Source organism: Pseudomonas sp. Pse79 (assembly GCF_024519615.1).
In the GTDB taxonomy this organism is placed as follows: domain Bacteria; phylum Pseudomonadota; class Gammaproteobacteria; order Pseudomonadales; family Pseudomonadaceae; genus Aquipseudomonas; species Aquipseudomonas veronii.
On record NZ_JALJRR010000014.1, the window covers coordinates 113,436 to 168,711 of the forward strand.

54 protein-coding genes and 4 tRNA genes (2 of these 58 only partly in view) are annotated in these 55,276 nt (G+C 59.7%); 31 read left to right on the forward strand and 27 right to left on the reverse strand.

All coding sequences use genetic code 11. The annotated features are described in order from the left end of the window. The 10 genes from NR164_RS18730 to NR164_RS18775 form a co-directional block, all read right to left on the reverse strand. Positions 1 to 459 carry the 5' portion of a cyclopropane-fatty-acyl-phospholipid synthase family protein gene (locus NR164_RS18730; RefSeq protein WP_256823092.1) on the reverse strand. It extends 813 nt beyond the left edge of the window, so only the first 459 of its 1,272 coding nucleotides appear in the window; it begins with the start codon at positions 457 to 459; the stop codon falls past the left edge of the window. Further along, entirely contained in the window at positions 446 to 1,255 is an 810-nt protein-coding gene (locus NR164_RS18735) for a DUF1365 domain-containing protein (protein WP_046488052.1), read from the reverse strand. The genes NR164_RS18730 and NR164_RS18735 overlap by 14 nt, the downstream gene beginning before the upstream one ends. Further along, on the reverse strand, positions 1,252 to 2,499 hold the full coding sequence (locus tag NR164_RS18740) for an NAD(P)/FAD-dependent oxidoreductase (protein WP_017845510.1): 1,248 nt from the start codon (positions 2,497 to 2,499) through the stop codon (positions 1,252 to 1,254). The genes NR164_RS18735 and NR164_RS18740 overlap by 4 nt, the downstream gene beginning before the upstream one ends. Beyond that, positions 2,496 to 3,278: an SDR family oxidoreductase gene (locus NR164_RS18745; RefSeq protein WP_046384752.1), complete on the reverse strand. Its 783-nt coding sequence runs from the start codon at positions 3,276 to 3,278 to the stop codon at positions 2,496 to 2,498. Before NR164_RS18745 ends, NR164_RS18740 begins: the two co-directional genes overlap by 4 nt. Then, a complete protein-coding gene (locus tag NR164_RS18750) occupies positions 3,275 to 3,697 on the reverse strand; it encodes a nuclear transport factor 2 family protein (RefSeq protein WP_017845508.1) in 423 nt (140 codons plus the stop codon). Before NR164_RS18750 ends, NR164_RS18745 begins: the two co-directional genes overlap by 4 nt. After that, positions 3,690 to 5,135, reverse strand: coding sequence for a deoxyribodipyrimidine photo-lyase (phrB, locus tag NR164_RS18755; protein ID WP_177029666.1), 1,446 nt, complete (start codon positions 5,133 to 5,135; stop codon positions 3,690 to 3,692). Before phrB ends, NR164_RS18750 begins: the two co-directional genes overlap by 8 nt. Then, positions 5,136 to 6,065 carry a MerR family transcriptional regulator gene (locus tag NR164_RS18760; RefSeq protein ID WP_256823093.1) on the reverse strand — a complete coding sequence of 310 codons (930 nt, stop codon included), beginning with the start codon at positions 6,063 to 6,065 and terminating at the stop codon, positions 5,136 to 5,138. A 15-nt stretch (positions 6,066 to 6,080) separates the two neighbouring features. Continuing rightward, complete coding sequence (locus NR164_RS18765) at positions 6,081 to 7,046, reverse strand: DUF523 and DUF1722 domain-containing protein (RefSeq protein ID WP_256823094.1); 966 nt, start codon at positions 7,044 to 7,046, stop codon at positions 6,081 to 6,083. A gap of 112 nt (positions 7,047 to 7,158) precedes the next feature. After that, entirely contained in the window at positions 7,159 to 7,374 is a 216-nt protein-coding gene (locus NR164_RS18770; protein WP_017845504.1) for a TIGR02450 family Trp-rich protein, read from the reverse strand. Further along, on the reverse strand, positions 7,374 to 8,357 hold the full coding sequence (locus NR164_RS18775; RefSeq protein WP_017845503.1) for an NAD(P)/FAD-dependent oxidoreductase: 984 nt from the start codon (positions 8,355 to 8,357) through the stop codon (positions 7,374 to 7,376). The genes NR164_RS18770 and NR164_RS18775 overlap by 1 nt, the downstream gene beginning before the upstream one ends. Positions 8,358 to 8,568: 211 nt before the next feature. Here NR164_RS18775 and NR164_RS18780 point away from each other — a divergent pair, with 211 nt between their 5' ends. Both NR164_RS18780 and hemH read left to right on the forward strand, forming a co-directional pair. Next, positions 8,569 to 9,468 carry a TIGR01777 family oxidoreductase gene (locus NR164_RS18780; protein ID WP_046384748.1) on the forward strand — a complete coding sequence of 300 codons (900 nt, stop codon included), beginning with the start codon at positions 8,569 to 8,571 and terminating at the stop codon, positions 9,466 to 9,468. 14 nt (positions 9,469 to 9,482) lie between these two features. After that, positions 9,483 to 10,508, forward strand: coding sequence for a ferrochelatase (gene hemH, locus NR164_RS18785; protein ID WP_017845501.1), 1,026 nt, complete (start codon positions 9,483 to 9,485; stop codon positions 10,506 to 10,508). 101 nt (positions 10,509 to 10,609) lie between these two features. Here hemH and NR164_RS18790 read toward each other — a convergent pair whose 3' ends face one another. Together NR164_RS18790 and algW are read right to left on the reverse strand one after the other, a co-directional pair. Next, positions 10,610 to 12,706 carry a TonB-dependent siderophore receptor gene (locus tag NR164_RS18790; protein WP_256823095.1) on the reverse strand — a complete coding sequence of 699 codons (2,097 nt, stop codon included), beginning with the start codon at positions 12,704 to 12,706 and terminating at the stop codon, positions 10,610 to 10,612. Between the two features lie 114 nt (positions 12,707 to 12,820). Next, positions 12,821 to 13,975, reverse strand: coding sequence for a Do family serine endopeptidase AlgW (algW, locus tag NR164_RS18795; protein WP_017845499.1), 1,155 nt, complete (start codon positions 13,973 to 13,975; stop codon positions 12,821 to 12,823). 102 nt (positions 13,976 to 14,077) lie between these two features. Between algW and NR164_RS18800 the strand changes: the two genes are divergently transcribed. The 3 genes from NR164_RS18800 to cysN all read left to right on the forward strand — a co-directional run bounded on the left by NR164_RS18800 (position 14,078) and on the right by cysN (position 17,842). Then, positions 14,078 to 14,836, forward strand: a complete 759-nt coding sequence (locus NR164_RS18800; protein ID WP_017845498.1) for a Nif3-like dinuclear metal center hexameric protein — start codon at positions 14,078 to 14,080, stop codon at positions 14,834 to 14,836. 180 nt (positions 14,837 to 15,016) lie between these two features. Beyond that, positions 15,017 to 15,934: a sulfate adenylyltransferase subunit CysD gene (cysD, locus tag NR164_RS18805; RefSeq protein ID WP_256823096.1), complete on the forward strand. Its 918-nt coding sequence runs from the start codon at positions 15,017 to 15,019 to the stop codon at positions 15,932 to 15,934. Between the two features lie 9 nt (positions 15,935 to 15,943). Then, a complete protein-coding gene (gene cysN, locus NR164_RS18810) occupies positions 15,944 to 17,842 on the forward strand; it encodes a sulfate adenylyltransferase subunit CysN (protein ID WP_046488067.1) in 1,899 nt (632 codons plus the stop codon). A gap of 98 nt (positions 17,843 to 17,940) precedes the next feature. Here the strand turns inward: cysN and NR164_RS18815 are convergent, their stop codons facing one another. The 4 genes from NR164_RS18815 to NR164_RS18830 form a co-directional block, all read right to left on the reverse strand. Then, entirely contained in the window at positions 17,941 to 18,783 is an 843-nt protein-coding gene (locus NR164_RS18815) for a hypothetical protein (protein ID WP_079442828.1), read from the reverse strand. A 343-nt stretch (positions 18,784 to 19,126) separates the two neighbouring features. Continuing rightward, entirely contained in the window at positions 19,127 to 20,026 is a 900-nt protein-coding gene (locus NR164_RS18820; protein ID WP_046384745.1) for an acyltransferase, read from the reverse strand. Continuing rightward, positions 20,027 to 22,126, reverse strand: a complete 2,100-nt coding sequence (pta, locus tag NR164_RS18825; protein WP_017845495.1) for a phosphate acetyltransferase — start codon at positions 22,124 to 22,126, stop codon at positions 20,027 to 20,029. 79 nt (positions 22,127 to 22,205) lie between these two features. Further along, positions 22,206 to 22,496, reverse strand: a complete 291-nt coding sequence (locus tag NR164_RS18830; protein ID WP_046384743.1) for a DUF3565 domain-containing protein — start codon at positions 22,494 to 22,496, stop codon at positions 22,206 to 22,208. On the opposite strand from NR164_RS18830, the gene NR164_RS18835 reads away from it, so the two are divergent. Continuing rightward, positions 22,495 to 22,980, forward strand: a complete 486-nt coding sequence (locus tag NR164_RS18835) for a peptidylprolyl isomerase (protein WP_046384742.1) — start codon at positions 22,495 to 22,497, stop codon at positions 22,978 to 22,980. The genes NR164_RS18830 and NR164_RS18835 overlap by 2 nt on opposite strands. 164 nt (positions 22,981 to 23,144) lie before the next feature. Here the strand turns inward: NR164_RS18835 and rpsT are convergent, their stop codons facing one another. Next, complete coding sequence (rpsT, locus tag NR164_RS18840) at positions 23,145 to 23,423, reverse strand: 30S ribosomal protein S20 (protein WP_003215870.1); 279 nt, start codon at positions 23,421 to 23,423, stop codon at positions 23,145 to 23,147. A gap of 253 nt (positions 23,424 to 23,676) precedes the next feature. Here rpsT and murJ point away from each other — a divergent pair, with 253 nt between their 5' ends. From murJ to ispH, 6 genes are all read left to right on the forward strand, one after another. Beyond that, the gene (murJ, locus tag NR164_RS18845; RefSeq protein WP_057005756.1) at positions 23,677 to 25,215 is read left to right on the forward strand and encodes a murein biosynthesis integral membrane protein MurJ; all 1,539 of its coding nucleotides are present in this window, start codon (positions 23,677 to 23,679) and stop codon (positions 25,213 to 25,215) included. A gap of 120 nt (positions 25,216 to 25,335) precedes the next feature. Then, complete coding sequence (gene ribF / locus NR164_RS18850; protein WP_017845491.1) at positions 25,336 to 26,274, forward strand: bifunctional riboflavin kinase/FAD synthetase; 939 nt, start codon at positions 25,336 to 25,338, stop codon at positions 26,272 to 26,274. Positions 26,275 to 26,288: 14 nt separating this feature from the next. After that, entirely contained in the window at positions 26,289 to 29,120 is a 2,832-nt protein-coding gene (ileS, locus tag NR164_RS18855) for an isoleucine--tRNA ligase (RefSeq protein ID WP_256823097.1), read from the forward strand. After that, positions 29,113 to 29,622 carry a signal peptidase II gene (gene lspA, locus NR164_RS18860; protein ID WP_017845489.1) on the forward strand — a complete coding sequence of 170 codons (510 nt, stop codon included), beginning with the start codon at positions 29,113 to 29,115 and terminating at the stop codon, positions 29,620 to 29,622. Before ileS ends, lspA begins: the two co-directional genes overlap by 8 nt. A gap of 7 nt (positions 29,623 to 29,629) precedes the next feature. After that, positions 29,630 to 30,067 carry an FKBP-type peptidyl-prolyl cis-trans isomerase gene (gene fkpB, locus NR164_RS18865; protein ID WP_169850802.1) on the forward strand — a complete coding sequence of 146 codons (438 nt, stop codon included), beginning with the start codon at positions 29,630 to 29,632 and terminating at the stop codon, positions 30,065 to 30,067. A gap of 137 nt (positions 30,068 to 30,204) precedes the next feature. After that, a complete protein-coding gene (gene ispH, locus NR164_RS18870) occupies positions 30,205 to 31,152 on the forward strand; it encodes a 4-hydroxy-3-methylbut-2-enyl diphosphate reductase (RefSeq protein ID WP_017845487.1) in 948 nt (315 codons plus the stop codon). Here ispH and NR164_RS18875 read toward each other — a convergent pair. Then, complete coding sequence (locus NR164_RS18875; RefSeq protein WP_046384738.1) at positions 31,106 to 31,687, reverse strand: GspH/FimT family protein; 582 nt, start codon at positions 31,685 to 31,687, stop codon at positions 31,106 to 31,108. The two genes, ispH and NR164_RS18875, sit on opposite strands and share 47 nt — an antisense overlap. Before the next feature lie 204 nt (positions 31,688 to 31,891). Here NR164_RS18875 and pilV point away from each other — a divergent pair, with 204 nt between their 5' ends. From pilV to thiO, 5 genes are all read left to right on the forward strand, one after another. Beyond that, positions 31,892 to 32,377, forward strand: a complete 486-nt coding sequence (pilV, locus tag NR164_RS18880) for a type IV pilus modification protein PilV (RefSeq protein ID WP_372340310.1) — start codon at positions 31,892 to 31,894, stop codon at positions 32,375 to 32,377. Continuing rightward, positions 32,374 to 33,081 (forward strand): pilus assembly protein PilW, encoded by a 708-nt coding sequence (locus tag NR164_RS18885; RefSeq protein WP_256823099.1) that lies wholly within the window; start codon positions 32,374 to 32,376, stop codon positions 33,079 to 33,081. The genes pilV and NR164_RS18885 overlap by 4 nt, the downstream gene beginning before the upstream one ends. A 46-nt stretch (positions 33,082 to 33,127) precedes the next feature. Beyond that, positions 33,128 to 33,619, forward strand: coding sequence for a PilX N-terminal domain-containing pilus assembly protein (locus NR164_RS18890; protein WP_256823100.1), 492 nt, complete (start codon positions 33,128 to 33,130; stop codon positions 33,617 to 33,619). Positions 33,620 to 33,630: 11 nt separating this feature from the next. Then, entirely contained in the window at positions 33,631 to 34,032 is a 402-nt protein-coding gene (locus NR164_RS18895) for a type IV pilin protein (protein ID WP_017845482.1), read from the forward strand. Between the two features lie 62 nt (positions 34,033 to 34,094). Continuing rightward, entirely contained in the window at positions 34,095 to 35,204 is a 1,110-nt protein-coding gene (gene thiO, locus NR164_RS18900; RefSeq protein WP_256823101.1) for a glycine oxidase ThiO, read from the forward strand. Here the strand turns inward: thiO and NR164_RS18905 are convergent. Both NR164_RS18905 and NR164_RS18910 read right to left on the reverse strand, forming a co-directional pair. Beyond that, the gene (locus NR164_RS18905; protein ID WP_026139830.1) at positions 35,191 to 35,424 is read right to left on the reverse strand and encodes a PP0621 family protein; all 234 of its coding nucleotides are present in this window, start codon (positions 35,422 to 35,424) and stop codon (positions 35,191 to 35,193) included. The genes thiO and NR164_RS18905 overlap by 14 nt on opposite strands. Before the next feature lie 125 nt (positions 35,425 to 35,549). Next, entirely contained in the window at positions 35,550 to 36,575 is a 1,026-nt protein-coding gene (locus tag NR164_RS18910) for an outer membrane protein assembly factor BamD (protein ID WP_017845480.1), read from the reverse strand. Between the two features lie 149 nt (positions 36,576 to 36,724). Between NR164_RS18910 and rluD the strand changes: the two genes are divergently transcribed. The 7 genes from rluD to NR164_RS18945 all read left to right on the forward strand — a co-directional run bounded on the left by rluD (position 36,725) and on the right by NR164_RS18945 (position 41,919). Beyond that, the gene (gene rluD, locus NR164_RS18915) at positions 36,725 to 37,687 is read left to right on the forward strand and encodes a 23S rRNA pseudouridine(1911/1915/1917) synthase RluD (RefSeq protein WP_017845479.1); all 963 of its coding nucleotides are present in this window, start codon (positions 36,725 to 36,727) and stop codon (positions 37,685 to 37,687) included. Further along, positions 37,684 to 38,409 carry a peptidoglycan editing factor PgeF gene (pgeF, locus tag NR164_RS18920; RefSeq protein WP_256823102.1) on the forward strand — a complete coding sequence of 242 codons (726 nt, stop codon included), beginning with the start codon at positions 37,684 to 37,686 and terminating at the stop codon, positions 38,407 to 38,409. The genes rluD and pgeF overlap by 4 nt, the downstream gene beginning before the upstream one ends. A gap of 131 nt (positions 38,410 to 38,540) precedes the next feature. Continuing rightward, positions 38,541 to 41,105: an ATP-dependent chaperone ClpB gene (gene clpB, locus NR164_RS18925; RefSeq protein ID WP_017845477.1), complete on the forward strand. Its 2,565-nt coding sequence runs from the start codon at positions 38,541 to 38,543 to the stop codon at positions 41,103 to 41,105. Between the two features lie 304 nt (positions 41,106 to 41,409). Beyond that, positions 41,410 to 41,485 (forward strand) — tRNA-Asn (locus NR164_RS18930). A 10-nt stretch (positions 41,486 to 41,495) separates the two neighbouring features. Then, positions 41,496 to 41,572, forward strand: a tRNA-Pro gene (locus tag NR164_RS18935). A gap of 5 nt (positions 41,573 to 41,577) precedes the next feature. Further along, a tRNA-Lys gene (locus NR164_RS18940) sits at positions 41,578 to 41,653 on the forward strand. Positions 41,654 to 41,842: 189 nt separating this feature from the next. After that, positions 41,843 to 41,919: transfer RNA gene (locus tag NR164_RS18945), tRNA-Pro, on the forward strand. 171 nt (positions 41,920 to 42,090) lie between these two features. Here the strand turns inward: NR164_RS18945 and xerC are convergent. Both xerC and mobH read right to left on the reverse strand, forming a co-directional pair. After that, entirely contained in the window at positions 42,091 to 43,419 is a 1,329-nt protein-coding gene (xerC, locus tag NR164_RS18950; RefSeq protein ID WP_256823117.1) for a site-specific integrase, read from the reverse strand. Then, positions 43,419 to 45,305 carry a MobH family relaxase gene (gene mobH, locus NR164_RS18955; RefSeq protein ID WP_256823103.1) on the reverse strand — a complete coding sequence of 629 codons (1,887 nt, stop codon included), beginning with the start codon at positions 45,303 to 45,305 and terminating at the stop codon, positions 43,419 to 43,421. Before mobH ends, xerC begins: the two co-directional genes overlap by 1 nt. A gap of 406 nt (positions 45,306 to 45,711) precedes the next feature. Between mobH and NR164_RS18960 the strand changes: the two genes are divergently transcribed. After that, a complete protein-coding gene (locus NR164_RS18960) occupies positions 45,712 to 46,059 on the forward strand; it encodes a DUF3742 family protein (protein WP_256823104.1) in 348 nt (115 codons plus the stop codon). A 48-nt stretch (positions 46,060 to 46,107) separates the two neighbouring features. Here the strand turns inward: NR164_RS18960 and NR164_RS18965 are convergent, their stop codons facing one another. From NR164_RS18965 to NR164_RS18985, 5 genes are read right to left on the reverse strand one after another with little or no spacing between them, the layout of a single operon-like run. Next, complete coding sequence (locus NR164_RS18965; RefSeq protein ID WP_256823106.1) at positions 46,108 to 47,643, reverse strand: conjugal transfer protein TraG N-terminal domain-containing protein; 1,536 nt, start codon at positions 47,641 to 47,643, stop codon at positions 46,108 to 46,110. Next, positions 47,640 to 48,020 (reverse strand): hypothetical protein, encoded by a 381-nt coding sequence (locus NR164_RS18970; protein WP_256823107.1) that lies wholly within the window; start codon positions 48,018 to 48,020, stop codon positions 47,640 to 47,642. The genes NR164_RS18965 and NR164_RS18970 overlap by 4 nt, the downstream gene beginning before the upstream one ends. Before the next feature lie 10 nt (positions 48,021 to 48,030). Next, positions 48,031 to 49,392, reverse strand: coding sequence for an integrating conjugative element protein (locus NR164_RS18975; protein ID WP_256823108.1), 1,362 nt, complete (start codon positions 49,390 to 49,392; stop codon positions 48,031 to 48,033). Positions 49,393 to 49,412: 20 nt separating this feature from the next. Further along, complete coding sequence (locus NR164_RS18980) at positions 49,413 to 50,354, reverse strand: TIGR03756 family integrating conjugative element protein (protein WP_256823109.1); 942 nt, start codon at positions 50,352 to 50,354, stop codon at positions 49,413 to 49,415. Continuing rightward, positions 50,351 to 50,779: a TIGR03757 family integrating conjugative element protein gene (locus NR164_RS18985; RefSeq protein ID WP_256823110.1), complete on the reverse strand. Its 429-nt coding sequence runs from the start codon at positions 50,777 to 50,779 to the stop codon at positions 50,351 to 50,353. Before NR164_RS18985 ends, NR164_RS18980 begins: the two co-directional genes overlap by 4 nt. Positions 50,780 to 51,181: 402 nt before the next feature. Here NR164_RS18985 and NR164_RS18990 point away from each other — a divergent pair, with 402 nt between their 5' ends. The 6 genes from NR164_RS18990 to NR164_RS19015 all read left to right on the forward strand — a co-directional run. Continuing rightward, positions 51,182 to 52,078 (forward strand): SEL1-like repeat protein, encoded by an 897-nt coding sequence (locus tag NR164_RS18990; protein ID WP_108524204.1) that lies wholly within the window; start codon positions 51,182 to 51,184, stop codon positions 52,076 to 52,078. 459 nt (positions 52,079 to 52,537) lie between these two features. Continuing rightward, positions 52,538 to 52,903, forward strand: a complete 366-nt coding sequence (locus NR164_RS18995) for a hypothetical protein (RefSeq protein ID WP_108524203.1) — start codon at positions 52,538 to 52,540, stop codon at positions 52,901 to 52,903. A 105-nt stretch (positions 52,904 to 53,008) separates the two neighbouring features. Further along, positions 53,009 to 53,284 (forward strand): hypothetical protein, encoded by a 276-nt coding sequence (locus tag NR164_RS19000; protein ID WP_256823111.1) that lies wholly within the window; start codon positions 53,009 to 53,011, stop codon positions 53,282 to 53,284. A gap of 193 nt (positions 53,285 to 53,477) precedes the next feature. Continuing rightward, the gene (locus NR164_RS19005) at positions 53,478 to 53,954 is read left to right on the forward strand and encodes an N-acetyltransferase (protein WP_256823112.1); all 477 of its coding nucleotides are present in this window, start codon (positions 53,478 to 53,480) and stop codon (positions 53,952 to 53,954) included. Positions 53,955 to 53,981: 27 nt separating this feature from the next. Next, positions 53,982 to 54,632 (forward strand): AbiV family abortive infection protein, encoded by a 651-nt coding sequence (locus NR164_RS19010; protein WP_256823113.1) that lies wholly within the window; start codon positions 53,982 to 53,984, stop codon positions 54,630 to 54,632. A 177-nt stretch (positions 54,633 to 54,809) separates the two neighbouring features. Next, positions 54,810 to 55,276, forward strand: partial view of a helix-turn-helix domain-containing protein gene (locus NR164_RS19015; RefSeq protein ID WP_057005872.1) — the 5' portion only. Its footprint extends 49 nt past the window's final position; only the first 467 of its 516 coding nucleotides appear in the window; the start codon lies at positions 54,810 to 54,812; the stop codon falls past the right edge of the window.

Consider the following 55,276-nt stretch of genomic DNA (forward strand, 5'->3'; position numbering starts at 1 on the left):
TTCGAACAGGTCGTTGCCCAGGTCATAGTGGGCGGCGATGTTCTTCTGCGAACCCTTGCGCGTATTGCGGTTGAGCCAATGCAAGCCTTGGGTGAACGGCCGCGCCAGCTTGGCCAGGCCGCCCTCCAGCGCGTCGAGCACTTCCAGGTTGCTGACCATCACACGCACCACGGCGGTCAGGTCCGGGCTGCTCCAATAACCATGGATAAACGCTTCGCCCGCACCGATCGAGCCGTTGGCCGCCACCAGGCCCCACACCGCCGAATCGAGGATCTGGATCTCGCCCAGCAGATGCGCTTCGCGGGCGCCGAACACTTGGCGTTCGCCGTCCTCGATCAGCACCAGTTGGCCGTGGCGCAATTGACTGAGTTGCCGCAGCACGGCTTTGCGCAGCAGTACGGTGGTCACGCCGTTGACGTTCAGGCGGTTGGCCTTGACCGATAAGCTAGGGGATTTCATGGCGGCGATCCTTGGTGTACCCGACGGCGGTGCGAGAGGCGCCATCGGCGGCCTGATGGGGAAAAATCGGTGTGCGTTTGAGCAACAGGCGCAGGGCCTGCCAATAGATCGCCAGGCAGGTCTTGGCGGTCATCCACGGAAAGCGCCACAGATAGCGGTGCAGGCTGGCGCGGCTGAGGGCTTCGCGCTGCAGGCTCAAGGTGGCGTCGAAGACTTTCCGATCGCCCTGCCAGTCGGCCATGTGGACCCCAAGCCTGGCGGCGGGCGGGCTGAAGCTCATGCGGTATTCCAGGTCGGGCGGCAGGAACGGCGATACATGAAACGCCTTGGCCACGGCGAAGTGCTGATGCTCTGCGGCGCCCAGCGCCAGGGCCGGCAGCACGTAGTGATAGCGCTCGCGCCATGGGGTGTTGGTCACTTCACACAGGATCGCGGCCAATTGTCCGTCGGCCTCGAAGCAGTAGAAGAAACTCACCGGGTTAAACGCCAGGCCCCAACTGCGGGCCTGAGTCAGTAGGCAGATAGCGCCCTGGGGTGTACGCCCCAGCGCCTTGCCGACGTGCTGGCGCACGGCATCGCTCAGGCTCATGCCGTGACGGGTGAGTTCACGCAGGTAATCCTGCTGGCGAAAGCCGAAGGCGGCCAGGCGACCTGCGCCGGCCAGGGGCGACAGCCCGAGCACTGCGTCCTGTTCGCTCAAGTCCAGGTACAGCAAGCCGATGCGGTAGCGAAAGGCGTGGGCCTTGGGCGCAAACCGGCGATGGGCGATCCAGCCGCTGTACAAGGCGCTGTTCACAGGGCTTCTCCAAACGCCTGGGCCACGCGCAAGGCGCTGATCACGCCGTCTTCGTGGAAGCCGTTGGCCCAATAGGCGCCGCAATAATAGGTATGCTGCGCACCGTTCAACTCTTCCCAACGCGCTTGTGCGGCCACGGCCGCCAGGCTGTATTGCGGGTGGGCATAGGTGTAGCGGGCGAGGATCTTCAGCGGGTTGATCATCGATGTCTGGTTGAGGCTGACGCAAAAGGTCGTGGCGCTGTCGATGCCTTGCAGGATGTTCATGTCATAGGTCACCGCCGCCTGGCTCTGCGCATTGCCGCTGAGCCGGTAGTTCCAGCTGGCCCAGGCCAGTTTGCGGTCTGGCAGCAGGCGCGTGTCGGTGTGCAGCACCACGTCATTGTCGGCGTAGGGCAGGGCGCCGAGGATCTGCTGCTCGGCACTGCTCGGCTCGCCCAGCAGGGCCAGCGCCTGGTCGCTGTGGCAGGCGAACACCACTTTGTCGAAGGTTTCGGTGCCCGCGGCGCTGTGGATCGTCACGCCCTGTGCATCGCGCTCGACCCGATGCACGGGGCAATCGAGGCGAATCCGTTCACGAAAGCCGCGGGTCAGCGGTTCGATGTAGCGGCTTGAGCCGCCCTCGATCACGCACCATTGCGGGCGGTTGCTCACCGACAGCAAGCCGTGGTTCTTGAAGAAGCGCACAAAGAACTGCAAGGGGAAACCGAGCATGTCCGCCAGGGACATCGACCAGATCGCTGCGCCCATCGGCACGATGTAATGCCGGATGAATCGCGGGCCGTAGCCGCCGGCGTCGAGGTAGTCACCCAGGGTCATGTCGGCACTGATGCGTTGCGCTTGCAGGTCCGCCGGCGCCTCGCGGTTGAAGCGCAGAATATCGCGCAACATGCCCCAGAACCCCGGCGACAACAGATTGCGCCGCTGCGCAAACAGGCTGTTGAGGTTATTGCCGTTGTACTCGAACCCGCTGCGGCGGTCGCACACCGAAAAGCTCATCTCGGTGGGTTTGAACTTCACGCCGACCTGACCCAGCAGGCGGATGAAGTTGGGGTAGGTCCAGTCGTTGAATACGATAAAACCGGTGTCCACCGCATAGCTTTTACCCTCGACGGTGACGTTGACCGTGTGGGTATGCCCGCCGATGCGATCGCCCGCTTCGAACAGGGTGATGTCGTGGCGACGGCTGAGCAGGTAGGCGCTGGTCAGCCCGGCAATGCCGCTGCCGATAATCGCGATCTTCACAGGTCGTCCTTTTTTGGCGGCGGGCTGCGCAGCATGCGTTTGCCGATGATCAGTTGCGCGCGATTCGGCAGTTTCGACAACGGCCACAGGGTGGCGATGAACATCGCCGGGAAGGCGATTTCCAGTGGGCGTTTGTCCAGCTTGGCGAAGATATGCCGGGCCGCCTTGTCGGCAGACCAGGCCAGGGGCATCGGGAAGTCATTGCGCTCGGTCAGCGGGGTGTCGACAAAGCCCGGGCTGATCACGGTGACGTCAATGTTTTCCGGCGACAGGCTGATGCGCAGGGATTCGAACAGGTAGCGCAAACCGGCCTTGGACGCGCCATAGGCTTCGGCGCGCGGCATCGGCAGGTAGGTCACGGCGCTGGCCACGCCCACCAGATGCGGTGCGCGCCCGGCGCGCAACAGTGGCAGTGCGGCTTCGATGCAATAACTGCTGGCGAGCAGGTTGGTGCGTACCACGTGTTCGACGATCGACGCGTCGAATTGCTTGGCATCGACATATTCACAGGTGCCGGCATTGAGGATCACGGTGTCCAGCGACCCCCAGACCTGGGCGATGTGTTCGCCGATTTCGCGCACGGTCTGGCTGTTGGTCAAGTCGCCCGCCACGACCAGCACTTGGCCGGGAAAGCGTTGGGCGAGCGCTTGCAGCGGGCCTTTGGAGCGCGAGCTGAGGGCCACGTGGGCGCCGCTGTTGAGCAGCTCCACGGCGAGGGAGGCGCCGATGCCACTGCTGGCGCCGGTCAGCCAATAACGACGGGGCGGTGTGAGGTTCATCCGACTCTCCTTTTCAGCCAACTGATCACACGGCCGAACACCGGCAAGTGTTCGTAAAGCATTGCGCCGGCATCGAAATAATCCCGATGGCGGTACACCTTGTCGCGCCACATCAGGTGCGAGCAACCTTCCACTCGGATCACCTTGCCCTTGGCCAGGCGCGGGTGGCAAAAGCTCATTTTCCAGCGCAGGTAACCTTCGCCTTCGGCCACCTGGTCGAAGCCGTGGAAGTCGAAGCGCAACTGGCTGACATTACCGTACAACTGCGCGAAATAGTGGTGCAGCGGCGTGAGCCCGTGGACCTCGTGCAGCGGGTCGGTGAAGACGATGTCCTTGCTGTACAGGCTGTCGAGCAGGTGCAGGTTGTGCTTGTCCAGAGTGGCGAAGGCCTGGGCGAAGCGGCGCAGGAAGTCACTCATGTTCGGCTCCGACGGCCTGGCGCGACGGCAGGCTGCGGAATGCCGCCAATGCACGTTCGCGGGAGTGTTTCAGGTCGACGATCGAGCGCGGGTAGTCGGCCACGCCGAACAGGCCGCCAGCGGCCTGCGGGTCGTGTACGTCGTTTTTATTCAGCGTCGCCAGTTGCGGCAGCCAGTGCTTGATGAACACGCCGTCGCGGTCGAATTTCTGCGACTGGCTCAGCGGGCTGAAAATCCGGAAATACGGCGCCGAATCGGTGCCGGTGGAGGCGCTCCACTGCCAGCCGCCATTGTTGGCTGCCAGGTCGCCGTCGATCAGGTGGCGCATGAAAAAGCGCTCGCCTTCGCGCCAGTCGATCAGCAGGTTCTTGGTCAGGAACATCGCCACCACCATGCGCAGGCGGTTGTGCATCCAGCCGGTTTCCAGCAGTTGGCGCATGGCCGCGTCGATGATCGGCAAACCGGTGCGCGCCTGCTGCCAGGCGGCGAGGTCGTTGGGCGCGTCGCGCCAGGCCACCGCCTCGGTTTCGGGGCGGAAGGCGCGGTGACGGGACACCCGCGGGTAGCCCACCAGGATGTGCTTGTAGAACTCACGCCAGAGCAGTTCGTTGACCCAGGTGATCGTGCCGATATCGCCGCTTTCGAACTCGCCCTGGTTGCGCTGCAGCGCGGCATGCAGGCACTGGCGCGGCGAAACCACGCCCGCCGCGAGGTACGCCGACAGCTGGCTGGTGCCGGGCTTGGCCGGGAAGTCGCGCTCATCCTTGTAGTAGCTGATCTGCTGCGCGGCGAACGCGTCGAGGCGGCGGCGCGCTTCGTCTTCACCGGCGGGCCAGAGGGCGCGCAGCGTTTCGCTCGGCGTTTCGAAACCGTCGACCTGTTGCGGCACCGGGTCGCTGGTCAGCGCGAGGGCCGCTTGGGTCTTGGGCGTGGCCACCCGGCGCGGCAGGGCGCTGTGCAGGCGGGCGTAGCAGACTTTGCGGAACTGGCTGAACACCTGGAAGTAGGTGCCGGTCTTGGTCAGCACGCTGCCGGGCTGGAAAAACAATTGGTCGAGGTAACGGTGGAAGCTCACGCCGTCGGCTTCCAAAGCCTTGGCCACCGCCGCATCGCGACGGCTTTCGTGGATGCCGTATTCCTCGTTGACGTGGACCGACTCGACCGATAGCTCACGGCACAGCTGGCCGAGTACGGCGGGCGCCTGGTCCCAGGTCGCGGCGCGGCGGATCAGCAAGGGAATATTCAGCGCGCCGAGGGCCTGGCTCAAGTGCTGCAGGTTGCGCAGCCAGAAGTCGACTTTGCACGGCGCATCATCGTGGGCCAGCCATTGCTGCGGGGTGATCAGGTATACGGCCGCCACCGGGCCGCGCTGGCTCGCGGCGGTCAGGGCGGTGTTGTCATGCAGGCGCAGGTCGGTGCGCAGCCAGATCAAGTGCATTTAAACGAGTCCATGCTGGATCAGTATCTGGTGAGCCGCCAATGGGTCTTCGGCGACGAACAATTCAGGGGTGTCGCCAGCTAATGCCGTCAGCTCGGCCTGGTGGATGCATACCGTTGGTCCGACGATCAACTTTGGGCAAGCGATGCCGCCCAGAAGTTTTGCGAGTGCCGACAAATGGAGCGCCTGGCTTGAATACAGCAGCACCGCCCGCGGTTGCAGGTGTTCCACGGCCAGCGCCAGTTCACCGGTCGGCAGCGGCCAGTCGAAGACTTCCACCGGGCAGTCGGCGCTGCTGGCCAGCCAGGCGCTGAGCCACAGGTGCGGTGCCAGGGGCAGGTCGGAATGATTCACCAGCAGCAGCGGTGCGCCGTGCAACTGGCGATTGTTGTGATAGATCCGCGCGCCGAACTTGCTGCGCAACCAGGACAGGAAGAACACCCGTTCCATCTGCGCGCCGAATTGGCCCTGCCAGCGTTGCTCCAGTTCGCGGAGCAGCGGCAGCAGCAGTTGTTCGCACAGGGTGCGCGGCGGGTAGAGCGCCATGGCCTGGTTGAAGGCATCGTCGACCCGGCGTTCGGCCAGTTCGCTGATGGCCTGCACCAGGGTCTGGCGCAGGGTGTGCCATTCGTTTTCGACGGCGTCGGGAGCGACGTGCGCGGAGTCGATCAGGTTTTTCACCTGGCTGACCGGCACGCCGCGATTGAGCCAGGTGAGGATGGTGTGGATGCGTTGCACATGGTCGCGGCTGAACAGCCGGTGACCCTTGGGCGTGCGCTGCGGCACGATCAGGCCATAGCGGCGTTCCCAGGCGCGCAGGGTCACGGCGTTGACGCCGGTCTGGCGCGCCACTTCACGGATCGGCAGCCAGCCGTCTTCGAGGGCTTGGGCGATATCTTCGCCGGGTTCGTCTTGCAAGGTTGCGGTCATGAGGTTTTTCATGGTTCAGATCGCATTGCGCAGGCTGAGATTTTCCGGGTGTGGCTGCAAGTAAGCCTGCTGCGCGATGTAGCGGTCCGGGTGGAGGCGAAAGTGGTGCTTGAGCAAGGTCAGCGGCACCACCAGCGGCACGATGCCTTGGCGGTATTGGCCGATCACGGTTTGCATTTCCTGTTTGTCGTCGGCGCTGATGGCCTGTTTGAGGTAACCGCTGATGTGTTGCAGCACGTTGGTGTGGGTGCCGCGGGTGGCGCACTTTTTCAGGCCGCTCATCAGCGCGCTGAAATAGCCGCTGCCCAATGCGTCGAGGTCCTCGCCCTTGGCCATGCCGCCGAGCAGGTTGCCGAGGCTTTTGTAATGCGCCGGGCTGTGGGCCATCAGCAGGTATTTGTAGCGCGCGTGAAAGGCCAGCAGGCGATGGCGGCTCAGGCCTTCGCCGAGCAATTGTTGCCAGCTGGCGTAGACGAAGACGCGGGTCAGGAAGTTTTCCCGCAGCACCGGGTCATTCAGGCGGCCGTCTTCTTCCACAGGCAGGTTGGGGTGGCGCGCGCAAAAGGCTTGGGCATAGATGCCACGCCCGCCGCCGTCCACCGGTGCGCCGTTTTCACGGTAGACCTTGACCCGTTCCAGGCCGCAGGACGGCGATTTCTGCATGAAGATATAGCCGCACAGGTCGCTGTGCTCGGCGGCCATTTTTTCGCCGTATTCACCCAGCGGCGCGGTGACGTTCAGCTCGCGATGCACGCTGCCGACGGCTTGAGGGGACGCGGCATCGCCCACCAGGCGAATGGTCTCCCGGGGAATGCCCAGGCCGATCGCCACTTCCGGGCACAACGGCACAAAGTCGAAGTACGCGGCGAGCACCTCGCTGCAGAGTTGCGATTGCTTGTGGCCGCCGTTGAAACGGACGTTCTCGCCCAGCAGGCAGGCGCTGATACCAATCTTCGGCATGAAGGACGGGGTGCTGGACATGGGCAAACCTCTGCAAGATTCCTGTACAAGCGTAAAAGCATGTACAGCTAAATCTCATCATAGGTTTGATGCTGTACAAGTCAAATGCTTTGTACAAGTATTTGTGCGAGGGCTATTTCCAGCCGATTCGCCAGTCCTCGGCGCTTTGCAGGGTTTGCCAGGGCAGGCGTTCTCCGCGCCGGGTCATGACGGCTTGCAGCTCGATGTCGAGCACGTTGCCTTCTTCATCACAAAACAGTTCGGTGACCAGGAAGTGTTTTTCCTTGTTGCGCGGGTGTGCTGCTGTCCACTTCGACAGCAGCAATTTAGCGGGGTTTATGCGGTTCATTACAGGTGCTCGATCAAGCGTCGCGCGGCTTCCTGGCCACTGAGCCAGGCGCCTTCCACGCGGCCCGACAGGCACCAGTCGCCACAGACGTACAAGCCCAGGTCGGCGTCGGCCAGCACGCCGAATTCATGGGCGCTGGACGGTCGTGCGTAGAGCCAGCGGTGCGCCAGGCTGAACGAAGGCGCGGGCATGGCGCTGTGCAGCAGTTCGGCGAAGGCGCCGTGCAGGTGTTCGATCACTGCTTCTTTGGGCAGGTCCAGATGTTCTTTGCTCCAGGCGCTGGTGGCGTGCAGCACCCAGGTGTCGAGGACGGTGTCGCGCCCCGGTTTGCTGCGGTTGCGGGCCAGCCAGTCGAGGGCGCTGTCTTGCACGAAGCAGCCTTCCATCGGGGTTTCCAGCGGCTTGTCGAAGGCCAGCGCGATGGCCCAGGTCGGGTCCATCTTCACGCCGGCGGCGGCACTTGCCAGCTTCGGTGCGGCGGCCAGCAGGGCGGTCGCTTGCGGGGCGGGCGTGGCGATGATGACGTGGCTGAACGGACCATGGTTGCCGCCGTCGGCGTCCAGCAGGTTCCAGTGCCGTTTGCCTTGGAACACTTCGGTGATACGGCAGCTGAACTGCACCGGCAGGTCGTCAAGCAGGGCGCGGGTGATGGCGCTCATGCGCGGCGTGCCGACCCAGCGGATCTGTTCATCGGGGGAGGGCGTGAGTTCGCCGGACTTGAAGTTATACAGCTGCGGCTTCCATTGCTCGGCCCAGCCATTACCTTGCCAGCGCTGCACTTCGTTGACGAAGCGGCGGTCGCGGGCGGTGAAGTACTGCGCGCCCATGTCCAGTGCGCCGGCGTCGCTGCGCTTGCTGGACATGCGGCCACCACTGCCGCGGCTTTTATCGAAGAGTTGTACAACATGCCCGGCGTCTCGTAACGCTCGGGCGGCGGAGAGACCGGCGATGCCGGTGCCGATGATCGCGATGGGGACAGTCATGGGAGGCCTCGTTTTACCGTTGGGTACAGACTACGCCGACACCAATAGCTGTACAATATTGTTTTTTGGTATAAGTTTTGGCGTACCTGATCGTTTGGCGTGACCTATGGTTAAAGCTGAGGCTTAAATCAATGTCACGCCCGATTGCAAATGATCCCTGCTTATAAAATAGACCAGTGATCGGTGGCGAACGTTACATGAGGAAGATCCCATGCATATTTTGCTGACCGGCGGTACCGGCCTGATCGGCCGTCAACTCTGCCAACATTGGCTGGCGCAAGGGCATCGCCTGACGGTGTGGAGCCGTCGCCCTGAACAGGTCGCCCGGTTATGTGGCGATGCGGTGCGCGGTGTCGCTAGCCTGCAAGAGGTTATCGGCCCGGTGGACGCGGTCATTAATCTGGCCGGCGCGCCGATCGCCGATCGCCCCTGGACGCATAAACGCAAGGCGCTGCTGTGGAGCAGCCGCATCAGTCTGACCGAAACCCTGCTGGTGTGGCTGGAAGGCCTGGCGGAGAAACCGGCGGTGTTGATTTCCGGTTCTGCCGTGGGCTGGTACGGCGACGGCGGCGAGCGCGAACTGACCGAAGCCAGCGGCCCGGTGCAGGACGATTTCCCCAGCCAGTTGTGCGTCGCCTGGGAAGAAACCGCCCAGCGCGCCGAAGCCCTGGGCATTCGTGTGGTGCTGGTGCGTACCGGGCTGGTGCTGGCGGCCGAGGGCGGCTTTTTGTCGCGGCTGTTGCTGCCGTTCAAGCTGGCACTGGGCGGGCCGATTGGGAATGGTCGGCAGTGGATGCCGTGGGTGCATATCCACGATCAAATCGCGCTGATAGATTTTCTTCTGCACCAGCACGACGCCCGCGGTCCCTATAATGCCTGCGCGCCGCACCCGGTGCGTAACCGCGAGTTTGCCAAGACGTTGGGCCAGGTGCTGCACCGCCCGGCGTTCATGCCCATGCCGGCCTTCGTGTTGAAGGTGGGGTTGGGCGAGTTGTCCGGTTTGTTGCTGGGCGGCCAGAAAGCTTTGCCCGAACGCCTGTTGGCGGCCGGTTTCACTTTCCAGTTCACTGAGTTGAAGGCGGCCTTGGACGACTTGTCCAGCCGCCTCTAGAGATAGGATGTTGCATGACGGATCACGCGTTGTTACTGGTCAACCTGGGGTCACCGGCGTCTACTTCGGTGGCCGATGTGCGCAGCTACCTCAATCAGTTCCTGATGGATCCTTACGTGATCGACCTGCCGTGGCCGGTGCGGCGCTTGCTGGTTTCGCTGATCCTGATCAAGCGTCCCGAGCAGTCGGCCCATGCCTATGCCTCGATCTGGTGGGAGGAAGGCTCGCCGCTGGTGGTGCTCAGCCAGCGCCTGCAACAGAAAATGACTGCGCAGTGGACCCAGGGTCCGGTGGAGCTGGCGATGCGTTATGGCGAGCCGTCCCTTGAAACGACCCTGACGCGCCTGGCCGCCCAGGGCGTTCAGAAAATCACCCTGGCGCCGTTGTACCCGCAGTTCGCCGACAGCACCGTGACCACGGTGATTGAAGAAGCCCAGCGGGTGGTGCGCGACAAGAAGCTCAAGGTGCAGTTCTCGATCCTGCAACCGTTCTACGATCAGCCGGAGTACCTCGATGCGTTGGCGGCGAGCGTGCGGCCTTACGTGGCGCAGGAGTACGACCACCTGCTCCTGAGTTTCCACGGCCTGCCCGAGCGTCATCTGACCAAGCTCGACCCTACCGGCGCGCATTGCTTCAAGGATGCCGATTGCTGCCGCAACGCTTCGCCGCAGGTGCTTGCCACGTGTTACCGCGCACAGTGCTTCAGCGTCGCCCGCAATTTTGCCGAACGCATGGGGCTGCCGGACGGCAAATGGTCGGTGGCATTCCAGTCGCGCCTGGGCCGGGCGAAGTGGATCGAACCCTACACCGAGGCACGCCTGGAAGCGTTGGCCCAGCAAGGCGTGAAAAAGCTGCTGGTGATGTGCCCGGCGTTCGTGGCCGACTGCATCGAGACGCTGGAAGAGATCGGCGACCGTGGCCGGGAGCAATTCCGCGCAGCGGGCGGCGAGGAGTTGGTGCTGGTGCCGTGCTTGAATGACAGCGAGCAGTGGGCGGTGGCGCTTAACACCCTGTGCGAGCGGGCCCCCGTGGCACTGTAATGTGGGAGGGGCTTGCTCCCGATAGCGGTTTGCCAGTCACTGGGTGAGGTGACTGTTGTAGCGCTATCGGGGGCAAGCCCCCTCCCACAGGTTTGACCGTGTTACAGGTTGAGGGTCAGGCTGACCGTGAAGTTGCGCGGTTCACCGGGGCTGACCCAATAGTTGCTGTAGGCGCGTTCGTAGTACTTTTCATCAAACAGGTTGTTAAGGTTCAGGCCCACGGTGACGTTGTCGGTGGCTTTGTAATGCGCCAGCAGGTCCACGGTGTGATAAGCGGGCAGTTCGAAACTGCCGCCGGCTTCACCGGAGCGATCACCGACATAGGTGAACGCCGCGCCCACGTCTGAACCGCGCAACGTGCCGTCCTGGAATTCATACACGCCCAACAGGCTGCCGCTGCGCTTGGCCACGCCGAGAATGCGGCTGCCGGTGGGGATGGCTTTATCGCCCTTGGTCACTTCGGCATCGATGTAGGCGAACGCGCCGATCACGCGCACTGCCTCGCTCAGTTGCCCGCTCAGTTGCAGGTCAAACCCTTGGCTGCGTGCCTTGCCCATGGCGCGTTGGGTGTCGGTGGCCGGGTCCACGGTCAGCACGTTTTCCTTCTCGATGTGGAACGCGGCGAGGGTGGCGCTGAGGCGCTCGTCGAACAGCTCGCTCTTGATCCCCACTTCATACCCCACGCCCTCTTCAGGCTTGAAGGATTTGCCGCCAGCGTCCAGGCCGTTGTTCGGCTTGAATGAGGTCGAGGCGTTGGCGAACACCCCGACTTCAGGTGTGAGCTGGTAGAGCAGGCCGGCGCGCTGGGTCAGGGCGTCGTGGGTCTGGCGGCTCTTGGCGTGATGACGGGTGAAGTCGTCGGTGTGTTGCTCGAAGTGCTCGAAGCGCGCGCCGAGCATGCCGCGCAGGCGTTCGGTGAAGACGATCTGGTCTTGCAGGTTCAGTGCCTGGCTTTTTACCTGTTCGGAGAAGTCAGTGCCGGAGCGCTCGCCATTGGGTTTGGGCTGGCCGTAGACCGGGTTGTAGATGTCGATCGCGTAGGGGCTGCCGGCGATGGCGGTCACGCGTTCCTTCTTGCGGTAATCCTCGTACTCGGTGCCGATCAGCAGCTCATGTTGCCAACGACCGATGTCGAACAGACCGCGCAGTTCCAGTTGGGTGATGCTGTCGTGCCAACCCATGGAGCGTTCGCGGTAGCGGCGGTTGACGGTGTGGCCGTCGCTGTTCAGCGCGCGGTTTTCCGAAGCGTCGCCCCACAGGCTGCCTTGTTTGTAATGGCTGGCCAGGCGCAGGGCCCACGTGTCGTTGAGGTGATGTTCGAGGGTGGCCTGGAGGCGGTTGTTGTGGTTGTTGATGTCGCCGTCGTTGGGCTCGCCGAGGAAGGTGGAGCGCGACATGCCGCGCGGCGCGACGATGCCGCGGTCGAAGGTGGAGCGGTGGCGCACGAATTCGCTTTCCACCAGCAGGTGCGTGTCGGGGGCCAGTTGCCAGCTGAAGGACGGCGCGACGAACACCCGCTTGGCGTCTACGTGATCGCGGAAACTATGGTTGTCTTCCACCGCCAGATTGACCCGTGTCAGCAGTTGCCCTTCGCTGTCGAGCGGGGTGTTCACGTCCAGCGCGGTGCGATAGCGGTCCCAACTGCCGGCGCTGGTTTGCAGGGTGGTGAACGCGTCGGGCTGGGGTTTCTTGGTGACGATATTCACCGTGCCGCCGGGATCGCCGCGCCCGTACAGGCTGGCGGCGGGGCCTTTGAGCACTTCGATGCGTTCGAGATTGGCGGCGTCCGGCGTGCTCGGGTAACCGCGGTTGGCGCTGAAGCCGTCCTGGTAGAACTCCGACGTGGTGAAGCCGCGCACGCTGTATTCGTAGAGGGTGAGGCCGCCGAAGTTGTTCTGCTTGGAGACGCCGCCGGCAAATTCCAGGGCGCGTTCCACGTCGGTGCTGCCCAGGTCGTTGAGCACATTGGCGGGAATCACGCTGATGGATTGCGGGATGTCACGCAGCGCGGTGTCGGTCTTGGTTGCGCTGGCGGAGCGGGTGGCGCGATAGCCGTTGACCGGGCCGGTGGCGGATTCGTAGGCGTCGGTGGTGACGCTGATGGCGTCCAGTTCAATGCGGGTGTCTTCGGCGCAGGCGGGGTCCAGCAGCAAACCCAAGGCCAGGCCGGCCAAGGGGGGAAACGTGCGAGGCAACATGATAGAGCGTTCCAATAGCGATATTGAAACAATATAACATGTCATTATGTCAGCGGTTCGGTTCTGAAATATGTGCTTACAGGTGCCCGCGAACGGGCACCTGGAGTACGCGGGTTATTCCTCTTCCGTCACCGGCGCGGGCGGTGGGCGCAGGCCGATTTCCGCCGTCAGGTTGAGCTCTTTACCGTTGCGCATCACCTGGATCGTGACCTTGTCGGTCGGTTTGATCCGCGCCACTTGGTTCATCGACTTGCGGCCATCACCGGCCGGTTCGCCGTCGATGCTGAGGATCACATCGCCCAGTTGCAGGCCGGCCTTTTGCGCCGGGCCATCGCGGAAGATCCCGGCGACCACGATGCCCGGGCGCCCGGTCAGGCCAAACGACTCGGCCAGTTCCTTGCTCAGCGGCTGCACTTCGATCCCCAGCCAGCCACGGATCACCTGGCCGTGCTCGATGATCGACTTCATCACTTCCATCGCCAGCTTGACCGGGATCGCGAAACCGATGCCCTGGGAGCCGCCGGACTTGGAGAAAATCGCCGTGTTGATGCCGGTCAGGTTGCCGTTGGCATCCACCAGCGCGCCGCCGGAGTTGCCCGGGTTGATCGCGGCGTCGGTCTGGATGAAGTCTTCGTAGCTGTTGAGGCCCAACTGGTTACGCCCGGTGGCGCTGATGATGCCCATGGTGACCGTCTGGCCGACGCCGAACGGGTTGCCGATGGCCAGCGCGACATCGCCGACCCGCAACCCTTCGGAGCGGCCGATGGTGATCGCGGGCAGGTTTTTCAGGTCGATCTTCAATACCGCGAGGTCGGTTTCCGGGTCGCTGCCGACCACGCGGGCCAGGGTTTCGCGGCCGTCGCGCAGGGCTACCACAATCTGGTCGGCACCGGTGGTCACGTGGTTGTTGGTGAGGATGTAGCCTTCCGGGCTCATGATCACCCCGGACCCCAGGCTGGATTCCATGCGTCGCTGCTTGGGGCTGTTGTCGCCGAAATAGCGGCGGAACTGCGGGTCTTCGAACAGCGGGTGCGCCGGCTTGTTGACGACCTTGGTGGTGTACAGGTTGACCACCGCAGGGGCGGCGATGACCACGGCGTCGGCGTAGGTCACCGGGCCTTGCACCATCGTATTGGTTTGCGGGGCCTGTTGCAGGTTCACATCAAGGCTCGGTAAGCCCACCCACTGGGGGTAACGCTGAATAATCATCATCGCGATCAGCACGCCAGCCAGCAATGGCCATCCAAAAAAACGCAGTGCCTTGAGCATCAAGTAAGTCCTGACAGGTTGCAGGGGGCGGGGGAGCGCCCATAATGTCGCGCATTATACGAGGCTGCGAGCGCCTCGGAACGGGATATTTAGGAGTCTTTTATGGCCGTTGCTTTGAGCACCCTCGTCGAGGAAGCGGACCGCTACCTTGGCAGCGCAAAAATTGCCGATTACTGCCCCAACGGCCTGCAGGTCGAGGGGCGCCCGCAGGTGATGCGTATCGTCAGCGGCGTCACCGCCAGCCAGGCATTGCTCGACGCCGCCGTCGAAGCCCAGGCCGACCTGGTGCTGGTCCACCACGGTTATTTCTGGAAGGGCGAGAACCCGTGCATCACCGGCATGAAGCAGCGCCGTCTGAAGACCCTGCTCAAGCACGACATCAGCCTGCTGGCCTACCACCTGCCGCTGGACCTGCACGCCGAGGTCGGCAACAACGTACAGCTTGCTCGGCAGTTGGACATCACCGTCGAAGGCCCGCTGGACCCGGCCGACCTCAAGATCGTCGGGCTGGTCGGCTCCCTCGCCGAGCCGCTGTCGCCGCGTGACTTCGCCCACCGCGTGCAGAGCGTGTTGGGGCGCGAGCCGCTGCTGATCGAAGGCAGCGAGATGATCCGCCGCGTCGGCTGGTGTACCGGCGGTGGCCAGGGTTACATCGACCAGGCGATTGCGGCCGGCGTCGACCTGTACCTGAGCGGCGAAGCCTCCGAACAGACCTTCCACAGCGCCCGCGAAAACGACATCAGTTTTATCGCCGCCGGCCATCACGCCACCGAGCGTTACGGTGTGCAGGCGTTGGGCGATTACCTGGCGCGGCGTTTCGCCCTGGAGCATTTGTTCATCGATTGTCCCAACCCGATCTAACGCACACCACCCTCCCACCTTTGGGAGGGTTCGGCCGCCCATCGCCGCCAAACCTCGGGGCATATCCATATACCGTTTCGATCTAGTCGGCGCCCTGAATAGAAGCAGGTGCTGTGCTAGCATGCCTCGCTCGAACACGGCCCGCTGGCCGTCCATAAGATCGTTTTTCCGTGAGTAGCCATGGTCGACAAACTGACGCATCTGAAACAGCTGGAGGCGGAAAGCATCCACATCATCCGCGAGGTCGCCGCCGAGTTCGACAACCCGGTGATGCTCTACTCGATCGGTAAAGACTCCGCCGTGATGCTGCACCTGGCACGCAAGGCGTTCTTCCCGGGCAAGCTGCCGTTCCCGGTGATGCACGTCGACACCCAGTGGAAATTCCAGGAGATGTACACGTTCCGCGACCGCATGGTTGAAGAACTGGGCCTGGACCTGATCACCCACGTCAACCCGGACGGTGTGGCGCAGGGCATCAACCCGTTCACCCACGGCAGCGCCAAGCACACCGACATCATGAAGACCGAAGGCCTCAAGCAGGCTCTGGACAAGTATGGTTTCGACGCAGCCTTCGGCGGTGCCCGTCGCGATGAAGAGAAATCCCGTGCCAAAGAGCGCGTGTACTCGTTCCGCGACAGCAAGCACCGCTGGGACCCGAAAAACCAGCGCCCGGAGCTGTGGGACGTCTACAACGGCAACGTCAACAAGGGCGAGTCGATCCGTGTGTTCCCGCTGTCCAACTGGACCGAACTGGACATCTGGCAGTACATCTACCTGGAAGGCATCCCGATCGTGCCGCTGTACTTCGCCGCCGAGCGCGATGTGATCGAGAAGAACGGCACGTTGATCATGATCGACGACGACCGCATCCTCGAGCACCTGTCCGACGAAGACAAAGCCCGTATCGTCAAAAAGAAAGTCCGTTTCCGTACCCTTGGCTGCTACCCGTTGACGGGCGCGGTGGAGTCCGAAGCGGAGACGCTGACGGACATCATTCAGGAAATGCTCCTGACGCGAACTTCCGAGCGCCAGGGCCGGGTCATCGACCACGATGGTGCCGGCTCGATGGAAGATAAAAAACGTCAAGGCTATTTCTAAGGGGTTGTCATGTCGCATCAATCTGATTTGATCAGCGAGGACATCCTCGCTTACCTGGGCCAGCACGAGCGCAAGGAAATGTTGCGCTTCCTGACCTGCGGCAACGTCGACGACGGCAAGAGCACCCTGATCGGGCGCCTGCTGCACGACTCCAAGATGATCTACGAAGATCACCTGGAAGCCATCACCCGCGATTCGAAGAAGGTCGGCACCACCGGTGACGACATCGACCTGGCTCTGCTGGTCGACGGCCTGCAGGCCGAGCGCGAGCAAGGCATCACCATCGATGTCGCCTACCGCTACTTCTCCACCGCCAAGCGTAAATTCATCATTGCCGACACCCCCGGCCATGAGCAGTACACCCGCAACATGGCCACCGGTGCGTCCACCTGTGACCTGGCGATCATCCTGGTCGACGCGCGCTACGGCGTGCAGACCCAGACCCGTCGCCACAGCTTCATTGCCTCGTTGCTGGGCATCAAGCACATCGTGGTCGCCATCAACAAGATGGACCTCAACGGCTTCGACGAAGGCGTATTCGAGCAGATCAAGGCCGACTACCTGAAGTTCGCCGACGGTATCGCCTTCAAGCCGAGCACCATGGCGTTCGTGCCGATGTCGGCGCTCAAGGGCGACAACGTGGTGAACAAGAGCGAGCGTTCGCCGTGGTACACCGGCCAGTCGCTGATGGAGATCCTCGAGACCGTCGAGATCGCCAACGACCGCAACTACACCGACCTGCGTTTCCCGGTGCAGTACGTCAACCGTCCGAACCTGAACTTCCGCGGTTTCGCCGGCACCCTGGCCAGCGGCATCGTCCACAAGGGCGACGAAGTCGTGGTGCTGCCGTCGGGCAAGAGCAGCCGCGTCAAATCCATCGTCACCTTCGACGGTGAACTGGAACACGCCGGTCCCGGCCAGGCCGTGACCCTGACCATGGAAGACGAGATCGACATCTCCCGTGGCGACCTGCTGGTGCATGCCGACAACGTGCCGCAAGTGACCGACGCCTTCGACGCCATGCTGGTGTGGATGGCCGAAGAGCCGATGCTGCCGGGCAAGAAATACGACATCAAGCGCGCCACCAGCTACGTGCCGGGTTCCATCACCAGCATCGTGCATCGCGTGGACGTGAACACCCTGGCCGAAGGCCCGGCGAGTTCGCTGCAGTTGAACGAAATCGGCCGGGTCAAGGTCAGCCTCGACGCCGCCATCGCCCTGGACGGTTACGCGAGCAACCGCACCACCGGCGCGTTCATCGTCATCGACCGCTTGACCAATGGCACCGTGGCCGCGGGCATGATCATCGCGCCGCCGGTCAGCCACGGCAGCGCCGCGCAGCACGGCAAGTTGGCCCATGTGGCCACCGAAGAGCGCGCCCAGCGCTTCGGCCAGCAGCCGGCCACCGTGTTGTTCAGCGGCTTGTCGGGCGCCGGCAAAAGCACCCTGGCCTATGCGGTTGAACGCAAGTTGTTCGACATGGGCCGCGCGGTGTTTGTACTGGATGGCCAGAACCTGCGCCACGACCTGAACAAAGGCTTGCCGCAGGATCGCGTCGGGCGTACCGAGAACTGGCGTCGTGCGGCTCACGTCGCGCGCCAGTTCAACGAAGCCGGCCTGCTGACCCTGGCCGCGTTCGTTGCGCCGGATGCCGAAGGGCGTGAACAGGCCAAGGCACTGATCGGTGCCGACCGCTTGCTGACGGTCTACGTGCAGGCTTCGCCGCTGGTGTGCGCCGAGCGCGATCCACAAGGCTTGTACGCGGCCGGTGGGGATAACATCCCTGGCGAGTCCTTCCCCTACGACGTGCCGTTGAATGCCGATCTGGTGATCGACACCCAGGCCCTGTCGCTGGAAGACAGCGTCAAGCAAGTGCTGGAGCTGTTGCGTCAGCGCGGCGCGATATAGGCGTGCTGATAAGCGTTAAGCGTTAAGCGTTAAGCGTCAAGCTGCAAAAAAGCCCGTCAGCGTGTGAATCGCGACGGGCTTTTTAGTGTGTCTGAGGGTTAAATTTCTTCGCGAGCAGGGACATCAGTTTGGGTGATTACGTCACTGTCTCTTTTTTCTGAGAGGGTTGCTTCCGAGGTGGTATTGATGGTGTTTTTGCCTCCGCCTATACGAATGTCGCCCTTGCCTTCGGTGGTGATGAAGGAGGCTCCGCCACTACTGGTGATAGAGAACCTTCCGGAAAGTGAGGTCATTGTGTCGCGGTCCCCGCGGCCAGCGATATGAGTCGCCTGATCGGGGCCACCACCTGTTCCGCTCCTCATGATGTTGTTGCCGGCACCGCCGTCAAGTGAGTTATACCGACTTAGTCCCCCGGTCAGAAAGTCGTTGCCGCCTTGTCCTTCAAGCATGCCCCCGCCACTCCCCAAGGACGCTTCATCATCACCGTTACCCAGGTATGCGAATGTTAGGCCGCCTCCGCTCTTGACGTGATCGTCACCGTCTCCGGTGTAGATCGCAACGGTGTTTTTTACGTCTTCATCTACAGTGACCCGGTCGTTGCCGCCGTTGGTTTTGATAAGGAGTGTTTTTAAGGCCTTTTCGTTCTCCAGATTTAACGGGTAACTTTCCCCGTTGATATCTGCCGTAACCTTATTGTCACTGCCCAGGCGAATGTGAATGCGGTCGTTTTCGTTACCCGTATTAATGGTGACGCGTTTAGGTATGCCTGGAGTATTGGCTTCCTGGAGATCGTAATCTGCGCTGATCGTTAGATTGCCGTCTTCGTATGTCTTGCTGTAGACATCCGGTGTCGACTGGTCACGTCCTGGGTGAAGTCGACTAACTAGAAGTGAGGGCAGCGAATATGGAACATAGGGTGCGGATGTCGGCGAGATGTTCATGAAGTTGGTTCCGTAAGTTTTCTGATGGTATTGCATTCTGCGTAGACACTTGATTCATGCGTCTGGCGCCCACCTGAGGGCGCATTGCCTGAGTGGTGTTTAATGGATAGCGGTTTCTGTTGAACTTGTTTCTGCGAGTAACAAGTCGGCCGGTGTTTGGTGCGATATAAACCTTGCCACCACAAAAAGCCCGCCACCGATCACTCGGTGGCGGGCTTTTTACATGCTCAAGAACGTCTCGGTTGAATGTGGGAGGGGGCTTGCCCCCGATTGCAGAGTGTCAGTCAGAGCATCGGGTGACTGAACCACCGCTATCGGGGGCAAGCCCCCTCCCACCTTTTGATCAGTGGCGGCCTGGGTAGTCGGTGTGCAACTGTTTCAGCAGCGCGTCCTTGTCTTCCCACAACCGGTTGATCCAGGCCTGGAACGCCAGCCGATACTCGCTATCCTGCTCATAATTCTTGCCAATGAACTCGGCCGGAATCTGCACCTCTTCGAACTGCACCACCACGTCCTGCACATTCCCACACAACAAGTCCCAGTAGCCTGGGCGCCCGGCGGGGTAGTGGATGGTCACATTGACCAATGACTTGAGCTGCTCACCCATGGCATCCAGCACAAACGCGATACCGCCAGCCTTGGGCTTGAGCAGGTAGCGAAACGGCGACTTCTGCTGCGCATGCTTGCCGACGGTAAACCGCGTGCCTTCGGCAAAGTTGAAAATGCCCACAGGGTTGGCGCGAAACTTAGCGCAGGTCTTGCGGGTGGTTTCCAGGTCCTTGCCTTTCTTCTCCGGGTGTTTTTCCAAGTAGGCCTTGGAGTAGCGCTTCATGAACGGAAAGCCCAACGCCCACCAGGCCAGGCCAATCACCGGCACCCAGATCAGTTCCTGCTTGAGAAAGAACTTCAGCGGGCGAATGCGGCGATTGAGCACGTATTGCAGGACCATGATGTCGACCCAGCTCTGGTGGTTGCTGGTCACCAGATAAGAGTGCTGGTAGTCCAGCCCTTCCAGGCCTTTGAGGTGCCAGCGGGTGCGCCGTACCAGGTTCATCCACGCCTTGTTGTTGCTGATCCAGGCTTCATGGGTGTGGTTCATCAGCCATTCGCTGAAACGTTTGGCGAACGGCAGGGCCTTGAACAGTGCGACGATGAACAGGAACGAACACAGCAGGATCGTGTTCAGCGCCAGCAGCAACGACGCGATTACCCCGCGCACGGCGGCAGGTAGAAAATCCAGCATTTAGATATCCATAGGTCGGTTGGCGGCTTGAATCGCGGTCAGGGCGATGGTGTACACAATGTCGTCGACCTGGGCGCCGCGCGGCAGGTCGTTCACCGGTTTGCGCAGGCCCTGGAGCATCGGCCCGAGGCTGACGCAATCGGCGCTGCGTTGTACCGCCTTGTGGGTGGTATTGCCGGTGTTCAGGTCGGGGAACACGAAGACCGTGGCCTTGCCCGCCACCAGGCTGTTGGGCGCCAGTTGCCGGGCGACGGTTTCGTTGGCGGCGGCATCGTATTGCAACGGGCCGTCGATCAGCAGCGAACTTTGCTGTTCATGGGCGAGCAGGGTGGCTTCGCGGACCTTTTCCACCTCTTCGCCGCTGGCCGACTCACCGCTGGAATAGCTGATCATCGCCACCCGTGGGGTGATACCGAACGCGGCCGCCGAATCGGCGCTCTGCAGGGCGATTTCCGCCAGTTCGACGGCGCTCGGGTGCGGGTTCATCACACAGTCGCCGTACACCAGCACCTGTTCGGGGAACAGCATGAAGAACACCGACGACACCAGGGTGCAGCCCGGCGCGGTCTTGATCAGTTGCAGGGCCGGGCGGATGGTGTTCGCGGTGGAGTGGATAACGCCGGAGACCAGGCCGTCGACTTCATCCAGGGCGAGCATCATGGTCGCGATCACCACGGTGTCTTCGAGCTGCTGTTCGGCCATCGGCGCGTTGAGGCTCTTGCTTTTGCGCAACGCGACCATCGGTTCGACATAACGCTCGCGGATCAGGTCCGGATCGAGAATCTCCAGGCCTTCGGGCAATTCGATGCCCTGGGCGCGGGCGACCGCTTCGACGTCCGCCGGCTTGGCCAGCAACACGCAGCGGGCAATGCCGCGGGCCTGGCAGATCGCGGCGGCTTGCACGGTCAACGGCTCGCTGCCTTCGGGCAGGACGATGCGCTTGTTGGCGGCCTGGGCGCGTTGGATCAACTGGTAGCGGAACACTGCCGGCGACAGGCGCATCTCCCGTGGCGTGCCGCAGCGTTGGTGCAGCCAGCGCGCATCGAGGTGGCTGGCGACGAAATCGGTGATGATCTCGGCGCGCTCACGGTCATCGATGGGGATTTCCTTGTTCAGGTTGTTGAGCAGGTTCGCGGTCTCGTAGGAACCGGTACTCACCGACAGCACCGGCAGCCCGGCCTGGAACGCGCCTCGGCAGAGGTCCATGATGCGCGGGTCGGGCAGGGTGTCGCTGGTCAGCAGCAGGCCGGCCAGGGGCACGCCGTTGATCGCCGCCAGGCTGACGGCGAGGATGATGTCGTCGCGGTCACCCGGTGTCACCACCAGCACGCCCGGCTTGAGCAGTTCCACGGTGTTGCGCATGGTGCGGGCGCAGATGATGATCTTGGTCATGCGCCGGGTTTCGTAATCCCCGGCGTTGAGGATCTGCGCGCTCATCAGGTCGGCGACGTCACGGGTGCGCGGCGCGTTGAGTTCGGGCTGGAAAGGAATGCAGCCGAGCAGGCGGAAATCCCCGCTGCGCAGCAACGGCGAATGCTCCTTGAGGCGCGCCGAGAAGGCCTCCATGCTTTCATCGGTGCGTACCTTGTTGAGGATCACGCCGAGCACTTTCGGGTCCTTCGGGCCGCCGAACAGTTGGGCCTGCAGCTCCACGCGGCCGGAGAGTTCGGTGAGCACTTCGTTTTCCGGCGCCGAGACCAGGATCACTTCCGCGTCCAGGCTCTTGGCCAGGTGCAGGTTGACCCGCGCCGCATAGCTGGCGCTGCGGGTCGGCACCATGCCTTCGACGATCAGCACGTCCTTGCCCACGGCGGCCTGCTGATACAGGGTGATGATTTCTTCGAGCAACTCGTCGAGCTGGCCGTCGCCGAGCATCCGCTCGACATGGGCCAGGCCCAGGGGCTGCGGCGGTTTGAGGCCGTGGGTGCGCGCGACCAGCTCGGTGGAGCGTTCGGGGCCGGTGTCGCCGGGGTGCGGCTGGGCAATCGGTTTGAAGAAGCCGACTTTCAACCCGGCACGTTCAAGGGTGCGGACCAGCCCAAGGCTGATAGAGGTCAGACCCACACCAAAATCGGTGGGCGCGATAAAAAAAGTCTGCATGCGAATTCTCTGGAGGTGCATGGCTTCGGTGGCGCTCTATGGTTGAGTGCCTACCGGGAATCAGGCGCCAAGGTTATCGTTATTCGCGCTCCTGCGCACACCAGCCGCAGGCAAAGGGCTGGCCTATTTTTTCCAGGCGGCGTGCGGGGTCGAGCACCCAGGCGCGCGATTGCCAGGGCGGCTGGTGGCGCAGGTGCTGGGTGTGGCCGCAGGACAGCTCGGCAACCCAGTGCCGGTCGTCGTCCTGGTGGAATCCGATGATGACGACGGCCGTTGATTGGTCCCGTCCGTCCGGGTTCTGTTCGCTTTCGGGCAAATCCTTGTTTAGACTTGTCCGTTCTTCATTCTTATGCAAAAGGTCTCGCCCCATGACGATCGCCGCTAACAAGGCTGTCTCCATCGACTATACCCTGACCAACGACGCTGGTGAGGTCATCGACAGCTCAGCCGGCGGCGCGCCGCTGGTCTACCTGCAAGGCGCAGGCAACATTATCCCGGGCCTGGAAAAAGCCCTGGAAGGCAAGCAAGTTGGTGATGAACTGAAGGTTGCCATAGAACCTGAGGAAGCTTACGGCGAATACTCCGCCGAACTGGTCAGCACCCTGAGCCGCAGCATGTTCGAAGGTGTCGACGAACTGGAAGTGGGCATGCAGTTCCACGCTTCCGCGCCGGACGGCCAAATGCAGATCGTCACCATCCGTGATCTGGACGGCGACGACGTCACTGTCGACGGTAACCACCCTCTGGCAGGCCAGCGCCTGAACTTCCAAGTGAAGATCGTTGCCATCCGCGACGCTTCCCAGGAAGAAGTCGCTCACGGCCACGTCCACGGTGAAGGCGGTCATCACCATTGATCGATGTTTTGATCAGGTGGTAGCAAAAACGCCCCGACTGGTTCGGGGCGTTTTTTTGTGCGTGCAATAAAGATGTATGGCGCCCAAACAAAAATGCCCCGGACCTTTCGGTACGGGGCATTTCTTAACTGTTACGCAGGTAAACCTGCGTGGCAGTTTATCGCTTAGGCTGCAGCAGCAAGGTTCAGAGCCTTGATGTGGCCGTTCAGGCGACCTTTATGGCGAGCAGCTTTGTTCTTGTGGATGATGCCTTTATCGGCCATACGGTCGATAACTGGCACAGCCAGAACGTAAGCAGCTTGAGCTTTTTCAGCGTCTTTTGCGTCAATGGCCTTAACTACATTCTTGATGTAGGTACGAACCATGGAACGCAGGCTGGCGTTGTGGCTGCGACGCTTCTCAGCCTGTTTTGCACGTTTTTTGGCGGAAGGTGTGTTGGCCACCGTCGAGCTCCTCGAAAGACTTTTTAGGAAATAGCAAACAAAATAGGCCGCGAATCATGCCGATGAGTTGATGGGTTGTCAAGGGCGGTTGATGCGAACTGCTGAGTGGTCGATCTGAAGAGGCGGGGGATTTATTTTCGGCGCTTGACCTGTAAACTCGCGAGCTTTGGCGCTGTGCTGTTGCAGGCGCGCAGTATCGCATAAGTAGGCGCGTAGTTCGCCTGCTCTTTATCTATAGGCGCAAACTCTTTCAATGAATCTGCTCAAATCGTTGGCTGCCGTCAGCTCAATCACGATGATTTCCCGGGTATTGGGGTTTGTGCGTGACACCTTGTTGGCACGCATTTTCGGCGCCAGCATGGCCACGGATGCGTTCTTCATTGCCTTTAAACTGCCCAACCTGTTGCGGCGGATCTTCGCCGAGGGCGCGTTTTCCCAGGCGTTCGTGCCGATTCTGGCGGAATACAAGACGCAGCAGGGCGAGGAGGCGACCCGCACATTCATTGCCTATGTCTCGGGCTTGCTGACCCTGGTGCTGATGCTGGTGACTGTGATCGGCATGCTCGCCGCGCCGTGGGTGATCTGGGCCACGGCGCCTGGTTTTGCCAATACGCCGGAAAAATTCGCGCTGACCACCGATCTGCTGCGGGTGACTTTCCCCTACATATTGCTGATTTCCCTGTCATCCCTGGCTGGCGCCATCCTCAATACCTGGAACCGTTTCTCGGTGCCGGCGTTCGTGCCGACCCTGCTTAACGTCAGCATGATTATTTTCGCGCTGTTCCTCACGCCCTACTTCGATCCGCCGGTCATGGCCCTGGGCTGGGCCGTCCTGGCCGGCGGCCTGGCGCAATTGCTCTACCAACTGCCGCACCTGAAAAAGATCGGCATGCTCGTGTTGCCGCGCCTGAACCTCAAGGACACCGGCGTCTGGCGCGTGATGCGCAATATGCTGCCGGCGATCCTCGGGGTGTCGGTCAGCCAGATTTCGCTGATCATCAACACCGCGTTCGCCTCATTGCTGGTGTCCGGTTCGGTGTCGTGGATGTACTACGCCGATCGCTTGATGGAGCTGCCGTCCGGCGTCCTCGGCGTGGCCTTGGGCACGATTCTGCTGCCGACGCTGGCGCGTACTTACGCGAGCAAGGACCGCCATGAATACTCGCGCATTCTCGATTGGGGCCTGCGCCTGTGCTTCGTGCTGGTGTTGCCGTGCTCGCTGGCCCTGGGAATCCTCGCCGAGCCACTCACGGTGTCGTTGTTCCAGTACGGGCAATTCGGCGCACACGATGCCTTGATGACTCAGCACGCGCTGATCGCTTACTCGGTCGGTCTGCTTGGGATTATCGTGATAAAAGTGCTGGCGCCGGGGTTCTACGCCCAGCAAAACATCCGCACGCCGGTGAAGATTGCGATCTTCACGCTGGTCGTCACGCAACTGCTCAACCTGGTGTTCATCGGCCCGCTGGCGCATGCCGGCCTGGCCCTGGCCATCAGCGCCGGTGCCTGTATCAATGCCGGCCTGCTGTTTTACCAACTGCGCAAACAGCAGATGTTCCAGCCGCAGCCTGGCTGGGGCATGTTTGCCCTCAAGCTGCTGGTGGCGGTGGCGATGATGTCGGCGGTATTGCTGGGCCTGATGCACTTCATGCCGGCCTGGGATCAAGGCCATATGCTCGAGCGTTTCTTGCGCCTGGGCGTGCTGGTGGTGGCGGGCGTGGTGGTGTACTTCGGGATGTTGCTGCTGCAAGGTTTCCGCCTGCGGGATTTCAATCGCAAGGCGCTGGGTTAGCGAGTTTGCCGCGATAAAACCGGTGTTTTATCGATTCCATCCATTTTGCCCTGCGCTGTTGCCTGTGATCCGGGGCCGGGTGTGGTTATAATCGACCACTTTATGAGCAAGAAGCGCGTTATGCAGCTGGTTCGAGGTCTCCACAACCTGCGCCCCCAGCATCGGGGCTGCGTCGCCACTATTGGCAACTTTGACGGTGTACACCGTGGCCACCAGGCTATCCTGGCCCGGCTGCGCGAGCGCGCGGTCGAGTTGGGCGTGCCCAGCTGCGTGGTGATTTTTGAGCCACAGCCGCGGGAATTCTTTACCCCGGAAACGGCGCCAGCGCGCCTGGCCCGCTTGCGCGACAAGCTGCAACTGTTGGCCGAGGAGGGCGTGGACCGTGTGCTGTGCCTGGCCTTCAACCAGCGTTTGCGCAGCCTCAGCGCCGCCGAGTTCGTCGACCGTATCCTGGTGGATGGCTTGGGCGTACAGCACCTGGAGGTCGGCGACGACTTCCGTTTCGGCTGTGATCGGGTCGGCGATTTCGATTTTCTGCAGCACGCCGGCGTAACCCAGGGTTTTACCGTCGAAGCCGCGCAAACCGTCGAACTGGACGGCCTGCGCGTGAGCAGTACCCAGGTGCGTAATGCCCTGGCCGCTGCCGACTTCGCCTTGGCCGAGCGTTTGCTCGGTCGCCCGTTCCGCATTGCCGGGCGGGTATTGCACGGCCAGAAGCTGGCGCGCCAACTGGGCACGCCAACCGCCAACGTGCAGCTCAAGCGCCGTCGTGTGCCGCTGACCGGGGTTTACCTGGTGAGCGTCGACATCGACGGCCAATCGTGGCCGGGAGTCGCCAATATAGGCGTCAGGCCCACGGTTGCAGGTGATGGCAAGGCCCACCTGGAGGTTCACCTTTTGGATTTTGCCGGTGATCTGTATGACCGGCGTTTGACGGTGGTTTTCCACCAAAAGCTGCGTGAAGAGCAGCGTTTCGCCTCCCTCGAGGCGTTGAAAACGGCGATCAATGCGGATGTCGCCGCCGCCCGTGCCCTAGCCGCACCTAGCGCCCATCGCTAACCGAAGAGCCTTAAATGACCGACTATAAAGCCACGCTAAACCTTCCGGACACCGCCTTCCCAATGAAGGCCGGCCTGCCACAGCGCGAACCGCAGATCCTGCAGCGCTGGGACAGTATTGGCCTGTACGGAAAGTTGCGCGAAATTGGCAAGGATCGTCCGAAATTCGTCCTGCACGACGGCCCTCCTTATGCCAACGGCACGATTCACATCGGTCATGCGCTGAACAAGATTCTCAAGGACATGATCGTCCGCTCGAAGACCCTGTCGGGCTTCGACGCGCCGTATGTCCCGGGTTGGGATTGCCACGGCCTGCCGATCGAACACAAAGTCGAAGTGACCCACGGCAAGAACCTGGGCGCCGATAAAACCCGCGAACTGTGCCGTGCCTACGCCACCGAGCAGATCGAAGGGCAGAAGTCCGAGTTCATCCGCCTGGGTGTCCTGGGCGACTGGGCCAATCCCTACAAGACCATGGACTTCAAGAACGAGGCCGGTGAAATCCGCGCCTTGGCCGAAATCGTCAAGGGCGGTTTCGTGTTCAAGGGCCTCAAGCCCGTGAACTGGTGCTTCGACTGCGGTTCGGCCCTGGCTGAAGCGGAAGTCGAGTACGAAGACAAGAAGTCCTCGACCATCGACGTGGCCTTCCCGATTGCCGACGACGCCAAGCTGGCCGCGGCCTTTGGCCTGGCAAGCCTGGCCAAGCCAGCCGCCATCGTGATCTGGACCACTACCCCGTGGACCATCCCCGCCAACCAGGCGCTGAACGTCCACCCGGAATTCACCTACGCCCTGGTGGATGTCGGTGATCGCCTGCTGGTGCTGGCCGAAGAGATGGTCGAAGCCTGCCTGGCGCGTTACGCGCTGGAAGGTTCGGTGATCGCCACCACCACCGGTTCCGCGCTGGAACTGATCAACTTCCGTCACCCGTTCTACGACCGCCTGTCGCCAGTGTACCTGGCTGACTACGTTGAACTGGGCGCCGGCACCGGCGTCGTTCACTCCGCGCCTGCTTACGGCGTAGACGACTTCGTGACCTGCAAGGCCTACGGCATGGTCAACGACGACATCTTGAACCCGGTGCAGAGCAACGGTGTTTATGCGCCGTCCCTGGAATTCTTCGGTGGCCAGTTCATCTTCAAGGCCAACCAGCCGATCATCGACAAGCTGTCGGAAGTCGGCGCGCTGCTGCACACCGAGACCATCAAGCACAGCTACATGCACTGCTGGCGCCACAAGACCCCGCTGATCTACCGCGCCACCGCGCAGTGGTTCATCGGCATGGATAAAGAACCGGCCAGCGGCGACACCCTGCGCAACCGTGCGATCAAAGCCATCGAAGACACCAAGTTCGTCCCGGCCTGGGGCCAGGCGCGCCTGCACTCGATGATCGCCAACCGTCCGGACTGGTGCATCTCCCGCCAGCGCAACTGGGGCGTGCCGATCCCGTTCTTCCTCAACAAGGAAAGCGGCGAGCTGCACCCGCGTACCGTCGAGCTGATGGAAGTCGTGGCCCAGCGCGTTGAGCAGGAAGGCATCGAAGCCTGGTTCAAGCTGGACGCCGTCGAGCTGTTGGGCGACGAAGCGCCGCTGTACGACAAGATCAGCGACACCCTCGACGTGTGGTTCGACTCCGGCACCACCCATTGGCACGTGCTGCGCGGTTCGCACCCGATGGGTCATGCAGCCGGCCCGCGCGCCGACCTGTACCTGGAAGGTTCGGACCAGCACCGTGGCTGGTTCCACTCGTCGCTTTTGACCGGTTGCGCCATCGACGACCACGCACCGTACCGCGAACTGCTGACCCACGGTTTCACCGTCGACGAAAACGGCCGCAAGATGTCCAAGTCCTTGGGCAACGTGATCGCGCCGCAAAAGGTCAACGACACCCTGGGCGCCGACATCATGCGTCTGTGGGTGGCCTCGACCGATTATTCGGGCGAGATGGCCGTGTCGGAGCAGATCCTGCAGCGTAGCGCCGATGCCTACCGCCGTATCCGCAATACCGCACGCTTCATGCTGTCGAACCTGACCGGTTTCAACCCGGCCACCGACATCCTGCCGGCCGAGGACATGCTCGCCCTGGACCGTTGGGCCGTGGACCGTACCCTGTTGCTGCAGCGCGAGTTGCAAGAGCACTACGGCGAATACCGCTTCTGGAACGTCTACTCGAAGATCCACAACTTCTGCGTGCAGGAGCTGGGCGGTTTCTACCTCGACATCATCAAGGATCGCCAGTACACCACCGGCGTCAACAGCAAGGCGCGCCGCTCGGCGCAGACCGCGCTGTACCACATCTCCGAAGCGCTGGTGCGCTGGATCGCACCGATCCTGGCCTTCACCGCCGACGAACTGTGGGAATACCTGCCGGGCGAGCGCAACGAATCGGTGATGCTCAACACTTGGTACGAAGGCCTGACCGAACTGCCGGCCGACTTCGAACTGGGCCGCGAGTACTGGGACGGCGTGATGGCGGTGAAAGTGGCCGTGAACAAGGAGCTGGAAGTGCAGCGCGCGGCCAAGGCCGTCGGTGGCAACCTGCAAGCCGAAGTCACCCTGTTTGCCGAGGAAGGCCTGAGCGCCGACCTGGCCAAGCTGAGCAACGAACTGCGCTTCGTGCTGATCACCTCCACCGCGAGCCTGGCGCCATTCGCCCAGGCCCCGGCGGACGCCGTGGCCACCGAAGTGCCTGGCCTGAAGCTCAAAGTCGTCAAGTCGGCCTTCCCCAAGTGCGCCCGTTGCTGGCACTGCCGTGAAGATGTCGGCGTGAACCCTGAGCATCCGGAAATCTGCGGTCGTTGCGTCGACAACATCAGCGGTGCCGGCGAGGTTCGTCACTATGCCTAATGCCAGTCGTTTCGGACGTCTTGGCTGGCTCGTATTGAGCGTGCTGGTCCTGGTCATCGACCAGGTCAGCAAGGCTCACTTCGAGGGCTCCCTGGAGATGTTCCAGCAGATCGTGGTGATCCCGGATTACTTCAGCTGGACGCTGGCCTATAACACCGGCGCGGCGTTCAGCTTCCTGGCCGATGGCGGCGGCTGGCAGCGCTGGTTGTTCGCCCTGATCGCCGTGGTGGTCAGTGCGGTGCTGGTGGTCTGGCTCAAGCGCCTGGGGCGCGATGACACCTGGCTGGCCATCGCCTTGGCGCTGGTGCTGGGTGGCGCGCTGGGCAACCTGTACGACCGCATCGCCCTGGGCCATGTGATCGACTTCATTCTGGTGCATTGGCAGAACCGCTGGTACTTCCCCGCGTTCAATTTTGCCGACAGCGCCATCACCGTCGGTGCAATCATGCTGGCACTCGATATGTTCAAAAGTAAGAAAACCGGAGAGACCGTTCATGACTGATCAGGTATTGGCTGAACAACGCATCGGCCAGAACACGGAAGTCACCTTGCATTTCGCATTGCGCCTGGAGAATGGCGACACGGTCGACAGCACGTTCGACAAATCCCCGGCGACCTTCAAGGTGGGCGATGGCAACCTGCTGCCGGGTTTTGAAGCGGCCTTGTTCGGCTTCAAGGCCGGCGACAAGCGCACCCTGCAGATCCTGCCGGAAAACGCCTTTGGCCAGCCCAACCCGCAAAACGTACAGATCATCCCGCGTTCGCAGTTCCAGGACATGGAACTGTCGGAAGGCCTGCTGGTGATCTTCAACGATGCGGCGAATACCGAGCTGCCGGGTGTGGTCAAAGCCTTCGATGACGCGCAAGTGACTATCGACTTCAACCATCCGTTGGCCGGTAAAACCTTGACGTTTGACGTAGAAATCTTCGACGTTAAAGCGCTCTAACTGACAGAACCGGCTCCTGCGGGCGCTGGCTTGTGTGGGAGCTGGCTTGCCTGCGATGGCATCACCTCGGTGTACCTGATACACCGAGTCGACCGCATCGCACGCAAGCCAGCTCCCACAAAGACACGAGGCACAGCATGCAAATCAAACTCGCCAACCCCCGTGGCTTCTGCGCCGGCGTGGACCGCGCGATCGAAATCGTCAACCGTGCCCTGGAAGTCTTCGGACCGCCGATTTATGTGCGCCATGAAGTCGTCCACAACAAATTCGTGGTCGAAGACTTGCGCGCTCGCGGCGCCATCTTTGTCGAAGAGCTCGACCAGGTGCCGGACGACGTTATCGTTATCTTCAGCGCCCACGGCGTATCCCAGGCGGTGCGGACCGAAGCGGCAGGCCGCGGCCTGAAAGTGTTCGATGCCACCTGCCCATTGGTTACCAAGGTGCATATCGAAGTCGCGCGCTACAGCCGCGATGGCCGTGAATGCATCCTGATCGGCCACGCCGGCCACCCGGAAGTCGAAGGCACCATGGGCCAGTACGATGGCAGCAACGGTGGCGCGATCTACCTGGTGGAAGACGAAAAAGACGTCGCCAACCTGCAGGTACGCAACCCTGAGCGTTTGGCCTTCGTCACCCAGACCACGTTGTCGATGGACGACACCAGCCGAGTGATCGATGCCCTGCGCACACGCTTCCCGGCAATTGGCGGCCCACGCAAGGACGACATCTGCTACGCCACGCAAAACCGCCAGGACGCAGTCAAGCAATTGGCCGATGAGTGTGATGTGGTGCTGGTTGTCGGCAGCCCTAACAGCTCCAACTCCAACCGCCTGCGTGAACTGGCTGAACGCATGGCCACGCCGGCGTACCTGATCGACGGCGCCGAGGACATGCAGCGCAGCTGGTTCGACGGCGTCGAGCGCATCGGCATCACTGCGGGCGCCTCGGCACCGGAAGTGCTGGTGCGCGGTGTGATCCAGCAGTTGCAGGCCTGGGGCGCCACCGGTGCCGATGAGTTGGCCGGTCGTGAGGAGAACATCACTTTCTCCATGCCCAAGGAGCTGCGGGTGCGTTCGCTGCTCTGAGTCCCAGGGTGTTGAGCGAGCCCCGGCATAATGCCTGCTCGGTTTTATCCCGGCGCAGGCTGATGCGTCCGCTGGGGGCCAGCACCACTTGAAACAGGCTTTGTGCCTGATCCGTGGCGCATACATGCACGGTGCCGGCACGAAAGCCCCCGCCGGCAAAGACCGGCTCGCCCAGCCCGCTGAAGCGTACCTGGCTCCTGACCGGGCCATTGCCCACGATCGGTACGCGCCCATTGTCCTGATGCTCCAGCAATACGGGATTATCGTCGTCCAGATGGCCGCGCCCATTCAGGTCCACGATCACCCGCCAGCCCCGGCTCCAATCGTCGTCCAAGGCATGAATGACTACCGCCCGGTTGCGTGCGATGGCTTCGCTGCGCGCATAGCGCAGGCCGCCAACCAGAGACTGGGCCGCACTGTGTCGCTGCTGGGACTCCAGCAACCCCTTGAAACTGGGGACCGCCAGCTGCGCGAGGATGCCGCTCAGGATCAGCCCGAGCAATAGTTCGATCAGGGTGAAGCCTCGTTGTGTCATGTGCGGTCCCTCCGTGGACGCGATGAATATTCAGGTGGCATGCCTAGGTATAGCGCTCCGGTCGTGGCGTTGAATGCTGGCCTTTATGTCCAAAGTATTTCCCTTTGTTCCGGGAGCGGCACAGGCCGAAAACCGCCGCTAGTCTTGGGCCGCACAGCAGGTTTTTCCTGCTTTTTCCGGCCTTTGACAGGGATGACGACGGTAATGCTTGCTTGCTCGACTGCTTTGTTTCGACCGGTGACTTCCCGCCACCAAACCGGCATGACCCTGATCGAGGTGGTGGTGGCGGTGCTGATTCTGGTGATTGGCCTGCTGGGCGCTGCGGTGGTCCAGCTCAATGCGCTCAAGTACACCGACAGTACGCGGATGACCAGCCAGGCCAGCTTCATCGCCTACGACATGCTGGACCGCATTCGCGCCAATGCTGGCGCCGACTATTCGTGGGTGCGAACCGAGCGCGCGCCACTGTTCGCGTCGACGGGCAGCGTGCGCGACCTCGACCTGCATGATTTCGAGGCCAATATCATCGGTTTCGCCGGCGACAGCGGCAGTGGCTCGGTGCTCGTTCGTGCCGATGAGGTGACCGTGAGCATCAGTTGGGATGATGCCAGGGGGGCAAAAAAAGCCGGGGCGAGGGAAACGCTCACACTCACCAGCCGCATCGCCGATGAATCGCAGGTGTCGCAATGAATCGGCGGGTGCGGGGTTTCAGTGTGTTGGAGCTGCTGCTGGCGTTGACGCTCGGGTTGGTGCTGAGCCTTGGGTTCAGCCAAATCGCCATCAGCGCTCGAACCACCGATGCCAGCCAGCAGGCCGCCATGCTGCTGCAGGATGATGCGCGGTTTGCGCTCGGCAAGCTGATTCAGGACGTTCGCCTGGCGGGCATGTTCGGTTGCCTGGCTACGGCATCGATCGAAGGTGCGCCGTTGGCTTTCGATCGACCAATCAGCTGGAGTGCCACGGGTGACGCAAGGTCGCTGACGCTGGTCAGCGCTGAGGTCGGCGAGGACGGCGGCACGCCGGATTGGACCGTATTGTCCGACTGCTCCGGCTCTGCCCACGCTTATGCCGGTACGCCACCACCCGCCGTGCCGGGGCAGATACGCTTTGCGATACGCCAGCTCACCTACACCTTCGAGGCTGGCCAGCTGAAAGTCAGTACCCCGTCAGCCCCGGCCAAGGCGGTGCTGGTGGACAACGTGCAGGCGTTCGAGATCAGTTTCGGCGTGGCAGCCAAGCCTGACTCGACGCCGGTGGTGGGGTATGACCCCGGCCCGGCCGACAATTCGCTGATACGCAGTGTACGCATCCGTTTGACGCTGCAAGACCCGGACGGGTTGGTGAAGGCGCAAACCTGGAGCGTGGTTGCAGCGCTGCGCAACCGGCTGGGGTAGGGCGACCATGGCAGGGTTTCGTGTTGTTGAACGACGGCAGGCGGGCATGGTGCTGCTGATCAGCCTGGTGTTCCTGTTGCTGTTATCGCTGATCGCGTTGTCTTCGATGCAGGGTGCGGTGTCCCAGCAGAAGGTCGTTGGCAGTGTCTGGCATCGCAACCAGTCGCTGCAAAGTGCCGAAAGTGGCCTGAGGCTGGGGGAGGCGGCCGTGCGGCGGGCAGGCGCCGCGTGGCCTGTGTGCGCGTCGATCATCACCTGTGCGCCGCCGCGCGAGTCGTCCTCGGTGATAGCTCCCGGAACCGATCCCGTTTCGAGGGTGAACTGGGCCGCCATGGACGGTGGTCTTTACGCGGTTCAAGCGCTCGGGCCTGTCATGGGGCTGGCTCATTTGCCTGCGCAGATGCCGGCAATGCTCTATCGGGTTACAGCGGTGGGGCTCCGTGGCCAATCGCGCACGGTGCTGGAGGCCATGTATGCGCGGGTGGACGAGGGAGGGCGCTCGCGGTTTCAGCGAGTGATGTGGCGACAACTTTACTGAGGAGCGGCGCAATGGGCATGGATAGCCAGGGTTTTACATTGATTGAGTTACTGACTGCCGTGGCGATCGTCGCGGTGCTGGCCGGTGTCGTTTATCCGGCGTATGTCGGCCATGTGAACAAGGCCTATCGCGCGGAAATTGTCGTGCTGTTGACTGAGCAAGCTCAGTCTCTGGAGCGGTATTACACGAGCAATGGCAGTTTTATTGATGCAAGCGGCGTCAGCGTCGGCAATGATCGCTATAGAATCACGGCTGCGCTGAACCCTCAGGATTTCAGCCTGCTGGCCACACCAGGCGTCGACTCTGTCATGGCAGGCGACGCTTGCGGGGCATTCAGCCTGACCAGTAGCGGTGCGCGGACCAACCCCGGAGCGGCCCCAGGCATGTCACGCAAGACATGCTGGGGGCAGTGATGGGTGTACTCCATGAGTGGGCGCCGAGTGCGCTTTTCCCTTTTTATCGGCTGGATCAAATGATGGCTAAGCAACAGCGAGTGGTGGTGGTCGGTGGCGGAGTAATCGGCTTGTTGACGGCGTTCAACCTGGCGACCCAGGGCCTGGCAGTCGTACTGCTGGAGCGCTCGGGGCTCGGGCAGGAGTCCTCGTGGGCAGGTGGCGGCATTGTCTCGCCACTGTACCCGTGGCGCTACAGCCCGGCAGTCACGGCTTTGGCTCATTGGTCCCAGGACTTTTATCCACAACTGGCCGAGCGCTTGTTTGCCGATACCGGCGTTGATCCGGAGGTCCACACCACCGGGCTCTACTGGCTGGACCTGGAGGATGAAGCCGACGCATTGGCCTGGGCCGCCCGTGAAGGACGACCATTGAGCAAGGTGGATGTGTCGGTCGCCCATGATGCGGTTCCGGTGCTGGGCGGTGGTTACTCCCAGGCGATCTACATGGCGAATGTGGCGAATGTGCGCAACCCGCGCCTGATCAAATCCCTCAAGGCGGCGCTGCTGGCGCTGCCAGGCGTGACGATTCATGAACAGTGCGAAGTTGACGGGTTTGTGTTGGACGGCGACAACGTCGTCGGCGTGAATACGCCTGCCGGGCCGGTGCTCGGTGATCAGGTCGTGCTTGCGGCGGGGGCCTGGAGTGGGCAGTTGCTGGACAAGCTGGGCCTGTCGCTGCCGGTTGAGCCGGTCAAGGGCCAGATGATTCTGTACAAATGCGCCTCGGACTTTCTGTCGAGCATGGTCCTGGCCAACGGGCGTTATGCGATCCCGCGGCGTGACGGGCACATTCTGATTGGCAGTACCCTGGAACATGAAGGGTTCGACAAGACGCCGACCGGATCGGCGCTGGAGAGCCTGAAGGCTTCGGCCGTGGAGTTGATTCCCGCCCTGGCGGATGCCGAGGTGGTGGGCCATTGGGCGGGCCTGCGGCCAGGCTCGCCGGAAGGTATTCCCTACATCGGTCCTGTCCCCGGTTTCAACGGGCTGTGGCTCAATTGCGGGCATTACCGCAACGGCCTCGTGCTGGCGCCGGCGTCGTGCCAGTTATTCGCCGATTTGTTGCTGGGGCACACGCCGATCATCGACCCGGCACCCTACGCGCCCACAGGTCGGATCAACGTTGGATAGCTTTCGGCCCTTGCTCCAGATGCGCCTGGGTGCAATACCATTCTTGCCGTGAGCTCAGTGCTCGGTCCTGCGGCAGATGTACGCCGCAGTGAGCGCAGCGCACCATTGGCGTTGCGTCGGGTTCGCCGGAACGTTGTTGTTTGACGGCCGGGTTTTTGAATTTGCGCCAGAACCATACCGCGGCAGCAATGACGGCAATCCAGAACAGTAGACGAACCATGATGGGCAGTTTCTCGACAAGGAATGCGCCAGTTTAGCCAAGGACGTGGCAGGCGCACAGCGCAATAATGCTTGCGCATAAAAAAGGGAGCCCCGAGGGCTCCCTTTTTACGTTGCGTCGGATGATCAGTCGAACACACCGAAGGTCATGTAGCTGAACCACGAGCGGTCCTGGTTGTTGCCCAGGGCTTGCGGCGCTTGTTCTTCGATCACATCGCCATTTTCATCATGGGGCTTGAGGTCCGCAGGGATGGCTTCCTTGGCGTCCTGGAACTGTTTCATCACGTCCTGGTTGGCGCGGGTTTCACCCGGCGGCAGCGGTGGACGCGACTCGATCAGACCCAGGGTGTACTTGCTCAGCCACGAACGGTTGTCCGCTTCGGCAACCTGAGGCACGAACTGGCCGTCTTTCAGGCTTGGGTGATCCGGGTAGTTGAGCTTCAGGGTTTCCAGGCTGGTGGCCGCCAGGGCGTCCAGGTGCAGGCGCTGGTAGGCCTCGGTCATCACCGCCAGGCCATCACCCACGGAAGGGGTTTCCTGGAAGTTTTCCACGACATAGCGACCACGGTTGGCGGCTGCCACGTAAGCCTGACGGGTCAGGTAGTAGTGGGCCACGTGGATTTCGTAGGAGGCCAGCAGGTTGCGCAGGTAGATCATGCGCTGCTTGGCGTCCGGCGCGTAGCGGCTGTTGGGATAGCGGCTGGTCAGCTGGGCGAACTCGTTGTAGGAGTCGCGGGCAGCGCCCGGGTCACGCTTGGTCATGTCCAGCGGCAGGAAGCGCGCCAGCAGGCCAACGTCCTGGTCGAACGAGGTCAGGCCCTTGAGGTAGTAGGCATAGTCGACGTTCGGGTGCTGCGGGTGCAGGCGGATAAAACGCTCGGCGGCGGACTTGGCGGCTTCCGGCTCGGCGTTCTTGTAGTTGGCGTAGATCAGCTCGAGCTGGGCCTGGTCGGCGTAGCGCCCGAACGGATAGCGCGACTCCAGGGCCTTCAGCTTGGCTGTGGCACTGGTGTAGCTATTATTGTCCAAGTCTTTTTGAGCTTGTTGATACAGCTCGACTTCGCTCAGGTTTTCGTCGACGACTTCCTTTGTTGACGAGCAAGCAGCAGTCATGGCGAGGATGGCGATCAGCAGCAGGTGTTTCACTTGCATGGCGGCTTGCGTCCCTATGACGGCCGCTGTCTTGGGCGGGGCCGTCCTGTTATGATGAGCGCCCCGTTGAAAGCATCGGGGCAAAAGACGCCGTATTTAACCACAAGCGCGCAGCCGAAACCAAAGGCTGTGCCACGCCTAGTCTGAGCATGTCCGATAAAATTGAACTTCGCGCAGAGGTGCCGTCCGAATTGGGCGGCCAACGCCTCGATCAAGTCGCCGCACAATTATTCGCTGAGCACTCGCGCTCGCGCCTTTCCGCCTGGATCAAAGACGGCCGCCTGACTGTGGATGGAGCGGTTATCCGCCCGCGAGACATAGTCCATGGCGGTGCGATTCTTGAGCTGACTGCCGAGCAGGAAGCCCAGGGAGAATGGATCGCCCAGGACATCGAGCTGGACATCGTCTATGAAGACGACGACATCCTGGTCATCAATAAACCCGCAGGCCTGGTGGTTCACCCGGCGGCCGGGCACGCTGATGGCACCTTGCTCAATGCTCTGTTGCACCATGTGCCGGACATCATCAATGTCCCGCGCTGCGGCATCGTACACCGCCTGGACAAGGACACGACCGGCTTGATGGTGGTGGCCAAGACCATTCAGGCCCAGACGCAGCTGGTTACACAGTTGCAGAGCCGCAGCGTCAGCCGGATCTACGAGTGCATCGTGATCGGCGTCGTGGTGGCGGGTGGCAAGATCAATGCGCCTATCGGTCGTCACGGCCAGCAGCGCCAGCGTATGGCGGTGATGGAAGGCGGCAAGCAGGCCGTCAGCCACTACCGTGTGCTGGAGCGTTTCCGGTCCCACACCCATGTGCGGGTCAAGCTGGAAACCGGCCGTACCCACCAGATTCGCGTACACATGGCGCACATCAACTTCCCGTTGGTCGGAGATCCGGCCTACGGCGGTCGCTTCCGTATTCCGCCGGCGGCCAGTGTCACCATGGTTGAATCGCTGAAGTCCTTCCCGCGTCAGGCGCTGCATGCGCGGTTCCTGGAGCTGGATCATCCGACGAGCGGTAAGCGGATGAGCTGGGAATCGCCTCTGCCGGACGATCTGGTCTGGTTGCTGTCGCTGCTCAGGCAGGATCGCGAGGCATTTATCGGATGAGTGACTGGCTGATTCCTGACTGGCCCGCGCCGGCTCAGGTCAAGGCCTGCGTCACCACCCGTGCGGGCGGCGTCAGCCTGGCGCCGTTCGACAGCCTCAACCTGGGCGATCACGTCGAGGACAGCCCCGAGGCTGTGCTTGAAAATCGCCGTCGCCTCACCGAAGTCTTTCATGTCCGGCCGGCCTGGCTCCGCCAGGTCCACGGCGTGAACGTGGTCGAGGCCGACCCCGAGCGCATTGCCGAAGCTGATGGCAGTTGGGCCAGCACGCCGGGCATCGCCTGCACCTCCATGACCGCCGATTGCCTGCCTGCGTTGTTCTGCAACCGCGCCGGCACACGCGTCGCCGCCGCTCACGCGGGTTGGCGTGGCTTGGCCGCGGGCGTCCTGGAGGCCACCGCCGAAAGCCTGCAAGCCGAGCCTGCCGACATATTGGTCTGGCTGGGCCCGGCCATTGGCCCGCAAGCCTTCGAAGTCGGCCCGGAAGTGCGGGAAGCGTTCGTGCAGCAACTGCCGGGCACCGCCCAGGCCTTTGTGCCCAGCCGCAACCCCGGCAAGTTCATGGCCGATATCTACCAGTTGGCCCGTTTGCGCCTGGCTGCCCGCGGTATCACTGCCGTTTACGGTGGCGGGTTCTGCACCGTGAACGATCCGCGCTTCTTTTCTTTCCGCCGCAGTCCACGCACGGGTCGGTTCGCCTCCCTTATTTGGCTGGAGCGCTAGACTCTTCTGATCTACGTCAACTGTCCGACGCTTGAATCTCCCAGAATCGACCACATCTATAGGGCTATCTGGCAGGTTTCTTCATTCAGGATGTGTTTGTAGCTCCGGCCTGCTCAAAAGGAAGGTGACTAATGCGTATTGATCGTTTAACCAGCAAACTGCAATTGGCCTTATCGGACTCCCAATCCCTGGCAGTCGGCCTCGACCACCCGGCCATTGAGCCTGCGCACTTGATGCAGGCGCTCCTGGAACAGCAAGGTGGTTCTATCAAGCCCTTGCTGATGCAGGTGGGCTTCGACGTCAACAGCCTGCGCAAGGAGTTGAGCAAAGAGCTCGACCAACTGCCGAAAATCCAGAATCCTACCGGCGACGTGAATATGTCCCAGGACCTGGCGCGCCTGCTCAATCAAGCGGACCGCCTGGCTCAGCAGAAGGGCGACCAGTTCATCTCCAGCGAGTTGGTGCTGCTCGCCGCCATGGACGAAAACAGCAAGCTCGGCAAATTGTTGCTGGGCCAGGGCGTCAGCAAAAAAGCCCTGGAAAACGCCATCAACAACCTGCGTGGCGGCGAAGCGGTGAACGACCCCAACCACGAGGAGTCGCGCCAGGCCCTGGATAAATACACTGTCGACCTGACCAAGCGCGCCGAAGAAGGCAAGCTTGACCCGGTGATCGGCCGTGACGACGAGATTCGTCGCACCATCCAGGTCCTGCAGCGCCGTACCAAGAACAACCCGGTACTGATCGGTGAGCCTGGCGTGGGTAAAACCGCGATTGCCGAGGGCCTGGCCCAGCGCATCATCAACGGTGAAGTGCCGGACGGCCTGAAAGGCAAGCGCCTGCTGTCCCTGGACATGGGGTCGCTGATCGCCGGCGCGAAATTCCGCGGCGAGTTCGAAGAGCGTCTCAAATCCCTGCTTAACGAGCTGTCGAAGCAGGAAGGGCAGATCATTCTGTTTATCGACGAGCTGCACACCATGGTCGGCGCCGGTAAAGGCGAAGGCTCGATGGACGCCGGCAACATGCTCAAGCCTGCCTTGGCGCGGGGTGAGTTGCATTGCGTGGGTGCCACCACGCTCAACGAATACCGCCAGTACATCGAGAAGGATGCGGCCCTTGAGCGGCGCTTCCAGAAAGTGCTGGTAGAAGAGCCGAGCGAAGAAGACACCATCGCGATCCTGCGGGGCCTGAAAGAACGCTATGAGGTCCACCACAAGGTAGCGATCACTGACGGCGCGATCATTGCGGCGGCGAAATTGAGCCATCGCTATATCACCGACCGGCAGTTGCCCGACAAGGCCATCGACCTGATCGACGAAGCGGCCAGCCGTATCCGCATGGAGATCGACTCCAAGCCGGAAGTGCTCGACCGTCTGGATCGGCGCCTGATTCAACTGAAAGTCGAATCCCAGGCACTGAAGAAAGAAGAGGACGAAGCGGCGAAAAAACGCCTGGAAAAACTCCAGGAAGAAATCCTCCGCTTGGAACGCGAGTACTCGGACCTCGAGGAAATCTGGAACGCGGAAAAAGCTGAAGTACAGGGTTCGGCACAGATCCAGCAAAAGATCGAGCAGTCGCGCCAGGAGCTGGAAACCGCACGCCGTAAGGGCGACCTGAACCGCATGGCCGAGTTGCAGTACGGGGTGATCCCGGACCTGGAACGCAGCCTGCAGATGGTCGACCAGCATGGTCACAGCGAGAACCAATTGCTGCGCAGCAAGGTGACCGAGGAAGAAATTGCCGAAGTTGTCTCGAAGTGGACCGGTATCCCCGTGTCGAAAATGCTCGAAGGCGAGCGCGACAAGCTGATGAAGATGGAAAGCCTGTTGCACCAGCGCGTCATCGGCCAGGAAGAGGCGGTGGTGGCGGTGTCCAACGCAGTACGGCGTTCCCGTGCGGGGTTGTCCGACCCGAATCGTCCAAGTGGTTCGTTCATGTTCCTCGGCCCGACCGGTGTGGGTAAGACCGAGTTGTGCAAGGCCTTGGCCGAGTTCCTCTTCGACACCGAAGAAGCCATGGTGCGGATCGATATGTCCGAGTTCATGGAGAAACATTCCGTGGCTCGCCTGATCGGGGCGCCACCGGGCTACGTAGGCTACGAGGAAGGCGGTTACCTGACCGAAGCGGTACGGCGCAAGCCTTACTCGGTGATCCTGCTGGATGAGGTCGAGAAGGCCCACCCGGACGTGTTCAACATCTTGCTGCAGGTGCTGGAAGATGGCCGGCTGACGGACAGCCACGGACGTACTGTGGATTTCCGCAACACGGTGATCGTGATGACCTCCAACCTGGGGTCGGTGCAGATCCAGGAACTGGTGGGCGATCGTGAAGCCCAGCGCGCAGCGGTGATGGATGCGCTGACCACGCACTTCCGCCCGGAATTCATCAACCGGGTCGATGAAGTGGTGATCTTCGAGCCTTTGGCACGGGATCAGATCGCGGGCATCACCGAGATCCAGTTGGGCCGCCTGCGCAGCCGTCTGGCCGAGCGCGAGCTGGCGCTGGAGCTGAGCCCCGAGGCGTTGGACAAGCTGATCGCGGTCGGTTACGACCCGGTGTATGGCGCACGGCCGTTGAAGCGTGCGATCCAGCGCTGGATCGAAAACCCGCTGGCCCAGTTGATTCTGTCGGGCAGCTTTATGCCGGGCACCAGCGTCAAGGCCACGGTGGAAAACGACGAAATCGTCTTCCACTGAGTTCGGTCGGTCGGGCTATAAAGAGAGGGCCTCGCGTTGCGAGGCCTTTTTTTTCGATAGGGCGTTGAACTGTAAGGCAAAGGCTTGTAAAGTGCGCCCCGCAGCAACGTCAGCCCACGGGTTTCTTCTCCCCAAGAAGAAATCAGAAAGAAGCGCAAATCATTGTCTTAAAAGCAATTTAAAGGGTTGACAGGGGTTTTTAAGATTGTAGAATAGCGCGCCTCAGAGACGCGAACGTAGCGATACGGACGCATCGAAGAGAAGGTTACACCGCAGTAAAAGTTGTACATTTGAAATGTGTAGTTCCGTGATAGCTCAGTCGGTAGAGCAAATGACTGTTAATCATTGGGTCCCAGGTTCGAGTCCTGGTCACGGAGCCAATTTCAAAACCGGGGTATAGCGCAGTCCGGTAGCGCGCCTGCTTTGGGAGCAGGATGTCAGGAGTTCGAATCCCCTTACCCCGACCATTTTTGGGTCGTTAGCTCAGTTGGTAGAGCAGTTGGCTTTTAACCAATTGGTCGTAGGTTCGAATCCCACACGACCCACCATTTTTGAGACCAGTTAGCGCTGGAATCAGATCTTAAGATCAGAGGTCAAAAGCCCTGATCGAGGTGGTTGTACGGTCTTGGAAGGTCTTGTAGAGAAATTGCAGCCTGTCAGACATGCAGCCGTCTGAGGCGAACAGTAGTTTCGGTTCGTCATGATGTCAATGTGCATCGGTTCTCCGTTGCACATACCGGGGTATAGCGCAGTCCGGTAGCGCGCCTGCTTTGGGAGCAGGATGTCAGGAGTTCGAATCCCCTTACCCCGACCATTTTTCAAGAAAAAAGGCGCCTTTGGGCGCCTTTTTTCGTGTGTGGATCAGATAGATGCCTCTAACACACAATCCCAGGACCGATTTCTCAGAAAATTATTTTGCAGGCACGCGAAAGCCTCTGGTTAGCCAGAGCTTGCCATAACGGTGTGCTTTGACTCTGGTCTGGTGCTACGGAGATGCTCGGGAGAACGATGTGATTCCCATCGATCGCTCAGTTGAGGTGCTTTTCCTGAATCTGCCGACGCCTAGTCCGCTAGCCATTAGCGTTAACACTAGATTCTGATCTATTTGATCTGTCTGTCCATCCGTGGCTGATGTCACAGAGCCGCGATGTAGTTGCGCAGATGCAAACTCGAGAGCTTTCTGCAGTATGCTAGGACCTGTTGATCTGCTAGGCCTATAACTATTGACCTCTGCGATAGGCCGTTGTTGTGGGGGCTGCAACTTCTTAGGTTTCGGATGGGCGCTTTCTGGCGATGGCAGTCTAGTTTGAGCGGGTGGGAGCGTAGTGGTTGAAGTCGGAGTTGTGCCGCTTGGGTCAACTCGTCTAACACGGCTTAAAGCACCCTGAGCCAGGCTTCTCTCGTGCAGAACCGCACGCATGTGGCCATAGTCGACTTCGATGTAATTCATCGTCGTTGCAATATTTGAGTGGTTCAGCAGACTCTTCGTGAGATGGATATTTCTCTCTGGTTGTTTCATCAAGTCTGTTGCGAGGGTGTGCCTAAAGCGGTGAGGAGTCATCCGCACCCGCACTTTATCGGTGAGCTTGCGGTACATCGACTCGACCTGGTCGATGTTCATTTCCTTGCCCTGATAGTGCCGGGAGAATCGGTTGACGTTAAATAGCTGATCGTCAGGTGAAAAACCTATCTTCTCTGCTTCTCCTAGTATTCTGCAAAGGTGCGGCGCGAGCCCCTCCATAATGGGGAGAAAAAACTCTCGGTGGGTTTTTTCTGTTTCTCCGCGCACTAGGATCATTTGACTGTCCCAGTCAATATCCTTGTAGCGTAGGCATAGCAAGGCATTCAAACGAATACCGGTGTAATAAAACATCTCGAAAACTGCGAGCCAGAACCAGGCAGGTGTTATTGGACTACGCTCTTGAGTGCAACGCTCTTGCCCAACAAGAGATGTGAGCCAGTTACGTGCTCGTTGTATGGCTTCTCCATTGATTGTCTTGCTGGCTCGCTTGGGTGGAATTACACTGGTTTTTCTGAATGGATTGATCGTGGTGTGGGTCGTCAGGCCGTGCTCTATGGCATAGCCCCAAACAGTACGAAGATGATTCGAGTAGGTGTTCCAGCTTCGTTTGGATAATCCATTCTCAAGAATCTTCTTTCTCCATGTTAGTACTGCACGATGATCAATCTCCTCAATCGGGGTTGTTCGAAAATGTTTGATTAGTGCTTTGGTCGATGCACGATAGATCTTCGCACTAGCATCGCGAAGATCGTGGGCAAATATATACTCCTCTGTTAACTTCAAAGGCGTGATCATTCCGGTGATTCCAATAATTCCGATTTCAGAGACAGGCTGACGTTGTCAAAGGGAGCCTCAGAGAAAATCGTGAGCGGGTCTATAAGTAAGTACCCCTTGAGCTGCTTAGTTTTTCGAGGTCCAACAACGTCGCATGTCCAAATATTAAGGTGTTTCGCAGTTTTTTTATGAAGCTTCAGCTTCTCGAAACTCCGCTGAACCATCTGCCAAGCATTCACCTGCTGTGCTTTAGCCTGCTGTTCAATGTGAGGAAACTCCAGAACATAGCGTTTGAATATTCCAGGCGTTACCAACATCGCGGTCCCCGCCACCGTATGAACTTGTGCTTTAGCGTCATTTATGATGATGCTGCGGGATGCGATGCCATTTTTGAGCCATTCAACAAATTCCCTACCAAACTCAGTGTTATTCCTAGGCATCGGAGCTACTTCTTTAGCAATTGCGAGAGTCGCATCCCCTTCATTCGAGCTGAGTGAAGCCTGAGTATCATCCAATTGAAGGAGGGGGGTGAGTGCCGCTGATGCTTGGTTGTTTTTGTTATTTTCTAGTGGCTCATTGATATTACCAAGGAGGGCCAGTAGCTCGTCAAATTCAGCCGGGTTGCTCGAAGGAGGTTGCGCGACTTCTAAAGGGGGTGCTTCTGGCGGTGCCAAAGCGGTTGGGATCGCGCTAGATTCAACGTCTGAAGGCAATACTCCCGCTGGTGTTGTCATGTTATTTTTCGCCGGAGAGTTTTCTACCGGATCGCCCGCTTCAACTTCTAAAGTGCCTGTATAGGCTGGGGGCCGGTCGTTTGGGTCATTCCAAATCAGCGCAGGGGAGAGCTTGAGCAGGGTGAAGGTGTTTCGCCAACCGCGGCCGTTGTCGATCGTAGCCCTCCAAACTGCCTTGTCCTGGGCATTGGTCTGGATAACCCCCTGATCCTGCAGCATGTTGAAGAACGGCGCATTGGAGCTGGGGACACCCTCGACGCCTTGGGTTAGCAAATAGGCGCGTAGTTGATCGGCGATAGGCTTGCTGACCAGCCACAAGGCATCTTGCATCAGCCAACCATCTGCAGGTCCATCAGGCTGATTCAGCTTGAATGTGTCACGTACCAGATAACGCAAACCGTCCGCCAATTGCCGCTGCAAGGACTGTTTTGGCGCGGACAGTGCACGGGCAGGATTGCCGCCGAGCTCCTGGGCTACGGACGCCTGGTCGGCCTTGACTACGATCTCGCCCAGAATGCCGGCGTGTTCGTACTGCCCGGCCAAGATGAAGATCAATTGCGACCACACTTCACGGAAGTCACTGAGCCAGTCCAAAATCTCCGGGGTGAGGATCTGGGCGTAAATCAGTGCGGCAGCGGCGCCATGTAGCTGGTAGTTGCGTCCTTTCACGTAGCGAAAGCGGTAAGGACGGTTAATCGGGCCATGCCACGGGTGCCAGGTTTTACCTCCCTCCAGTTCGATATGCACGTCGACGGCAATCTTGCCGAGGTCGTGTATCAGAGCCCCATAAGCTGCTGCGGCAGTCCATGCTTCGGCCTGAGCGGATTGAGATTCCGGTGGTGCGCCTATGGGGAGCAGGTAGGTCTGTCGAATCTTCAGGGCGTAGGCGACGATCTCAAGCCCGTGATCCAGCATGCCGCCAGGGTGTGCATGGTGGTGGTTCTGCGAAGCAGGGAGCTGCTGGACCAACTCCGCGTAGCGCTCAAGTGGAAGCCGATAGAGTTCTGCAAATTGTGAGCGGGATAACGATGCTCGCTGCCAGATATTCTCCAGCAGTTTTTGACGCCGTGGCGATGCCAGCAGTGTTTGGCTGGAGGCCGGCTGCAAGAAGCCGTTAGGAGAGGGGCCTTGGGCGGGTAGCGCTTTTTTGCGACGGAAAATAGAGAACATCGCTTGCTCCATAATTGACTTATGGGGCGGGCTTTTCGCCTATCCGAGGTGCGCTGAACAAGGTAAAAGTAACATTAGTGGTCGCAGGTATTTCTTTGGCTACTTACCACCTTTTGCCGTTGCGGTGATGAATGGTCTCCAGGAGTGACGTATTCGTGCCGTGCAGCCTTTTGCTTTTCCCCGCTGACGGCGGCCCTTTCGGGTAGGGCTTTTACCCTTGTGAACCATTCCATTCGCTCTTGCAGACCCTTTTTACCTTTTGGGCCATTTTCTGCGTTGAAAAGCTGGTCGTATGAGCGGGGAGCCGAGGCAGTTGTGCATCAGAAAGGCTTGCGGCAGAGAAAAATCAGGATTATAAATAATGTCAAAGCGCCTCTAGTTGTTGAGGCATTCGAGGATGAGCATCATGACCACACACGCCACTCAGGGAGTCGCAAGCCGCTTGGGCTATGCCTTGGGTGTTATCGTGCGCGCCGTTTGGTTCAGCCAGAACCGCACACTGCGTTGGGTCAAGCGTCTGGCCCTGATCGCAGTGGCCGTGTTTTTTTCAGCGGGTTTATTCCACTGGGTTGCAAGTTTGTTTATGGCAGTTCTAACCGCCGGGCTCGTTTTGGTTGTGTTGGTTAAAGGAGATTCTTCTTCCTTGAAGATGAGTCAAGATGAAATGTCTGGGCAGGATGACGGCTTTCGATATGGCCTGTATGGCTATGGTCAGTACTTGAATGGTGTTCGTACTGACGCAGAAGAGGAATGATCAAGGATCAAGACAATTTATAGTTTTCTTAATCATTCTGGATTCTTCTCAGTTTTTTGTTCCAGTCACACCAACAACCGCTTGCTTAGCCAGGCCTCCCCCCTGAGCCCCAGCTTTTTGAACTCCGTCAGTACCGGTTTGCAATCCGCCTAGAACTGAACCCGCTTTTATGCCCGCCCAACCGAGTGCTCCTACCCAAAATACTGGGAGGATGATGAACATCGCCCCCATCACGAAGTTCAAGATCGCGTCTTGAGTTGTGGCGTTTAACCCCATTACTGGATCAAATGATAAATGCGGTGAGCCCGAACCATACAAGGCATCCAAGATCGTGGTGTCGATCCACCTGGCCAGTTGAAACCAGAAGTCGACGAAAATCAGTGCAAAAAACACAACCGTTAATGTCATGGCAACCTGCAGTTGATAGGCGCCGACAATCAGTACCAGCGGTATGCAAATCACCATGGCCATCTTCAAGAATGCCATCACCATCGGTAATGCCTGACGAACCATGTCCATAGCTGGGAAATAGGCCATTGACCCTAATGCAACGCCTAGGGTCCCAGCAGCCCGGGCGGCGCCGTTCCAAACGGTTCCGTTGATTTGCCCGCCGTAGTCCGAATACACGTCTCCTTTCACTTGATTAGACGGTGAGACCAGTTGCCGAACAAGCGAGTCGGTTACGTCTTCTGGTGACAACCACTTGGCCCAGCCGAGCATCCTGGTTATCAGGTCTGGCGACACTTGAGCCTTGATACGATCTCGCAGCCCCACTCCGCTATCGGACCACCATTGCTTGCAGGTTGGGTATCCGCCGCCGCCGCTCACTTGCGGTAAGGCCACATCGCGTGTTGAGTTGTACGGCCAAGAGGCTCTTGGTGTCTTAGAGTAGTCGGTGTCGTAGTAACCCGAGGTGTTCAGCAAGTAGTGGGAGCCGATCCAACTTAGATCCTCCAAGAACTTTGGATCATCGGCTTTCGCGCCAAGATCAGGTTGACGCATGAAGAGTCGTGCGCGGGAGGGGCCATAGCAGTCATGGGTAAAGTCACCGATTTCCTGAGCCAGTAATGGGTTATTGATTTTGGTGTTGTCCACTTCCATCCGCATTTGCCGGAGATCGGTTCCGCAAGGTATGGCCGCGACAGCGCCGCTGGTCAATCCCTTTGATAACGCATGCATAAAGGCCCACCAAATGGGCATTTCCGCACTCTTGCCTGCCAGAGTACTGAATGTTGTGTTCCATCCAGTGTCCGCGGGTTTAGGTAAGTTGTACTGACACTGCTGAGATCTACTTTGATCAAATGCCAACGTGTCAAAACTAACATTGACTGCTGGTACAGCGAAGAATGCGACCACTACATAGCCAACGTAGATATTGGTTTCGATGCGGGCCAGTGAGAGGACGCCTTTGTTACCTTCATCAGCACCTTCTCCACGAACTTTGAGCCATTCCTTAATAACAATAATGCAGAAGGGCAGGGCAAATAGCCCTGTATCTGAAATCATCGCCCAAATACCATTGTTGATGATCCATCCGACCAGTGTCAGATAGTATTCCAAATAATCATTGGTATAGAGCGTCATTGGATGCCTCCAGCCTGTGACACCGCTTTGCTAACCTCAACCATCAGAACCAATATCACTACCATTACTTCGATCTTGAAAAAGCCTCTACGCTGCTTGGTACGTTCTGATTGTGGCAATCGATACTTGAGCTTGAGCCAGGCGTAGGCCATTGCCATATAAAGCATCAATCGCCAGCAGAGAAGCAGCCAGTAATTGTCGGTGCGCCAGGCTTGCCATTGCTCGGCGCTGTCGAACACGCGCATCAATACGCTGCTGAGGAGTACTGCGACGGCCGTATTGGCGAGCAACACGGCCAGAGCGATTAGGATGGCCCTGCCTGTTCGACGAACCACCGAGCGGTTGGAGGCATTGCTAGACCTTCGTGTATCGATCATGGCCTACTCCTCACTGTTTGTTCTTGGCGGGCGACTGCAACTGCTCCAATCGATCCGTTTCAGGTGCCCCCTGAAACACGCCCCGGGAATCTTCGGCCCGCGCTTTACCGCGCTCGATGATGGTCAGGGGCGAGTTCTTCGCGAGCTGCTGACGCATATCCAGCTCCATTTTCAGATTGCCAATCTCCTGCTGCAGCGAGGAGCTCTGCTGACTGACTGCCTGGACGGCAAGGTCATTAGCTGCGACGTTTGGTTCCCGACTACCTGCCATCAACGTGCGCTGCAGGGTCAGGGCTTTCTCCAGCACATCGGACAGCGCGACTTCGGAGGCAAGCCTGCGAGTAAGCACGTCCTGATCACGCTCGTCCTTGAGCGCCGCCACCACCCCTCGGGTAATGGGCAGGGAGTTACTGCTTGCCGCTTCCAGGTTGTCGACCGACAAGGTTTTGCTTCCGCTCAGCAGCTCCTGCAGAGCCTTCAGCTTGGTGTCGTATGTTTCCTGAATCAGCGGCGTGAGACCGACGCCTGCGGCCGTAACCGTTTTAGGGCAACTGTCACAGGTCTGCTGTTGCTGTTCCCCCAGCACGCGATTGGCGAAGGTCGTGGCCTCTTGTGGTGATGACCAAACATTGCAAACCATGCCATTGTTGCAGTTGTCCTTGCTGATCGAGGATGTGTCGCCGGCGGCACGCTTGTTCAGCAGGTTGTAGCCCGCCTTGGTGACGTCCCCTACGATCCGAATAGGCTTCTGACCGGAACCTCCAGCTCGATCCCCACCAACCCAAGTGACGCCATCGTTGCCACCTTTTTTTTCGACCTGCTCCACAGCCGATACTGCGTCCGTATTGGAAGTTAGTGCTTGGCTCATTGCCTGACCCTCAGCAAGCTTGCCCCAACCCATCTGGTTGCCCGCGATATCCGCCATCTTTTCGCCAATGGCGCGGCATGTACCTTTGGATCGGTCAAAGTCGAGTCGAGCCTGCAAAATGCCGTTGGTGATGAGGTTGTATAGGGCAGGGTTAGCACGTTGAAGAATCAATGCCGGCAGTGATGCTACGGCGCTGGTGGCGTTGCGTACCACCGAGCTCATGATGTTCTGGAAACCGGAGGTAGCTCCATTCAACTGGTTTTCTAGGGTGTTGCTCAGGCTCATATTTCCGCAGATCAGATTGTTGTTCCAACCGCCACCCACTGAAATGCTGTCCATGTTGCCTGCGCTACCCATAGTGACCGCGCTGCCGCCGCCGATGCTATACAGCACGTTGTCCCCAATGACGCTTCCGGAGGACGAGACGTTGATTGGCTCGGCAGAAAACGCTAACGCACTGCTGAAGCAGCATGTGAGTCCGATCGCTAAAGTGGTGAGTTTCATGTTGTGCTCCGATCGCTGTTTCATTGGAAGTCCGTGCTGCCGAGGAAGGTCTGCCCACGACGTTGGCAGCATGAATACGGGCGCCAGAGCGCCCACGCATAACCGCCGTCCTGTGCATCAATGTTGGGGCCGGTACTGGGAAAGGTTGCGCAAGTCGGGTTGAGGACTGGGGTAAGCTCTTGCCACTTGCCAGTGGAGGCGTCACCTTCGTGTAGCGGCCCTGCAGGCCAGTAGCCGGGGTAGGGAAGGGCGAGCATCGGCAAGTAGACATGTACCTGGCCTGGGCGGGTGACCACGTCGCCGGCACGCTGCGCAATGACTGCGCCGGTCTTGTAATCATCGGTCTGGTTGAGAAAACCGCTGCGTGGATAAACATTCCCCCAGCTACTCGCGGTGAGCAGGCTACCGACTTCGCGCATCCCTGGAATGAGTGCTTCGGGGTACACAGATTCGGGTACGCCATATCGCCAGGCAATGGGATCAAGAGTGCTAAGGAAGTAAGGCACAAGCGGTAATGTTGCTCCTTTGCAGACATAGCCCGAGGCGCTGGCGAACTGACTCAACGTCGCGCCACCAGGATGGCCAATGACATCGGCTTCCTTGAACTTGATGATGTTGTTTTCAGCGACGTGGTTGGTGGTGCCGTCGTTGCCTGCCTGAGCCATCGCGTTGGGTGTGCCAAGGGGTGACATCTCTATCCACGGATTTGCCCCCGTATTTGCGTATGCTGAAACCACGGCGTCTGGCACGTAGTGACGAACCTTGGTCGAGGTTTTGACTTTGCAGCCGAAAGGAGTGCAGAGCAGCCAATAGCAAATGCCGACCACTTTGTACTCCAGGCAGTCGGGCGACAGGGTCGAGGCAATGATCGCTGCGGAGTTGATTGCGGCCGATGCGCTGAAGGTCAAACTGAACGTGATGGCCAGCGAGAATGACCTGATCGGAAAACGTGAGTGCCTCATCGTGACAGGCTCCGTGCTCGATCAATCAGCGTGACGGTTTTAGTGACGTCCGGCTCGCCGTAAACGACGTAGCGACGGTCAACGACCACGGCCGGGAGCTTTTCGACACCCAGGCTCCAGGCGTCCGTGACCCCTTGCTGGGCTAGAGCGAGATCGTTTTGCAGGCGCCTACCTGCAGGGCTGGCTAGGTAGCGTTGAATCGTTGCTTCTGCCTGGCGCGGATCAGCGGGCAGCTCGCGTGACAGTTGTTCTTCAAGACGTTGCTGATCATCTAGAAGAATGATGCGAGTGCCAGAGGGCGCCAACACCGGATGGGCCTGATTGGTAATGACCCAGGTTTCTGCTTGAACAGCAGCGGGCAAGAGCACTAGCAGTGGCACCAGCCAGTGCCGCGGTTCGCTGAGGTGGGTAAGGATCTGGAGCATGGCACCGTACCTGAAGTGAATTCAAGTACAGGAAACCGGATCGTGACGATGGGGGCAGTAGGAAATAGGATTTAGGGGTAAGCGGTATTTCGGTCTTACAGTGTGTTGTGTACCTGGATGGGAGTTTCCTAGACCTTTTTTGAACCGCCGAAATCCGCACCGCCAATCACAGCTTCAAGCGCCGGAGTGTCAAAATTTTTTTTGAGCATGGGAGGTAGATTGGTGGCCAGGGGGGGAGGATTGTCAGAATTTGTTTTTTTACGCGGCCCCAGTCGCAGCTCTTAGGGCGCCAGTGTATGTGGGCCGCAGTGTCAGAATATTTTGTTTGGCACCAACCCTGATGATTGCCGACGCGATGGATGTGCCTGTGTTTATGATCGAGTAGTGACGGAGGAAGCAATCATGCGAATTGTGTTTTTATCATTGTGTTGCGTATTACTAACCGCCTGTTCAGCAGAGCCAGTACCGAGCGTCAACGTTCCCGCAGGCATCCCCCAGGATGATCCCCTCTTCGGCTTGCGTTGCTGGGTCTCTCCAAATGATGGCTCAGTGACGCGCGAGCAACTCGAATACATCCTGGCCCTCAGCGAGAGTGGAGACTCGATGTGCAAGATGCTGCTCGGCGACCTTTATGAAAACGGTCGTAGTGTCCCCCAAGACATTGCGAAGGCAAAGACCCTTTACCAGTCAGCGGCTGATGTCGATGAGCGGGCCTATGTCCTCCTCGGCAAGCTTGCCGAGAGTGGTCTCGACGGGCCCCCGGATTATCAGAAGGCCAGGCGGTTATACCTGCGTGCAGCCGCCGGTGGTAACAGCAACAGTGCTGAGGCCAGATTGGCCAAGCTGATGGAAGAAGGCAAGGGCGGTCAGCAGGATCTCGAGGGCGCCATGACGCTTTACTTGAAGGCAACCCGTGCCAGTTTTGGTGACGAATGGGACGGAATTCAGCGGCTTCTCGGCCGAGGAGTCAAACTAACCGCAGAACAAGAACAGCGCTACAACAAGATCTGGATTGGGACGACGGAGGGCAGGATTCAGAGCAAAATATCGCGTGTTCAGGAAAGTGTGTCAGGGGCCCTCAAGCCTGGGCCGGTGGGAAAGGAGGTCACAGTGAAACTGGAATATATTCTGGGTTCTCTCGTGCCCCGGCTGTCCATCGTGAACAGTTCAAACGATAACGCCGTCGACCAGGCCGTATTGCAGGGGTTCGAAGATTTTCGGTTTACCGATGGGCCGATATTGCCGCAGGGGCAGAAGACGTGGTCAGTGCAGGCCCTTATCTATGTGAGTTCGCGTTGATGGGCTGTCTTACAAGACCTATTGGGTTGCCGCCACAAATTCGAACTGACTCGCTTGGCTCAAAATCAGGTGTTCCCACGTGCTTCACTACCGTACTGATTTAACCCAGGAATGTCAGATGAACACGCGCACCAACATTGCTCCACCAGTTCAATCATAGCCCTCCTGGGCGAACTGGTGCGGCCTCGATCCAGCCGGGTAGTGGGTGTTCTACGAAAACGAGCTGACCACTACGGAGGAGGGACGGCTGCCTAATGACGGGCAATGGGGCATGCCGCGTGAGTGCGATGTGACGGTCTACGAATCCTGAGAGGCGCTGACGTTCTCACGCCTTGCCGCGACTGTGAATTGATAGGAAAAGTCGATCAGCTACTGCACCCCAAGCCCTGGCCAAAAACTAGGGCTGAGGACGTAAAGGGACACGGTTTTCGCGTCCGTAATGCAACGGAGTCATGACGCATGAACGAAAAGAACCACGGATTGATCATCGAGGGCTTTGTACAAGGCTCGTATAACCGAATGTTCGACAACAAAATTGAAGTTAGGCACCACCCGCTTACCGGTTGGGCACAGGCTACGGTGTCCGGTAGCGAGAGTAACTTCGCAGCCACCAAGGACAATGTGCTGCGCACTTTCGAAGGTGTGACACACACGCTGTACACGGCTGGAAATAATGATGATTTGCTCAACGAACTCAGCGAGTTCAAAGCTCGTGCTGAAGAGAGCGAGAGCATTGTAGATCTGGGCATTGCAATCGACGAAGCACGACCTGTCCTGGATCGTGCATTTGCGCGTCCCGTGCCTAGCGAACAAGAAAACGAATAGTTCCGGGAAAAGTCGCCCAGGTACACCCCAAGCCCTGCCGTCAAACGCGGGGCCGAGGACGTAGTAAAGGGGGCATTTCGCCTCTATCAAACGAGGGTATTTTTGATGAGCAAAATCGCAACACTTCCGCTGGACTGCGATGCGGCCAAACGCAAACTGGATTCACTCAATCTCGCACCAGTCGATTTACCGCTCCTGGTCAGCATGCTGGAAACAATAGATTCAGTGAATGACCAACGTCACCTGGATCTGGTAATGGCAGAGGCCGTCGGGCTTCTGAGAGGGCTAATACATGGGCTGGTATTGACTCCGCAGCAAGGCGCCGAAGTTGGGACGCTCTTCCACGCTGTAGCCACTAATGAACGTGCGCAGATGAACTGAACGGTTCCGTAGGAAAAGAGCATATGGATAAATTAATTGAGTTCTGGAAGAGCGTCGAGCAGATGCCCACAGGCGGAAAGATTTTTTGGTCGTGTGTAGTGTTCGTTTGCATTTTCTTTCTAGTGACTTTCTGCCATAGAAAGCGCCAGTCGCCAGGTACGGGTCAAGAGCCCGAATAGGTAGGAAAATCATTATGGCAATGACTGACCCCCTTCAAGCACTCGTGAGCCTTCAAGCAGAAATTCGTAAGGGGATGCCTACCCATCCCTCCGAGAAATACCCTTCAGTACGGGTCGTGTTCGATGAAAGAAACGGGCGCGTCAGGTACACCTATGCCCGGATCGAGCATGGTCGGGTGAAAGCACTGGCAATGTTCGTGAGCGTGGACCAGATCGACGGTATTGGGTGCTTTCAGGTTGGCTACGCCGTTCCAGAAGCGTATCGGAGTAGAGGCTGGGCAATTGAGATCCTTGAGCAAGGACTAGACGAACTCAGCAATGGTCTGGCACGGCACGGCGTAAAGAAGTTCTACATAGAGGCGGTAGTGGGTACGTCTAACCTTGCTTCTATAGGAGTTGCAAAGCGGGTCCTGTCTGTGGAGCCAGTCTCGACTACAGATAGCTTTTCTGGAGAACCCGCATTTGCGTTTACCGTACTTGTAGAGTGTTGAAGGAAAATCATGGATGACTGAATACCTATGAAGCAAACCAAACTGGAATCCTACAAAGGGCTTTTGGATTGCGCCCAGATCGCAGAAGGAATCAATGCGTCAAACGCCAATGCCCGCCGATTGGCGACTGATGCCCAGACCCTGTTGGACGCGGGAAGCTATGCTACCGCTGCATCCCTTGCTGCTGCCATCGAAGAATCTGGAAAAGCTTCCATCCTCAGAGCTATCGTCTTAACGGTAGATGACAAAGCATTGAAGTTGGAGTGGAGAAGGTACCGATCCCACACAAGCAAGAACTGTCACTGGATTTTCGCTGATCTAGTAGCAAAGGGTGCGAAGCACCTTAGTGATCTACGTCCAATCTACGATGATGCCTCCGATCATCCGAATGTATTGGATCAAGTAAAGCAGCTGGGCTTCTACACCGATTGCCTAGGTGCGGGAGCTCATTGGTCAGTCCCCGCCGATGTCATCGACGTAGAACTTGCCACTGCTCTGGTGAACTCCGCCAAACTTTTCAGTCAGCGGTCGCCAGTAACCGAGCGCGAAATCCAGCTATGGGTTGAGCACTTGAAACCGGTTTGGAACAAAGACTTCCAGGGAATGAAGCAAGCCTTGGTTAACTGCTACAGTGCCATGCAGGTCGAAGGCTTCCAAGATGAAGGCCACAACAATTAGATAGCAGCTGCGCTTGGCGATAACGTTTCTCCTGTAGCCATTTTTTTTGAGGTTCCAGGCAATGAATTCCGTCCTGTTTGTGATTGATAGAGCGCTTTCGGCTGATCCGTTGAAGCTAGCGTTGTGCTGTATCTTGCTTCTGAGTGCTGGTTTGCTGATGCATGCGTGGAGGTCGAAATGAGCGAAGTCGAAATGGGTCGTCCTGTGTCTGAATGGGCCAAAATGCCTGTCGATTGGATACGTGCAGGCGAGCTAGTCAACTTTGCGGATGAGTCCTATTCGGTAAAGTCGATGTGGTTGAAGGAGGATAAGTCCGCAAGAAACGCATGCATTTCCTCGCTCAAGCTTTACCTAGCGCTGTGCTGTCGAGCAGATTTCATAACTGGAAATGCGAAGGTGACTTATGAGGAGCTGATTCGGCTCACTGGCTTGTCTCGGCCAACTGTTGCGAAGGCGTTGACGCGACTAGAAGTAGAGGGGCTTATTCAGCGAAAAGCACAGGCCCTCAGGAAGGGGTCGAGCATCCTGATTTGCGGCTGGCTTGAAAGTAAAAGCTGGGCGAAGATCCCGAAACGCTGGCTCTACGATGGCTCGTCTGGAGCGAAAATTCTCATGCTTACTGAGTTCAACTTCAGCAGAGCGTC

What these genes read in the sequence shown, in the direction of transcription:
- NR164_RS18745 (WP_046384752.1), bottom strand. Translation starts at nt 3,278, where the DNA reads ATGAACCTCACACCGCCCCGTCGTTATTGGCTGACCGGCGCCAGCAGT.
- NR164_RS18750 (WP_017845508.1), bottom strand. Translation starts at nt 3,697, where the DNA reads ATGAGTGACTTCCTGCGCCGCTTCGCCCAGGCCTTCGCCACTCTGGAC.
- phrB (WP_177029666.1), bottom strand. Translation starts at nt 5,135, where the DNA reads ATGCACTTGATCTGGCTGCGCACCGACCTGCGCCTGCATGACAACACC.
- NR164_RS18760 (WP_256823093.1), bottom strand. Translation starts at nt 6,065, where the DNA reads ATGACCGCAACCTTGCAAGACGAACCCGGCGAAGATATCGCCCAAGCC.
- NR164_RS18765 (WP_256823094.1), bottom strand. Translation starts at nt 7,046, where the DNA reads ATGTCCAGCACCCCGTCCTTCATGCCGAAGATTGGTATCAGCGCCTGC.
- NR164_RS18770 (WP_017845504.1), bottom strand. Translation starts at nt 7,374, where the DNA reads ATGAACCGCATAAACCCCGCTAAATTGCTGCTGTCGAAGTGGACAGCA.
- NR164_RS18775 (WP_017845503.1), bottom strand. Translation starts at nt 8,357, where the DNA reads ATGACTGTCCCCATCGCGATCATCGGCACCGGCATCGCCGGTCTCTCC.
- NR164_RS18780 (WP_046384748.1), top strand. Translation starts at nt 8,569, where the DNA reads ATGCATATTTTGCTGACCGGCGGTACCGGCCTGATCGGCCGTCAACTC.
- hemH (WP_017845501.1), top strand. Translation starts at nt 9,483, where the DNA reads ATGACGGATCACGCGTTGTTACTGGTCAACCTGGGGTCACCGGCGTCT.
- NR164_RS18790 (WP_256823095.1), bottom strand. Translation starts at nt 12,706, where the DNA reads ATGTTGCCTCGCACGTTTCCCCCCTTGGCCGGCCTGGCCTTGGGTTTG.
- algW (WP_017845499.1), bottom strand. Translation starts at nt 13,975, where the DNA reads ATGCTCAAGGCACTGCGTTTTTTTGGATGGCCATTGCTGGCTGGCGTG.
- NR164_RS18800 (WP_017845498.1), top strand. Translation starts at nt 14,078, where the DNA reads ATGGCCGTTGCTTTGAGCACCCTCGTCGAGGAAGCGGACCGCTACCTT.
- cysD (WP_256823096.1), top strand. Translation starts at nt 15,017, where the DNA reads ATGGTCGACAAACTGACGCATCTGAAACAGCTGGAGGCGGAAAGCATC.
- cysN (WP_046488067.1), top strand. Translation starts at nt 15,944, where the DNA reads ATGTCGCATCAATCTGATTTGATCAGCGAGGACATCCTCGCTTACCTG.
- NR164_RS18815 (WP_079442828.1), bottom strand. Translation starts at nt 18,783, where the DNA reads ATGAACATCTCGCCGACATCCGCACCCTATGTTCCATATTCGCTGCCC.
- NR164_RS18820 (WP_046384745.1), bottom strand. Translation starts at nt 20,026, where the DNA reads ATGCTGGATTTTCTACCTGCCGCCGTGCGCGGGGTAATCGCGTCGTTG.
- pta (WP_017845495.1), bottom strand. Translation starts at nt 22,126, where the DNA reads ATGCAGACTTTTTTTATCGCGCCCACCGATTTTGGTGTGGGTCTGACC.
- NR164_RS18835 (WP_046384742.1), top strand. Translation starts at nt 22,495, where the DNA reads ATGACGATCGCCGCTAACAAGGCTGTCTCCATCGACTATACCCTGACC.
- NR164_RS18830 (WP_046384743.1), bottom strand. Translation starts at nt 22,496, where the DNA reads ATGGGGCGAGACCTTTTGCATAAGAATGAAGAACGGACAAGTCTAAAC.
- murJ (WP_057005756.1), top strand. Translation starts at nt 23,677, where the DNA reads ATGAATCTGCTCAAATCGTTGGCTGCCGTCAGCTCAATCACGATGATT.
- ribF (WP_017845491.1), top strand. Translation starts at nt 25,336, where the DNA reads ATGCAGCTGGTTCGAGGTCTCCACAACCTGCGCCCCCAGCATCGGGGC.
- ileS (WP_256823097.1), top strand. Translation starts at nt 26,289, where the DNA reads ATGACCGACTATAAAGCCACGCTAAACCTTCCGGACACCGCCTTCCCA.
- lspA (WP_017845489.1), top strand. Translation starts at nt 29,113, where the DNA reads ATGCCTAATGCCAGTCGTTTCGGACGTCTTGGCTGGCTCGTATTGAGC.
- ispH (WP_017845487.1), top strand. Translation starts at nt 30,205, where the DNA reads ATGCAAATCAAACTCGCCAACCCCCGTGGCTTCTGCGCCGGCGTGGAC.
- NR164_RS18875 (WP_046384738.1), bottom strand. Translation starts at nt 31,687, where the DNA reads ATGACACAACGAGGCTTCACCCTGATCGAACTATTGCTCGGGCTGATC.
- pilV (WP_372340310.1), top strand. Translation starts at nt 31,892, where the DNA reads ATGCTTGCTTGCTCGACTGCTTTGTTTCGACCGGTGACTTCCCGCCAC.
- NR164_RS18885 (WP_256823099.1), top strand. Translation starts at nt 32,374, where the DNA reads ATGAATCGGCGGGTGCGGGGTTTCAGTGTGTTGGAGCTGCTGCTGGCG.
- NR164_RS18890 (WP_256823100.1), top strand. Translation starts at nt 33,128, where the DNA reads ATGGTGCTGCTGATCAGCCTGGTGTTCCTGTTGCTGTTATCGCTGATC.
- NR164_RS18895 (WP_017845482.1), top strand. Translation starts at nt 33,631, where the DNA reads ATGGGCATGGATAGCCAGGGTTTTACATTGATTGAGTTACTGACTGCC.
- thiO (WP_256823101.1), top strand. Translation starts at nt 34,095, where the DNA reads ATGGCTAAGCAACAGCGAGTGGTGGTGGTCGGTGGCGGAGTAATCGGC.
- NR164_RS18905 (WP_026139830.1), bottom strand. Translation starts at nt 35,424, where the DNA reads ATGGTTCGTCTACTGTTCTGGATTGCCGTCATTGCTGCCGCGGTATGG.
- NR164_RS18910 (WP_017845480.1), bottom strand. Translation starts at nt 36,575, where the DNA reads ATGCAAGTGAAACACCTGCTGCTGATCGCCATCCTCGCCATGACTGCT.
- rluD (WP_017845479.1), top strand. Translation starts at nt 36,725, where the DNA reads ATGTCCGATAAAATTGAACTTCGCGCAGAGGTGCCGTCCGAATTGGGC.
- pgeF (WP_256823102.1), top strand. Translation starts at nt 37,684, where the DNA reads ATGAGTGACTGGCTGATTCCTGACTGGCCCGCGCCGGCTCAGGTCAAG.
- clpB (WP_017845477.1), top strand. Translation starts at nt 38,541, where the DNA reads ATGCGTATTGATCGTTTAACCAGCAAACTGCAATTGGCCTTATCGGAC.
- mobH (WP_256823103.1), bottom strand. Translation starts at nt 45,305, where the DNA reads ATGTTCTCTATTTTCCGTCGCAAAAAAGCGCTACCCGCCCAAGGCCCC.
- NR164_RS18960 (WP_256823104.1), top strand. Translation starts at nt 45,712, where the DNA reads ATGACCACACACGCCACTCAGGGAGTCGCAAGCCGCTTGGGCTATGCC.
- NR164_RS18965 (WP_256823106.1), bottom strand. Translation starts at nt 47,643, where the DNA reads ATGACGCTCTATACCAATGATTATTTGGAATACTATCTGACACTGGTC.
- NR164_RS18970 (WP_256823107.1), bottom strand. Translation starts at nt 48,020, where the DNA reads ATGATCGATACACGAAGGTCTAGCAATGCCTCCAACCGCTCGGTGGTT.
- NR164_RS18975 (WP_256823108.1), bottom strand. Translation starts at nt 49,392, where the DNA reads ATGAAACTCACCACTTTAGCGATCGGACTCACATGCTGCTTCAGCAGT.
- NR164_RS18980 (WP_256823109.1), bottom strand. Translation starts at nt 50,354, where the DNA reads ATGAGGCACTCACGTTTTCCGATCAGGTCATTCTCGCTGGCCATCACG.
- NR164_RS18985 (WP_256823110.1), bottom strand. Translation starts at nt 50,779, where the DNA reads ATGCTCCAGATCCTTACCCACCTCAGCGAACCGCGGCACTGGCTGGTG.
- NR164_RS18990 (WP_108524204.1), top strand. Translation starts at nt 51,182, where the DNA reads ATGCGAATTGTGTTTTTATCATTGTGTTGCGTATTACTAACCGCCTGT.
- NR164_RS18995 (WP_108524203.1), top strand. Translation starts at nt 52,538, where the DNA reads ATGAACGAAAAGAACCACGGATTGATCATCGAGGGCTTTGTACAAGGC.
- NR164_RS19000 (WP_256823111.1), top strand. Translation starts at nt 53,009, where the DNA reads ATGAGCAAAATCGCAACACTTCCGCTGGACTGCGATGCGGCCAAACGC.
- NR164_RS19005 (WP_256823112.1), top strand. Translation starts at nt 53,478, where the DNA reads ATGGCAATGACTGACCCCCTTCAAGCACTCGTGAGCCTTCAAGCAGAA.
- NR164_RS19010 (WP_256823113.1), top strand. Translation starts at nt 53,982, where the DNA reads ATGAAGCAAACCAAACTGGAATCCTACAAAGGGCTTTTGGATTGCGCC.